Origin of the sequence: Sphingomonas sp., from assembly GCF_036731925.1 — a bacterium.
In the GTDB taxonomy this organism is placed as follows: domain Bacteria; phylum Pseudomonadota; class Alphaproteobacteria; order Sphingomonadales; family Sphingomonadaceae; genus Sphingomonas.
Map to the genome: position 1 here is coordinate 1,219,327 of NZ_DAINDJ010000001.1, position 53,718 is coordinate 1,273,044.

At 66.4% G+C, this 53,718-nt stretch carries 58 protein-coding genes and 1 tRNA gene (1 of these 59 only partly in view); 35 read left to right on the top strand and 24 right to left on the bottom strand.

All coding sequences use genetic code 11. The annotated features are described in order from the left end of the window. The first annotated feature begins 155 nt into the window (after positions 1–155). The 3 genes from V7E00_RS05995 to rtcA are packed head-to-tail and all read left to right on the top strand — an operon-like array spanning position 156 to position 3,229. Positions 156–1,379 (top strand): RtcB family protein, encoded by a 1,224-nt coding sequence (locus tag V7E00_RS05995; protein WP_333571743.1) that lies wholly within the window; start codon positions 156–158, stop codon positions 1,377–1,379. A 39-nt stretch (positions 1,380–1,418) separates the two neighbouring features. Beyond that, the gene (locus V7E00_RS06000; protein ID WP_333571744.1) at positions 1,419–2,210 is read left to right on the top strand and encodes a nucleotidyltransferase domain-containing protein; all 792 of its coding nucleotides are present in this window, start codon (positions 1,419–1,421) and stop codon (positions 2,208–2,210) included. Next, positions 2,207–3,229, top strand: a complete 1,023-nt coding sequence (gene rtcA / locus V7E00_RS06005) for an RNA 3'-terminal phosphate cyclase (protein ID WP_333571745.1) — start codon at positions 2,207–2,209, stop codon at positions 3,227–3,229. The genes V7E00_RS06000 and rtcA overlap by 4 nt, the downstream gene beginning before the upstream one ends. A 15-nt stretch (positions 3,230–3,244) precedes the next feature. On the opposite strand, the gene V7E00_RS06010 is transcribed toward rtcA, so the two are convergent. Next, positions 3,245–3,321: transfer RNA gene (locus V7E00_RS06010), tRNA-Arg, on the bottom strand. A 62-nt stretch (positions 3,322–3,383) separates the two neighbouring features. Between V7E00_RS06010 and V7E00_RS06015 the strand changes: the two genes are divergently transcribed. Further along, the gene (locus tag V7E00_RS06015) at positions 3,384–4,127 is read left to right on the top strand and encodes a queuosine precursor transporter (RefSeq protein WP_333571746.1); all 744 of its coding nucleotides are present in this window, start codon (positions 3,384–3,386) and stop codon (positions 4,125–4,127) included. Positions 4,128–4,236: 109 nt separating this feature from the next. Next, positions 4,237–5,016: a sulfite exporter TauE/SafE family protein gene (locus tag V7E00_RS06020; protein WP_333571747.1), complete on the top strand. Its 780-nt coding sequence runs from the start codon at positions 4,237–4,239 to the stop codon at positions 5,014–5,016. A gap of 57 nt (positions 5,017–5,073) precedes the next feature. Here V7E00_RS06020 and purQ read toward each other — a convergent pair whose 3' ends face one another. From purQ to purC, 3 genes are all read right to left on the bottom strand, one after another. After that, positions 5,074–5,739: a phosphoribosylformylglycinamidine synthase subunit PurQ gene (gene purQ, locus V7E00_RS06025; RefSeq protein WP_333571748.1), complete on the bottom strand. Its 666-nt coding sequence runs from the start codon at positions 5,737–5,739 to the stop codon at positions 5,074–5,076. After that, positions 5,736–5,966: a phosphoribosylformylglycinamidine synthase subunit PurS gene (gene purS / locus V7E00_RS06030; RefSeq protein ID WP_333571749.1), complete on the bottom strand. Its 231-nt coding sequence runs from the start codon at positions 5,964–5,966 to the stop codon at positions 5,736–5,738. The genes purQ and purS overlap by 4 nt, the downstream gene beginning before the upstream one ends. 204 nt (positions 5,967–6,170) lie before the next feature. Next, entirely contained in the window at positions 6,171–6,950 is a 780-nt protein-coding gene (purC, locus tag V7E00_RS06035) for a phosphoribosylaminoimidazolesuccinocarboxamide synthase (RefSeq protein WP_333571750.1), read from the bottom strand. 241 nt (positions 6,951–7,191) lie between these two features. Here purC and V7E00_RS06040 point away from each other — a divergent pair, with 241 nt between their 5' ends. From V7E00_RS06040 to V7E00_RS06050, 3 genes are all read left to right on the top strand, one after another. Continuing rightward, positions 7,192–8,196 (top strand): hypothetical protein, encoded by a 1,005-nt coding sequence (locus tag V7E00_RS06040; RefSeq protein ID WP_333571751.1) that lies wholly within the window; start codon positions 7,192–7,194, stop codon positions 8,194–8,196. 83 nt (positions 8,197–8,279) lie between these two features. Continuing rightward, positions 8,280–10,520, top strand: coding sequence for a DNA topoisomerase IV subunit A (gene parC / locus V7E00_RS06045; RefSeq protein WP_333571752.1), 2,241 nt, complete (start codon positions 8,280–8,282; stop codon positions 10,518–10,520). Between the two features lie 179 nt (positions 10,521–10,699). Further along, on the top strand, positions 10,700–12,298 hold the full coding sequence (locus V7E00_RS06050) for a putative bifunctional diguanylate cyclase/phosphodiesterase (RefSeq protein WP_333572387.1): 1,599 nt from the start codon (positions 10,700–10,702) through the stop codon (positions 12,296–12,298). Here V7E00_RS06050 and V7E00_RS06055 read toward each other — a convergent pair. Genes V7E00_RS06055 through V7E00_RS06070 form a run of 4 tightly spaced genes read right to left on the bottom strand, consistent with a single transcriptional unit; the run spans position 12,238 to position 15,200 of the window. Beyond that, a complete protein-coding gene (locus tag V7E00_RS06055; protein WP_333571753.1) occupies positions 12,238–13,485 on the bottom strand; it encodes a CCA tRNA nucleotidyltransferase in 1,248 nt (415 codons plus the stop codon). The two genes, V7E00_RS06050 and V7E00_RS06055, sit on opposite strands and share 61 nt — an antisense overlap. After that, entirely contained in the window at positions 13,473–14,069 is a 597-nt protein-coding gene (locus tag V7E00_RS06060) for a CoA pyrophosphatase (RefSeq protein WP_333571754.1), read from the bottom strand. Before V7E00_RS06060 ends, V7E00_RS06055 begins: the two co-directional genes overlap by 13 nt. After that, positions 14,066–14,632 carry a DUF1285 domain-containing protein gene (locus V7E00_RS06065; protein WP_333571755.1) on the bottom strand — a complete coding sequence of 189 codons (567 nt, stop codon included), beginning with the start codon at positions 14,630–14,632 and terminating at the stop codon, positions 14,066–14,068. Before V7E00_RS06065 ends, V7E00_RS06060 begins: the two co-directional genes overlap by 4 nt. 46 nt (positions 14,633–14,678) lie before the next feature. Continuing rightward, on the bottom strand, positions 14,679–15,200 hold the full coding sequence (locus V7E00_RS06070; protein WP_333571756.1) for a GNAT family N-acetyltransferase: 522 nt from the start codon (positions 15,198–15,200) through the stop codon (positions 14,679–14,681). A 182-nt stretch (positions 15,201–15,382) separates the two neighbouring features. On the opposite strand from V7E00_RS06070, the gene V7E00_RS06075 reads away from it, so the two are divergent. Next, positions 15,383–15,754, top strand: coding sequence for a dihydroneopterin aldolase (locus tag V7E00_RS06075; protein WP_066716911.1), 372 nt, complete (start codon positions 15,383–15,385; stop codon positions 15,752–15,754). A 21-nt stretch (positions 15,755–15,775) separates the two neighbouring features. Here the strand turns inward: V7E00_RS06075 and V7E00_RS06080 are convergent, their stop codons facing one another. After that, entirely contained in the window at positions 15,776–16,459 is a 684-nt protein-coding gene (locus V7E00_RS06080) for a hypothetical protein (protein ID WP_333571757.1), read from the bottom strand. Positions 16,460–16,839: 380 nt separating this feature from the next. Between V7E00_RS06080 and V7E00_RS06085 the strand changes: the two genes are divergently transcribed. The 6 genes from V7E00_RS06085 (at position 16,840) to V7E00_RS06110 (ending at position 20,942) form a co-directional block, all read left to right on the top strand. Then, positions 16,840–17,517, top strand: a complete 678-nt coding sequence (locus tag V7E00_RS06085) for an energy transducer TonB (RefSeq protein ID WP_333571758.1) — start codon at positions 16,840–16,842, stop codon at positions 17,515–17,517. 62 nt (positions 17,518–17,579) lie between these two features. Beyond that, complete coding sequence (locus V7E00_RS06090; RefSeq protein ID WP_333571759.1) at positions 17,580–18,383, top strand: MotA/TolQ/ExbB proton channel family protein; 804 nt, start codon at positions 17,580–17,582, stop codon at positions 18,381–18,383. Positions 18,384–18,465: 82 nt separating this feature from the next. After that, entirely contained in the window at positions 18,466–18,945 is a 480-nt protein-coding gene (locus tag V7E00_RS06095; protein ID WP_313534471.1) for an ExbD/TolR family protein, read from the top strand. A gap of 26 nt (positions 18,946–18,971) precedes the next feature. Next, the gene (locus tag V7E00_RS06100) at positions 18,972–19,397 is read left to right on the top strand and encodes an ExbD/TolR family protein (protein WP_333571760.1); all 426 of its coding nucleotides are present in this window, start codon (positions 18,972–18,974) and stop codon (positions 19,395–19,397) included. A 430-nt stretch (positions 19,398–19,827) separates the two neighbouring features. Next, positions 19,828–20,184, top strand: coding sequence for a tetratricopeptide repeat protein (locus V7E00_RS06105; protein ID WP_333571761.1), 357 nt, complete (start codon positions 19,828–19,830; stop codon positions 20,182–20,184). 479 nt (positions 20,185–20,663) lie between these two features. Continuing rightward, positions 20,664–20,942 (top strand): hypothetical protein, encoded by a 279-nt coding sequence (locus V7E00_RS06110; protein WP_333571762.1) that lies wholly within the window; start codon positions 20,664–20,666, stop codon positions 20,940–20,942. Between the two features lie 292 nt (positions 20,943–21,234). Here the strand turns inward: V7E00_RS06110 and V7E00_RS06115 are convergent, their stop codons facing one another. Further along, a complete protein-coding gene (locus V7E00_RS06115) occupies positions 21,235–23,091 on the bottom strand; it encodes a methyl-accepting chemotaxis protein (protein ID WP_333571763.1) in 1,857 nt (618 codons plus the stop codon). On the opposite strand from V7E00_RS06115, the gene V7E00_RS06120 reads away from it, so the two are divergent. The 5 genes from V7E00_RS06120 to V7E00_RS06140 all read left to right on the top strand — a co-directional run bounded on the left by V7E00_RS06120 (position 23,084) and on the right by V7E00_RS06140 (position 27,138). After that, positions 23,084–23,239: a hypothetical protein gene (locus V7E00_RS06120; protein WP_333571764.1), complete on the top strand. Its 156-nt coding sequence runs from the start codon at positions 23,084–23,086 to the stop codon at positions 23,237–23,239. The two genes, V7E00_RS06115 and V7E00_RS06120, sit on opposite strands and share 8 nt — an antisense overlap. Positions 23,240–23,243: 4 nt before the next feature. Beyond that, positions 23,244–23,687: a GFA family protein gene (locus tag V7E00_RS06125; protein WP_333571765.1), complete on the top strand. Its 444-nt coding sequence runs from the start codon at positions 23,244–23,246 to the stop codon at positions 23,685–23,687. Then, complete coding sequence (locus tag V7E00_RS06130; RefSeq protein WP_333571766.1) at positions 23,668–24,429, top strand: alpha/beta fold hydrolase; 762 nt, start codon at positions 23,668–23,670, stop codon at positions 24,427–24,429. The genes V7E00_RS06125 and V7E00_RS06130 overlap by 20 nt, the downstream gene beginning before the upstream one ends. Positions 24,430–24,488: 59 nt before the next feature. After that, complete coding sequence (locus V7E00_RS06135) at positions 24,489–26,312, top strand: M2 family metallopeptidase (protein ID WP_333571767.1); 1,824 nt, start codon at positions 24,489–24,491, stop codon at positions 26,310–26,312. 61 nt (positions 26,313–26,373) lie between these two features. Further along, the gene (locus tag V7E00_RS06140; protein WP_333571768.1) at positions 26,374–27,138 is read left to right on the top strand and encodes an SIMPL domain-containing protein; all 765 of its coding nucleotides are present in this window, start codon (positions 26,374–26,376) and stop codon (positions 27,136–27,138) included. 93 nt (positions 27,139–27,231) lie between these two features. On the opposite strand, the gene V7E00_RS06145 is transcribed toward V7E00_RS06140, so the two are convergent. The 4 genes from V7E00_RS06145 to serS are packed head-to-tail and all read right to left on the bottom strand — an operon-like array spanning position 27,232 to position 29,820. Beyond that, positions 27,232–27,372 (bottom strand): hypothetical protein, encoded by a 141-nt coding sequence (locus V7E00_RS06145; protein WP_333571769.1) that lies wholly within the window; start codon positions 27,370–27,372, stop codon positions 27,232–27,234. A gap of 43 nt (positions 27,373–27,415) precedes the next feature. Next, positions 27,416–27,766, bottom strand: a complete 351-nt coding sequence (locus V7E00_RS06150) for a DMT family protein (RefSeq protein ID WP_443019145.1) — start codon at positions 27,764–27,766, stop codon at positions 27,416–27,418. Positions 27,767–27,772: 6 nt separating this feature from the next. Next, positions 27,773–28,540 carry a 5'/3'-nucleotidase SurE gene (gene surE / locus V7E00_RS06155; protein WP_333571770.1) on the bottom strand — a complete coding sequence of 256 codons (768 nt, stop codon included), beginning with the start codon at positions 28,538–28,540 and terminating at the stop codon, positions 27,773–27,775. Beyond that, entirely contained in the window at positions 28,540–29,820 is a 1,281-nt protein-coding gene (gene serS, locus V7E00_RS06160; protein ID WP_333571771.1) for a serine--tRNA ligase, read from the bottom strand. The genes surE and serS overlap by 1 nt, the downstream gene beginning before the upstream one ends. Positions 29,821–29,914: 94 nt before the next feature. Here serS and V7E00_RS06165 point away from each other — a divergent pair, with 94 nt between their 5' ends. The 3 genes from V7E00_RS06165 (at position 29,915) to V7E00_RS06175 (ending at position 31,693) form a co-directional block, all read left to right on the top strand. After that, a complete protein-coding gene (locus tag V7E00_RS06165; protein WP_333571772.1) occupies positions 29,915–30,424 on the top strand; it encodes a host attachment family protein in 510 nt (169 codons plus the stop codon). Between the two features lie 310 nt (positions 30,425–30,734). Then, the gene (gene dksA / locus V7E00_RS06170; RefSeq protein ID WP_333571773.1) at positions 30,735–31,202 is read left to right on the top strand and encodes an RNA polymerase-binding protein DksA; all 468 of its coding nucleotides are present in this window, start codon (positions 30,735–30,737) and stop codon (positions 31,200–31,202) included. A 116-nt stretch (positions 31,203–31,318) separates the two neighbouring features. After that, on the top strand, positions 31,319–31,693 hold the full coding sequence (locus tag V7E00_RS06175; protein ID WP_333571774.1) for a PilZ domain-containing protein: 375 nt from the start codon (positions 31,319–31,321) through the stop codon (positions 31,691–31,693). 152 nt (positions 31,694–31,845) lie between these two features. Here the strand turns inward: V7E00_RS06175 and V7E00_RS06180 are convergent, their stop codons facing one another. Continuing rightward, a complete protein-coding gene (locus V7E00_RS06180; RefSeq protein ID WP_333571775.1) occupies positions 31,846–31,998 on the bottom strand; it encodes a YdcH family protein in 153 nt (50 codons plus the stop codon). A 161-nt stretch (positions 31,999–32,159) separates the two neighbouring features. Here V7E00_RS06180 and V7E00_RS06185 point away from each other — a divergent pair, with 161 nt between their 5' ends. After that, complete coding sequence (locus V7E00_RS06185; RefSeq protein WP_333571776.1) at positions 32,160–32,357, top strand: YdcH family protein; 198 nt, start codon at positions 32,160–32,162, stop codon at positions 32,355–32,357. Between the two features lie 73 nt (positions 32,358–32,430). Continuing rightward, positions 32,431–32,892 (top strand): DUF1465 family protein, encoded by a 462-nt coding sequence (locus V7E00_RS06190; RefSeq protein ID WP_333571777.1) that lies wholly within the window; start codon positions 32,431–32,433, stop codon positions 32,890–32,892. A 4-nt stretch (positions 32,893–32,896) separates the two neighbouring features. Here the strand turns inward: V7E00_RS06190 and V7E00_RS06195 are convergent, their stop codons facing one another. From V7E00_RS06195 to V7E00_RS06210, 4 genes are all read right to left on the bottom strand, one after another. Then, positions 32,897–33,841, bottom strand: coding sequence for an NAD(P)H-dependent flavin oxidoreductase (locus tag V7E00_RS06195; protein ID WP_333571778.1), 945 nt, complete (start codon positions 33,839–33,841; stop codon positions 32,897–32,899). A 114-nt stretch (positions 33,842–33,955) separates the two neighbouring features. After that, positions 33,956–34,480 (bottom strand): gamma carbonic anhydrase family protein, encoded by a 525-nt coding sequence (locus V7E00_RS06200; protein WP_333571779.1) that lies wholly within the window; start codon positions 34,478–34,480, stop codon positions 33,956–33,958. A 5-nt stretch (positions 34,481–34,485) separates the two neighbouring features. Continuing rightward, a complete protein-coding gene (locus V7E00_RS06205; protein ID WP_333571780.1) occupies positions 34,486–34,716 on the bottom strand; it encodes a hypothetical protein in 231 nt (76 codons plus the stop codon). A 126-nt stretch (positions 34,717–34,842) separates the two neighbouring features. Then, positions 34,843–36,303 (bottom strand): UxaA family hydrolase, encoded by a 1,461-nt coding sequence (locus tag V7E00_RS06210; protein WP_333571781.1) that lies wholly within the window; start codon positions 36,301–36,303, stop codon positions 34,843–34,845. Here V7E00_RS06210 and V7E00_RS06215 point away from each other — a divergent pair. From V7E00_RS06215 to V7E00_RS06225, 3 genes are all read left to right on the top strand, one after another. Further along, entirely contained in the window at positions 36,226–37,398 is a 1,173-nt protein-coding gene (locus V7E00_RS06215) for a GGDEF domain-containing protein (protein ID WP_333571782.1), read from the top strand. The two genes, V7E00_RS06210 and V7E00_RS06215, sit on opposite strands and share 78 nt — an antisense overlap. Beyond that, positions 37,395–37,907 (top strand): GAF domain-containing protein, encoded by a 513-nt coding sequence (locus V7E00_RS06220; RefSeq protein WP_333571783.1) that lies wholly within the window; start codon positions 37,395–37,397, stop codon positions 37,905–37,907. Before V7E00_RS06215 ends, V7E00_RS06220 begins: the two co-directional genes overlap by 4 nt. A 92-nt stretch (positions 37,908–37,999) precedes the next feature. Then, entirely contained in the window at positions 38,000–39,019 is a 1,020-nt protein-coding gene (locus V7E00_RS06225; RefSeq protein ID WP_333571784.1) for an oxidoreductase, read from the top strand. Positions 39,020–39,064: 45 nt separating this feature from the next. Here the strand turns inward: V7E00_RS06225 and V7E00_RS06230 are convergent, their stop codons facing one another. Beyond that, entirely contained in the window at positions 39,065–41,284 is a 2,220-nt protein-coding gene (locus V7E00_RS06230) for a beta-glucosidase family protein (RefSeq protein ID WP_333571785.1), read from the bottom strand. A 103-nt stretch (positions 41,285–41,387) separates the two neighbouring features. Beyond that, a complete protein-coding gene (locus tag V7E00_RS06235; protein WP_333571786.1) occupies positions 41,388–43,649 on the bottom strand; it encodes an FdhF/YdeP family oxidoreductase in 2,262 nt (753 codons plus the stop codon). A 65-nt stretch (positions 43,650–43,714) separates the two neighbouring features. Between V7E00_RS06235 and fdhD the strand changes: the two genes are divergently transcribed. The 3 genes from fdhD (at position 43,715) to V7E00_RS06250 (ending at position 46,666) form a co-directional block, all read left to right on the top strand. Continuing rightward, entirely contained in the window at positions 43,715–44,464 is a 750-nt protein-coding gene (fdhD, locus tag V7E00_RS06240) for a formate dehydrogenase accessory sulfurtransferase FdhD (RefSeq protein WP_333571787.1), read from the top strand. Next, positions 44,461–44,991, top strand: coding sequence for a molybdenum cofactor guanylyltransferase (gene mobA / locus V7E00_RS06245; RefSeq protein WP_333571788.1), 531 nt, complete (start codon positions 44,461–44,463; stop codon positions 44,989–44,991). Before fdhD ends, mobA begins: the two co-directional genes overlap by 4 nt. A 73-nt stretch (positions 44,992–45,064) precedes the next feature. Continuing rightward, positions 45,065–46,666 (top strand): response regulator, encoded by a 1,602-nt coding sequence (locus V7E00_RS06250; protein ID WP_333571789.1) that lies wholly within the window; start codon positions 45,065–45,067, stop codon positions 46,664–46,666. Positions 46,667–46,672: 6 nt separating this feature from the next. Here V7E00_RS06250 and V7E00_RS06255 read toward each other — a convergent pair whose 3' ends face one another. After that, positions 46,673–48,724, bottom strand: coding sequence for an NAD(+) synthase (locus tag V7E00_RS06255; RefSeq protein WP_333571790.1), 2,052 nt, complete (start codon positions 48,722–48,724; stop codon positions 46,673–46,675). A gap of 183 nt (positions 48,725–48,907) precedes the next feature. After that, on the bottom strand, positions 48,908–49,570 hold the full coding sequence (locus V7E00_RS06260; protein ID WP_333571791.1) for a murein L,D-transpeptidase catalytic domain family protein: 663 nt from the start codon (positions 49,568–49,570) through the stop codon (positions 48,908–48,910). A gap of 319 nt (positions 49,571–49,889) precedes the next feature. Here V7E00_RS06260 and V7E00_RS06265 point away from each other — a divergent pair, with 319 nt between their 5' ends. From V7E00_RS06265 to mtnA, 4 genes are read left to right on the top strand one after another with little or no spacing between them, the layout of a single operon-like run. Next, the gene (locus tag V7E00_RS06265) at positions 49,890–50,516 is read left to right on the top strand and encodes a methylthioribulose 1-phosphate dehydratase (RefSeq protein WP_333571792.1); all 627 of its coding nucleotides are present in this window, start codon (positions 49,890–49,892) and stop codon (positions 50,514–50,516) included. Continuing rightward, positions 50,504–51,061, top strand: a complete 558-nt coding sequence (locus V7E00_RS06270; RefSeq protein WP_443019146.1) for a 1,2-dihydroxy-3-keto-5-methylthiopentene dioxygenase — start codon at positions 50,504–50,506, stop codon at positions 51,059–51,061. The genes V7E00_RS06265 and V7E00_RS06270 overlap by 13 nt, the downstream gene beginning before the upstream one ends. A 21-nt stretch (positions 51,062–51,082) precedes the next feature. Next, positions 51,083–51,715, top strand: a complete 633-nt coding sequence (gene mtnC / locus V7E00_RS06275) for an acireductone synthase (protein WP_333571794.1) — start codon at positions 51,083–51,085, stop codon at positions 51,713–51,715. Beyond that, positions 51,712–52,758: an S-methyl-5-thioribose-1-phosphate isomerase gene (gene mtnA / locus V7E00_RS06280; protein ID WP_333571795.1), complete on the top strand. Its 1,047-nt coding sequence runs from the start codon at positions 51,712–51,714 to the stop codon at positions 52,756–52,758. Before mtnC ends, mtnA begins: the two co-directional genes overlap by 4 nt. Before the next feature lie 4 nt (positions 52,759–52,762). Here mtnA and V7E00_RS06285 read toward each other — a convergent pair whose 3' ends face one another. Beyond that, positions 52,763–53,718 carry the 3' portion of an aminotransferase gene (locus V7E00_RS06285; protein ID WP_333571796.1) on the bottom strand. Its footprint extends 199 nt past the window's final position, so the window shows 956 of its 1,155 coding nt (coding positions 200–1,155); its start codon lies beyond the right edge, outside the window; its stop codon occupies positions 52,763–52,765.

The window sequence follows — 53,718 nt, forward strand, 5'->3', positions numbered from 1 at the left end:
CATCAGGCTGGCGAATGCGGGCGGGACCCCCGGTCAGAGCACCCGCAGAAATGCGGGAGGTTGGCGGTCCGACTCCGCCTCCGGCAAGCCGGATGGATCCGGAAAATGTCTCGCCACGCCTCGTCGCCGGCATCAGAAGAAACTAGGAGGTCAACATGACTGCGATCTATGAACACCAGCATGTCGAAGGCGGCGTGCCGATCAAGATGTGGACCCGCGGCGTGCCGGTCGAAGACGGCGCGCGCGCTCAGCTTACCCGCGCGGCGCAGATGCCGTTCGTGTTCCGCCACGTGGCGGCGATGCCCGACGTGCATGTCGGCATCGGCGCGACCGTCGGCTCCGTGATCCCGACCAAGGGTGCGGTGATTCCGGCGGCGGTGGGCGTCGACATCGGCTGCGGCATGATGGCCGCGCGCACCTCGCTGGTGGCGAGCGATCTGCCCGACAATCTGGAGGGCATCCGCTCAGCGATCGAGCAGGCGGTGCCGCACGGCCGTTCGGTCGGCCGGGGAAAGCGCGACCATGGTGCGTGGGGCGCGCCGCCCCCGGCGATCGTCGAGGCATGGGCGACGCTCGCCGCCCGCTTCGAGCGCATCACCGACAAATATCCGCGGCTGAAGAACACCAACAACCTCAGCCACCTGGGTACGCTCGGCACCGGCAACCACTTCATCGAGCTGTGTCTGGACCAGGAGCAGCGGGTGTGGGTGATGCTGCATTCTGGCTCGCGCGGCGTCGGCAACGCGATCGGCACCTTCTTCATCGAACTGGCGAAGCAGGACATGCGCAAATGGCACATCAACCTGCCCGATCAGGACCTCGCCTATTTCCCGGAAGGGACCGACCATTTCGACGACTATGTCGAGGCGGTCGGCTGGGCGCAGGACTATGCTGCGCTCAATCGGCGGATGATGATGACCAACGTCATTGGCGCCTTGCGCGGGCAGATTGCCACGCCGTTCGACGCGGAGCTGGAGGCGGTGAACTGCCACCACAACTATGTGACGCGCGAGAACCATTTCGGCGAGAATGTGCTGGTCACCCGCAAGGGGGCGGTGCGCGCGGCTAAGGGCGTGCTGGGGATCATCCCGGGTTCGATGGGCGCCAAGTCGTTCATCGTGCGCGGGCTGGGCAATCCGGAGTCGTTCGACAGCTGCAGCCACGGCGCGGGGCGCGTGATGTCGCGCACCGCGGCAAAGAAGCTGGTGACGCTCGACGAGCATGTCGCCGACACGGCGGGCGTCGCCTGCCGCAAGGACGAGGGCGTGATCGACGAGACGCCCAGGGCCTACAAGCCGATCGAAGCCGTAATGGCCGCCCAGGCCGATCTGGTGGAGATCGTCCACACGTTGAAGCAGGTGGTGTGCGTGAAGGGGTGACCTTTCGCGCGCATCACCCGCCTGCCACAGGAACGGATCATGGTTTTCGACGGGGCTATAGCCCCCAATATCCGCCGCGACATCGAGACGCGACTGGCCGACATCGAGGCGCGTGAAGGCGTGCGCCTGCTGCTCGCGATCGAGTCCGGCTCGCGCGCCTGGGGGTTTCCGTCCCCGGACAGCGACTATGACGTGCGCTTCCTCTACGTGCGGCCGCGCGACTGGTATCTTTCGCTGTCGCCCCGTCGCGACGTGATCGAGCAGCCGATCGTCGACGAGATCGACCTGAATGGCTGGGACGTGCGCAAGGCGCTGGGCCTGCTGCTCAAGTCCAATGCGACGGTGAGCGAGTGGATCGAATCCCCGATTCGCTATCGGCCGGACGATCCCTTCGTGCCCCGGTTGGCGGCACTGGCAGACGATCTGCTGAACCCCCGCGCGCTCGCGCATCATTATGCGAGCGCCGGGCGGCAGTCGGCCGAGCGCTGGCTCGGCGGTGACGAGGCGGTGCCGGTGAAACAGTATTTCTACGCGCTCCGCCCGGCGCTCACCATCCGCGCACTCCGCCTGAACCCCCAGGTGCGGCCACCCATGAACCTGCAGGCGCTGGTCGCCGCCAGCGATCTGCCGGTGCCGTTGGCGGCGCAGATTGACGCGCTGGTTGCGGCCAAGGCGCGCACCAACGAGCGCGCGAACGGCACCAGGCTGTCCGAACTGGATGCACTGATCCGCAGCGAGCTCGACCGGGCAGGCGATCTGCCGGCCCGCACCATGCGCGACGATTTCGTCGGCCGCGCAGATGCACTCTTTTTGGAAATGGCAAATTCATGATTACCATCGACGGATCGGAAGGCGAGGGCGGCGGGCAGGTGGTGCGCAATGCGTGCGCGCTGTCGCTCGTCACCGGCCAGCCCTTCCGCATCACCAATGCGCGCGGCAAGCGCGAGAAGCCCGGGCTGATGCGCCAGCATGTCACTGCCATCGAGGCGGCGTGCGCGATCGGCGGCGCTACTTGCGAGGGCGTGGCGGTGGGCGCCGCCAACTTCAGCTTCACGCCGGGCAAGGTCGTGCCGGGCGAGTATCGTTTCGCGGTAGGCACCGCCGGCAGCACCGGCCTGGTGCTCCAGACGCTGCTGATGCCGCTGCTGCTGGCCGACGCGCCCTCACGGCTCGTGCTGGAGGGCGGGACGCACAACATGCTCGCACCGCCGCTCGAGTTCGTCGCCAAGGCGTTCGTGCCGGTGCTGCGGCGAATGGGTGCGCAGGTGGATCTGCGCCTGGTGCGCCACGGCTTCTATCCCCGCGGCGGCGGCCGGATCGAAGTGGATATCCGGCCAGGCGCGCTCACGCCGATCGACTGCGTCGATCGCGGCGATCTTCGTGCGGTATCGGCGACGGCGCTGTTCGCGGCCTTGCCGGACAACGTCGCGGAGCGCGAACTCGCGACCGTGCGGCGGCTGCTACCCGAATGGCCGGATGCAGCGTTCGCCGTGCGCCAGCTGCCGGACGAACAGGGGCCCGGCAACGTGCTGCTGCTCGAAGCCGAGTTCGAGCACGGAATCGAAATCGTCAGCGGCTTCGGCAAGCTCGGCGTCTCGGCGGAGGCGCTCGCGAAGACGGCTGCACGTCGCATGGCGGGGTTCCTGACGTCGGACGCCTTCGCCGGCCCTTATCTCGCGGATCAACTGCTGCTGCCGTTCGCCCTGGCCGGCGGCGGTAGCTTCACGACGGTGAAACCCAGCCAACATGCTTTGACGGCCTGCGACATCATCGCCCGCTTCACGGGGCGTCGCTGGGCCTTTGAGCAGCAGCCGAACGGGTGTCATCTGGCACAGGAGGCGATCGGGTGACGGTGTCATCCCTGTTGGCGCGCCCGGCTGGATTCGAACCAGCGGCCCCAAGCTTAGAAGGCTCGTGCTCTATCCAACTGAGCTACGGGCGCGCGCGGGGATGCCTTTAGGCGCAGATTGCGTAGCAGGCAAACGCCTCGCATAGTGCAGTGCAATGCATACCCCGTCACGCCCCGCCCACGTCACCGCCCGCAGCCTCGCCGGCGGGCATTTCCGCTATTTTGATTTCGTGATGGCCGCCTTTGTCGCGATCATCCTGCTGTCGAACGTGATCGGCGCCGGCAAGGTGGCGCAGATCTGGCTGCCGGGAGTCGGCTATTGGCCGTTCGGCGCGGGCATCCTGTTCTTTCCGATCTCGTACATCATCGGCGACGTGCTGACCGAGGTCTATGGCTATGCGCGGGCCCGGCGAGTGATCTGGGCGGGGACGGCGGCGGTGCTGTTCATGGCCTTCATGTCGTGGGTGGTGGTGGAACTGCCGCCCGCCCCCGACTGGACGAATCAGGCGGCCTATGAAGTGATCTTCGGCCAGGTGCCCCGGATCGTGGTCGCCTCGGTCTGCGCCTTCTGGGCGGGCGAGTTCGTGAACTCCTATGTGCTGGCGCGCATGAAGCTGTGGACCGGCGGGCGGATGCTGTGGACGCGCACCGTCGGCTCGACGGTGGCAGGGCAGGCGATCGACAGCCTGATCTTCTACCCGCTCGCCTTCTGGGGCGCGGAGGGGTGGACCAACGCGCTGGTGATCAAGGTGCTGTTCACGCAGTGGGCGCTCAAGGTCGCCTGGGAAGTGCTGCTGACGCCGCTGACCTATCTCGTGGTGGGATTCCTCAAGCGGGCGGAAGGCGTGGACGTGTTCGACGAAGGCACGGACTTCACGCCCTTCGCCACCCGCGTCTGAAGCGCGGCCGGTCGCAAGCGGGGACCCGCGCGGAGGCCTGAAACCAAATCTTTCTGGCGTTCGGCTAAAATCCCCGCATGCTGCTGGGAAATCGGTTTCAAGGATTCCCGTGCTCGCGATCAATCCGCTCTATTCCATCGCCGGGGTGCTCGTCGGGCTGCTCGTCGGCATGACAGGTGTCGGCGGCGGCTCGCTGATGACGCCGCTGCTGGTGCTTGCCTTCGGCTTCCATCCGGCGACCGCCGTCGGCACCGACCTGCTCTACGCCTCCGCGACCAAGACCGTGGGGGCAGGGGTGCACGGCTTGCACGGCACGATTGACTGGAAGGTGGTGCGGCGCCTCGCCTATGGCAGCGTGCCCGCGACCATCCTGACGCTGCTGTTCCTGTCGAACGCGCAGGAGCATGCGAAGAACAGCGGGGGGCTGATCACGGTGACGCTCGGCGTCGCGCTGGTGGTGACGGCGATCGCCACGTTCTTCCGGGCACGCCTGGTGACTTTCATGGCGCCGCGGTTCGAACGGCTGGGCGAGGCGCGGATCGGCTATATCACGATCGCGCTTGGCGCCGTGCTCGGCCTGCTGGTATCGCTCACCTCGGTCGGTGCGGGCGCGCTGGGCATGACGGCGCTGCTGATGCTCTACCCGCACCAGGAAGTGAAGCGGCTGGTCGGATCGGATATCGCCCATGCCGTGCCGCTGACCCTGCTCGCCGGGCTGGGCCACTGGATGCTCGGGTCGGTCAACGGCGCGCTGCTGGTTTCGCTGCTCGCCGGATCGATTCCCGGGATCATCCTCGGCAGCCTGCTGGCGACGCGCACCTCGGACAAGGTGCTGGTGCCGATCCTGGCGGCCACGCTGGCGGTGGTGGGGCTGAAGATGCTTTTCTGAGAAGGAAGACGCGGTCGCAGCGAGGTGACCGCGTAGATCAGTGGAAAGATGCCGCGGTCAGGCGACCGCGGCGAGCAGCCCTTCAAACAGCCGGCGACCGTCGGTGCCGCCATGGGCGGCTTCGATCTTGCGCTCCGGATGGGGCATCATGCCGAGCACGTTGCCGGCAGCGTTCATCACGCCTGCGATGCCCCGCGCCGAGCCGTTGATGTTCCGGCCATAGCGGAATGCCACGCGGCCCTCGCCCTCCAGGCGATCCAGCGTCTCGGCATCGGCGAAGTAGTTGCCGTCATGATGCGCGACGGGGATCGAGAGCGTTTCACCCGCCTGATAGGCGCTGGTGAACATCGACTGCGCATTCTCCACCGTCAGCGGCACGTCGCGGCACACGAAATCGAGACCGGCGTTGCGCATCAGCGCGCCCGGCAGCAGCCCGGTTTCGGTGAGGATCTGGAAGCCGTTGCAGATGCCGATCACCGGCGTGCCGCGATTGGCCGCTTCCACCACTGCCTTCACGACCGGCGAACGCGCAGCGATGGCGCCGCAGCGCAGGTAATCGCCATAGGAGAAGCCGCCGGGCAGGGCGATCAGGCCCAGGCCTTCCGGCAGTTCGCTGTCGCCGTGCCACACCATGTGCGGCTTGGTGCCGGTCACGCTCTCCAGCGCGACCGCGATGTCGCGATCGCAGTTGGAGCCGGGGAAGACGATGACCGCGGTCTTCACAGCTTTTCGACCCGGTAGTTCTCGATCACCGTGTTGGCGAGCAGCTTGCGGCACATCTCGTCCACAGCGGCGTCGCTGGTCGAATCGGCGACGTCCAGCTCGAAGATCTTGCCGGCGCGGACATCCTCGACGCCCTCGAAACCGAGGCCGCCAAGCGCGTTCTGAATGGCCTTGCCCTGCGGGTCGAGCACGCCGTTCTTCAAGGTGACGATGATGCGGAGTTTCATGGCCGGGCCTATGGCGCGACGAGGCGAAAGTCGCAACGGTAAAACGCGGGGCAAGGCATGAAGATCCTCCCCTGCAAGGGGAGGTGTCGCGAAGCGACGGAGGGGTGAAAACGGCGAAGGGGCGCCCCGCCGTACCAACGGGGACACCCCTCCGTCATGCCTGCGGCATGCCACCTCCCCTTGCAGGGGAGGATCTGTCGAAACTTACTTGCCCCGCTTCTTGCGGTGCGTCTCGAGGTCGAGAACGTCGGAAGCATCGCCTTCGGGGAACAGGCCGAGACGGCGGGCCACTTCCTGATAGGCCTCGACTTCGCCGCCCAGATCGCGACGGAAGCGATCCTTGTCGAGCTTCTCGCCCGAGGCGATATCCCACAGGCGGCAGCCATCGGGGCTGATCTCGTCGGCCAGGATGATCCGGGGATATTCATTCTCCCAAATCCGGCCGAACTCCAGCTTGAAGTCGACCAGGCGGATGCCGATGCCGGCGAACAGGCCCGAGAGGAAGTCGTTCACGCGGATCGCCATGTCGGCCATGTCGTGCAGTTCTTCCTGCGCGGCCCAGCCGAAGGCCAGGATGTGCTCGTCGGTGACCATCGGGTCGCCGAGCGCATCGTCCTTGTAGTAATATTCGACGATCGTGCGGGGCAGCGGCGTGCCTTCCTCGATGCCGAGCTTCTTCGCCAGCGAGCCGGCGACGACATTGCGCACCACAACCTCGATCGGCACGATCTCGACCTGGCGGATCAGCTGCTCGCGCATGTTGAGGCGGCGGATGAAGTGGGTGGGAATGCCGATGCCGCCGAGCAGGGTGAAGACATGCTCGCTGATGCGGTTGTTGAGCACGCCCTTGCCGTTGATCGTGCCCTTTTTCTGGGCATTGAAGGCCGTTGCGTCGTCCTTGAAATACTGGATCAGCGTGCCCGGCTCCGGACCCTCATAGAGGATCTTAGCCTTGCCTTCGTAGATTTGCCGGCGGCGTGCCATGTCGGCCTAGTCCCTTGGAAATGCGTTGCCCCGGCTCCACGGGATTTCTCCGCGTGACCGCCGGGGCTCTGGAAGGCCTCGCGCTATACCCCAAGGGGGGCGGGGGTGCAATGCGGCGTAGATCCAAGGCGGTGCGCCGGATCGGCGGTGGCGTTGCGCCCCGCAAAAGTGGCTGATGTGCCCGGTTGCGCCCGGAACGTCCTAAAATGGGAAGAAGCACAGGTTAGGGGTGGAACGAACGATGACGCGCTTGGGCAAGGCATTGCTGGTGGGGCTCGACCACACGCCGGAAGCCGGCATCAAGCCCTATGTGTCGCAGGTCGCCGCCGGAATTCGGCGGGACACGCGCGTCGGCCGGCTGCGCCACACGGCGTTCTACAATTATGCCTACAACTACATCTTCTGGTTGCGCTGCAAGTCCAATGATCCCAGTCGACTGCGCAAGCTCGGCCGGATCGAACGGCTGCTGCGCGCGCCGTTCGCCCGGGTAGGCCGCACGCCGCGCGCCGCCGAGTTCAACGATCTCGACTTCCACTTCGCCGAGAAGATGCTCGATCCTGCCCTCGTCGATCGCATGGCCGCATCGATGTTCGCGCCGCAGACCTTCACCGATCCCTATCTGCCCGGGTTCGAGCATGTGGGTGCACCGGAGGCTTCGGATCACCCTTTCCTCTACATGGATGCGCAGCGCCTGTTCGACGATCCGGCATTTCTGGAGATTTGCAGCAATCCGGATCTCATCGCCTTTTGCCGCGAAACCCTCGGGCCGCGCGCGGCGCTCAGCTGGGCTTGGGCGTGGATCTCGCAGCCGGTTGGCTTCGCCTACCAGAACCAGAAGTGGCACCGCGATTGCATCGAGCCGCTCAACTTTATCCGCGTGTTCGTGCCACTCTCGCCGATCGAGACCCGCGCGGACGGGCCGCTGGAGCTGATTCCGAAGACGTCCGGGCTTCGTGACTACTACGAGGCGCGTCGCTTCCGCGACGAGGAACTGGAGGCGGTCCAGCAATCGATGGGCGCCGGGGTGGTCCTGGCGGACAAGGGCGACGTGTACTTCGTCAACACCTTCGCGCTGCACCGGGGAACGCCGCCGGCCAACCGCCGCGGCATGCTCTCGCTGCTCGTCTCCATCGGCCCATCGCATCGCACACCCTTCATCCGCAAGCTGAAGCTGCGCGACGTGCCGGAACATCTGCGGCCGATGATTGCGAGGAACCGCAGCTTCTTCCGCCACCTGATCGGCTGATCCCGAAACAATCTGGTGAAGGATGCGGATCATAAGGGGAACGCCCTTGGCGTTTTCCCCTCGTGCCTGCTATCCAGTGCGTGATGACCCTCGATACCGACGTTTCCGAACCCTCCGGCGCCTCCGACGTCCCCTTCGACAGCGCGCTTTCCGAGCGCTACCTGGTCTACGCGCTGTCGACGATCACGGCGCGCTCGCTGCCTGACGTGCGCGACGGGCTCAAGCCGGTGCATCGTCGGCTGCTCTGGGCAATGCGGCTGCTGCGGCTCGACCCGGCGAGCGGGTACAAGAAGTGCGCGCGCGTCGTCGGTGATGTCATCGGTAAGTATCACCCGCATGGCGACGCCTCGGTCTACGACGCGATGGTCCGCCTCGCGCAGACCTTCGCGCTGCGCTATCCGCTGGTCGACGGGCAGGGCAATTTCGGCAACATCGACGGCGATAACGCTGCGGCCTATCGCTATACCGAGGCGCGGCTGACCCAGGTCGCGATCGACCTGATGGACGGCCTTGACGAAAATGCCGTCGACTTCCGCCCCACCTACAATGGCGAAGACGAGGAGCCGGAGCTGTTCCCCGGCCTCTTCCCCAATCTGCTTGCCAATGGCGCCGCCGGCATCGCCGTGGGCATGGCAACCAGCATTCCGCCTCACAACGCCGCCGAACTGATGCAGGCCGCGGTCGCGCTGATCGACAATCCACAGGCGAACGTGCTCGAGTTCGTGAAGGGGCCTGATTTCCCGACCGGCGGCATCGCGGTCGACAGCCCTGCGGCGATCGCGGAGGCCTATACCACCGGGCGCGGCAGCTTCCGCGTGCGCGCCAAGATCGAGAAGGTGACCGAGAAGGGCGGGGGCTGGCACCTCGTCGTCAGCGAGATCCCGTACGGCGTGCAGAAGGGAAAGCTGATCGAGGGCATCGCCGCGCTGATCAACGACAAGAAGCTTCCGATCCTCGGCGACGTCCGCGACGAATCGGCGGAAGACATTCGCATCGTCCTCGAACCGCGCAGCCGCACCGTCGACGCCGATACGCTGATGGACAGCCTCTATCGCCTGTCCGACCTCGAAGTGCGCGTACCGCTCAACCTCAACGTGCTCGACAAGAACCGCACGCCGCGGGTGATGAGCCTGGCCGAGGCGCTCGCGGGCTGGCTGGAGCACCAGTTCGTGGTGCTGCAGCGCAAGTCGCAGCACCGGCTGGAAAAGATCGCCGACCGGCTGGAGCTGCTGCGCGGCTATATCACCGCCTATCTCAACCTCGATCGGGTGATCGAGATCATCCGCACCGAGGACGAGCCCAAGCCGATCATGATGGCCGAGTTCGACCTGACCGACCGCCAGGCCGAGGCGATCCTCAACATGCGCCTGCGTTCGCTGCGCAAGCTGGAGGAAATGGAACTCCGCCGCGAGCAGGAGAAGCTGGAGAAGGAGCAGGCCGAGCTGGACACGTTGCTCGGCTCCGAAGCCCGCCAGCGCACCTGGATGAAGCGCGCGCTCGGCAAGATGATCACGCGCTATGGGCTGGAGACGCCGCTCGGTGCCCGCCGCACCGCGATCGTCGAGATGGCGCCTGCCCGCGAGATCCCGCTGGAGGCGATGATCGAGCGCGAGCCGATCACCGTCATCCTTTCCCAACGCGGCTGGATCCGCGCGATGAAGGGGCATGTCGAGGACGTCACCGGCGAGGCGCTGAAGTTCAAGGAAGGCGACGGGCTGCTGCTGGCCTTCCACGCCCAGACCACCGACAAGCTGCTGCTCGCCGCCGATAACGGTCGCTTCTACACGCTCGGGGCGGACAAGCTGCCCGGTGGCCGCGGCTTTGGCGAGCCGGTGCGGCTGATGATCGACCTCGAGGCGGAGCGGCACATCGTCAACCTGCTGCCCGCCAGTGCGGCGCCCAAGCTGCTGGTGGCGGCCAGCGACGGGCGCGGCTTTGTCGTGAGCAGCCAGGAAGTGATTGCCGAGACGCGCAAGGGCAAGCAGGTGGTCACGCCGCGGCCGGGCGCGCACCTCAAGCTCGTCCGCCCGATCGGCCCCGAGGACGACTTCGTCGCGGCGATCGGTGACAATCGAAAGATGCTGGTCTTCCCACTATCCGAAGTGGCGGAGATGACGCGCGGGCAGGGGGTGCAGCTCCAGCGCTATCGCGACGGCGGCCTGTCGGACGTGATCACCTTCAAGTTCGCTGACGGCCTGCGCTGGCGCATGGGCGGCGAGCAGGAGCGCTACCGGTCCGAACCGGACGTGATGCCCTGGCGCGCCGCGCGCGGTGCCGCCGGGCGGATGCCGCCGACCGGCTTCCCTCGCGACAACAGATTTTGATCGTCAAAACCGTGTGATGCACGCGCCCTTCAGAGCGCCTTAACTAGTTTGCGGCTATAGCGGAGGGGATGGCGTTTCGTAGGGTCCGGGCTTTCAGTGTGCGTACGGTGGAGCCTGCTCCACGGACGGATGACCCCGCATTGCCGCTGCCGGCGGGCACCGACGGGCTGCTCGAGCTCATGCCGATCCCCGCGGCGGTGCTGGAGATCCAGGACGGCCGGTACGTCTTTGCCGCCGTCAATGCGCCTTTCCGCGTCGCCGGGCTGGGCTGTACCGCACAGGAATCGCCCGTCGTCCAGCTGCTGGGTGCGCGGATCGGGCAGTTCCTTGCCTCTGACAGCGACCGCGAGGAAATCGCCTGGCGGTTCGGCGGCGAGGTCGACAGCCGTCACTTCCGTGTGGTGCTCGCGCGCCGCGCGCCGTCGGAGCCGCGCTGCCTGATCACGTTGGTCGACCAGACTTCCGAGCTGCGCACCGAACAGAGCCTGCGCCGTGAAATGGCGACGGACAGCCTCACCGGCCTGCCAAACCGCGCCGGCTTTTCCGACGAGCTGGAAACGCGCACCGGCGCGGAGGATGCCGCGCATTATTCGGTACTGGTGATCAATCTCGATCGCTTCAGCCGCGTCAACGCCTGCATGGGCGCGCTGGCGGGCGACGAACTGCTGATCTCGGTCGCGCGCCGCATCAAGGGGGCCCTGCGTGGACGGGACGTGCTGGCACGCATCGGCGGCGACGAATTCGGCGTGCTGATGGCGCTGGACGACGGTGCCGACGATGCCGTGCAGGTAGCCAAGCGTGTGCACGCGGCCTTCACCAACCCGTTCCGCCTTTCGAATTTCGAGATCCGCGTCGACTGTTCGATCGGCATCGCGCTCGGTCAGGACATTGACGGTGACCCCGAGGATCTGGTGCGCAATGCCCAGCTCGCGGTGCGCCGCGCGAAGAAGAGCGGCCACACCGAATTCTACCACACCCGCGCCTTCGACCTTGCCCGCGAGCAGTTCGCAATCGAGACGGAGCTGCGCCGCGCCATCGAAAATGGCTGCATGACGCTGAACTTCCAGCCGATCTGCGATCTGGGCACCGGCCACATCACCTCGTTCGAGGCGCTGGCCCGCTGGACCAACGACGATGGGGTTTCCATCTCGCCCAACGCATTCATTCCCGTCGCGGAAGAATCGGGCCTGATCGTCCCCCTCGGCCGGTGGGCGATGGAAGAGGCCGCGCGCACGCTGGCGGAATGGGATGCGCGCGCCGGCGGTGACTGCGGCGTGAAGATCGCCGTCAACCTCTCGGCGATCCAGCTCCAGCGCGACCAGATCGGTGCGATGGTGAAGACCGCCCTCGACCGGCACGCCATGCCCGGCTCGCGCTTCACGCTCGAGCTGACCGAGAGCGCGATCGTCAGCGATCCCGACCGTATCGCCCAGACCATGTCGGCGCTGAAGGACCTCGGCACCACGCTGGCAATGGACGATTTCGGCACAGGCTATTCCAACCTCGCCTATCTGCAGAAGCTGCCGATCGACGTGCTGAAGATCGACCGCAGCTTCGTGACCGGCATGCTTGCCGATCGCGACAAGGTGGCGATCATCCGGGCAATCCTCAGCCTTGCCTATGCGCTGGGCATGCAGACCACCGCCGAAGGGATCGAGACGCCGGAGCTTGCCCAGACGCTGGGCGCGCTAGGCTGCACCTATGGCCAAGGCTATCATTACTCCCGGCCGGTGCCTGGCGACGCTGCCTTCGCGCTGATCGGGGCGTTCAAGGCCTGAGCGACCACGGCATCGGCGATCGCCTCCGCACGGGGCGCATCGGCGAAGCCTTCCGCGATCCACTGATCCTCGATGGCACGCAGCGCGCGCGCCACGTCCGGCCCCTTGGCGAGGCCGCGCTCGACCAGGCCGCCGCCCGTCACCGGCAGCCGGGGAATCTCCCAACCGGCAAGCTGCTGCCAGCCGTGCATCGCTTCCCCGTCGCTCGCGGCTGCCAGCAACAGGCGATCTTCGGCTGCTTCCCGGCCAATTCGGTAGGCGAGCGCCCGGGCATTGTCCGTTCCTCCATCGGTCAGGGCGAGCACGAGGCGCTTGCGCTGCGCGTTGGAGAGCTTGAGGCGAGCGCCGATCCCGTCGCCCAGTGCCGCATCGCGGGGCAGGAGGGCTGCGAGCCGCCGGACCGGATCCGGCATGGCCCCCAGCTGCGCTTCCCGCGCTGCCAGCGCGTCCAGCCGATCTGCCGTCACGATCTCCGGCACCACCGGCTCCAGAATGCCCCGGGCCAGCATCAGCGTGACGACGCGAACGGCATCGCGCGCGACCAGCAGCTTGAGCAGCTCATCGCGGATCCGCTCCCGGCTCAGCGCCATCAGGTCGCGCGCGCGCACGGTGCAGGCGTCCAGCCCCTCCGCATCGGGCGTGTCGCCGAAGCGGGCGAGGAAGCGGAAGAAGCGGAGGATCCGCAGATGGTCCTCGGCAATCCGCCGCAACGGATCGCCGATGAAGCGAACGCGCCGTGTGGCCAGATCCTCGAGCCCGCCGAAATAGTCGAACAGGGCGCCGGTATTCGGATCGGCATAGAGCGCGTTGATCGTGAAGTCGCGGCGTGCGGCATCCTCGCGCCAGTCATCGGTGAAGGCGACGGTGGCATGCCGGCCATCTGTCGTCACGTCGCGGCGCAGCGTCGTGACTTCCACGGGGCCGCTCTCAAGGACGGCGGTAATCGTGCCGTGCTGAAGGCCGGTGGGCACGGCACGGATGCCGGCCGCGCGCAGCCGCGCCAGCACGTCGTCCGGGGAGAGCGCCGTGGCGAGGTCGAGATCGGCGACGGGAATCCCGAGCAGCGCGTCGCGCACCGCGCCGCCGACGAAGCGCGACAAGCCTTGCTGCCCCCCCAGCACATCGGTCAGCGCGTCGAGGCCCGGGCGTGTCCGCCAATCGGTCTCCGGCAGTGTCAGCGGGGCCATGCCATCCGCCGCGACAGGTTGACCAGCATCGCCGCCGTGGCGCCCCAGATCCGATAGTCTTTCCACATTATCTCGTAATAATGGCGCTCTTGTCCTTGATAGAGCGCGTGTTTTTTCTGATGGTTCGCTTTGTCGAGCAGGAAGGCGAGCGGCACCTCGAACACTTCCGCCACCTCGGCTTCCGAAGGAACGAGGGTCAGGTCCGGCGGGACGACGCCGATGACCGGCGTCACCTGGTAGCCGGTGATCGTGCGGTACTCTTCCACGATGCCGACCACATCGACAAGGCGGCGGGGCAGGGCGATCTCCTCCTCGGCTTCGCGCAGCGCCGCGTCGACGGGATCCTTGTCCTCCGGGTCGATCCGCCCGCCGGGAAAGGCGATCTGCCCGGCATGGCGGCGGAGATTGGCGTTACGACGCGTGAGCAGCACGCCGGGCATCTCCCGCTCGGTGACCGCGAGCAGCACGGCCGCCGCGCTCGGCACCTGCGCCGGATCGAAAACGGCATGGTCGCCCGGCAGCAATGTTGTCGCCTGGGCCGGCCGGCTCGCCAATGCGCGGCGGAGCTGCTCGGCAAGCCTCATGCAGCCGGCTCTAGCGGGAAGAACATGCCCTGGCTCCAGACGCCAGGCAGTGCACCCTCTCGTGCCAGGGCAAGCTGGGCGAGCTCATAATATACGGTGCGCGCAATCAGCGCATCGAGCCCGCCGCGCACCCTGAGATACGGGTGAGGGCCATCGTCACGCGCCTCGACCCGCAGCGGGTGCTCCGGCCCCGCCACTACCACGTCTCCGGTGTTCAGCCGGAAGGCGAGCCGCATGGCCTCGCCTTCACCTTCCACCTTCACCTCGACCGCGACGAACGGCGCGTCCTCCACCGCGATGTCCAGCTTCTCGACCGGCGTGACCAGCACGAAGCGGCCATCGGATTCGCGGCGCAGGATGGTGGAGAACAGCCGCACCATCGCCGGGCGACCGATCGGGCTGCCCTGATGAAACCAGGTGCCGTCGCGGGCAATGCGCATCTCGCTGTCCCCGCAATGCGCCGGGTTCCAGCTTTCGACAGGCGGCAGGCGATGTTCTTCGGCAAGCCGGGCGATCTCGGCGAGCGACAGGCTGGCGAAATCGGGAGGCGGCGTGTTCGGCATGGCTTTTCCTTAGCGTGCCGGGAGGCTTTGTCGAACCCCCGGCGGTTCAGGCGACCTTGCGCAGCCGCGGGACCAGCATGCCCGAGCAGTTCGGCACAGCCGCACCCCGTGCGAGCAGGCGGTGCGGTTCGAACGGTCCGGGCAGCCGCCAGCGGGCGGTGCGGCTGGCGTCGAAGCCGAAAAAGCGGCCATAATATTCGGGGTCGCCGATCAGCATCAGTCCTTCGGCGCCGGGGAGAGCGCTGACATCCGCTGCATCGAGGGCTTCCTGCATCAGCCGGCGCCCGATGCCGCCCTGCTGCAACGCGGGGTCCACCGCTACCGGGCCCACCATCACCAGCGGCACCATCGGGCCCGAATCGCTTGCAAGCGCCACCGGCCAGGTCTGGATCGTGCCGGCGAGCTTGCCCTCCGGCGTGAGCGCGGCAAAACTGAAGGGGCGAATAGGCTGCGTGCCCTGGCGGATGCGATAGGCAGTGCGCAGGTGTCGATCGGTCCCGAAGGCGCGGTCGAGCAGCGCCTCGACGGCGTGCGGGTCGACCGCATCGAGCGCAACCATCTGAACCACAGCGAATCCTTCCCCGCCTCGGCCCCATGCCGAAAGGCGGGCGCCTTAGCGTGGCTGACGCGCAGCGCAAGCGCGGATTTCAGCGACAGACATGCAGAATCTGCACGGGAAGGCCCGGGCTTTTCCGGGCGGCGCGATCTGCTATGGCGCCCGCCTGTTTTGCCCCACGAAAGGCCGTTGGATTGCCCGATTCATTGCAGCTTCAGGTCATGGACCTCGAGGTGGAAGTGCTCACCGGAGTGTACTCGGAGGAGACGCATCTGCCGCAGCCGCTGCGCATCTCCGTCATCGCGGATCTGGATCTGCCGGAGCGGTTCCTGCCGGATACGCCGCTCAGCGCGTCCAAAAGCTATATCGATCTGAAGCATGCCGCGACCGACGCGCTCCCCAAGGATGTCCACTTCACGCTGATCGAGGCGGTCGCCGACCATATTTGCGAGACGCTGTTCGTCTCGGATGCGCGGGTCCGCCGGGTCGAGGTGCGGATCGTCAAGCTGGCGATCGCCGAGGCCGACGAGTCGATCGGCATCACGCTGGTCCGCCACCGGCGCTGAGCGCCGGCAGCGGAGACGGCCTCAGGCGCAGGGCCCCAGGTCCCGAAGAACGATCTGGTAGTCCTGCCGTGCGGCTTCGGCATTGTCGGGCGTCTCGGCATTGACCGCGTCGTCCGGCAGCGCCTTGGGCAGGCCGCAGGCGAGGCGGTACCAGGCCAGCGTCTCGGGCTTGGGCGCGCCCGCATTAGGGTCGACGATGTCGCCGAGCGACACGCCCCAGTGCGGCTTCTCGCCGGGGCGCCGCAGGATCTGCAGCGAGATCGGCGCGCCGTTGGCGGTCTTCAGAAAGACTTGCGTCTCGCCTTCGCCCGGCAGCGCGCCAGGTACGTGAAAGGCATTGCCGATCCCCGTGATCGCCGGCGGCGCATCGCTCGCGAGCACTTCCCGGGTGATGCCGCGGGTGCGCGCATCCAGCTCGGGCGTCCAGAGATACTGGCTGTCGATGCCGGTCAGCTGGACCTCGCCGGGCTTGTTGCCGACGGGGCGCGCGAACAGCAGCACGCGCTGCTTCTTCAATTTGGGTAGCTTGCCGCGAGAATCGAGCGGCACGTCCGCCAGGTACGAAATCTGGGTGGGAAGGGCGCTGCTACCGCGAATCAGTGCCAGAACATCGGCCGTGACGTAGATGCGGGCCCGTCCCGCTGCGAGACCGGGCGCTGCATTTTCCTTGATCCGGATCATGTCGCTGATCCGTGCGTCGATCACCAGCGGGGCCTGAACGATGGCCGTGGCGACGGTGGCGTAACTGGGTAAGCCACTTTGCGCTTCTTGGCGGATTTGCGCCGTTTGCGGGGCGGGTTGCGCAAGCGCCGGGAATGCCGCAGCGCAACAAAACAGCAGGGGTAGGGCGTGTTTCATGCCCGTGCCGGTACCGGATTGTGCCGATCTTATACAGAAATAATTCTGCCATGGGCGCGTTGTACGACCAATTCGTCCGACAAAGAGTTTGCGTCGTCGGAAGGGCCACGATACAGACTCGGTGCTCTCGCCATCAGGGGCGCAGTGTGACCCGAGGCGAGCGGACTTGTGCGCGGCTGCCAGCCGGCCAGGGTCGCAAGCAGGATTAGAGGGAGTGACGTTGCCGAATGGCTTACGCTGACCGGAATGTAAGTGGCAGTCGTGTGGTAGCGATCGTGATCGTCGCTATCATCGTGGCTGGCATGGGTTATGCCTTCGTCACAGGTCTGGCATACCAATATATCAAGAAGAAGGCGGAAGAGCTGAAGACCTTCGAGGTCGAAGAGCCGCCGCCCCCGCCGGAGGAAATTCCGCCGCCGCCGCCGCCGCCGGACACGCCGGTGCCGCCGCCCCCGACCCAGGTCGTGGTGCCGCCGGCCATCGTGCAGAGCCAGTCGCCTGCGCCGCCGATCCAGAATACTCCGATCATCCCACCGGCCCCGCCCGTGAATCCGCCGGCGCCTCCCGCGCCGCCGGCTCCGCCGGCACCGGTCGCGCCTACGATCAGCAAGGCCGCGGCTGCGAAGGGCAACCCCGCTTCGTGGGTGACGCCTGAGGACTATCCTCCTGCGTCGCAGCGTGCGGGCGAGCAGGGCACGACCGGCATCACCTTCTCGATCCAGCCTGACGGGCGTATCGCGGACTGTCAGGTGACGTCGTCGTCGGGCTCGCGTGCTCTCGACGATGCAACCTGTCGATTGGTTACCCGTCGTGGTCGCTATTCGCCAGCGCTCGACGCTGCGGGTAATCCGGTTTCCGGTGGTCGGAAGACGCTCCGTTTCACTTGGCGTCTCCAGGATCAGTAATGCAGCGCCGGCTGGCGGCGTGCCAGCCACGATAGATATTCTTGCAAGGGAAAGATTCGACAATGCTCACGACCATTCTCGCTGCCGGTGCCGCCGCAGCTAAGGGCGGCGAAAGCCCCTACGGCCTCCAGCAGGCGCTGAAGGAAGGCGGCCTGATCTCGCAGTCGGTGTTCACCATCCTGGTGCTCATGCTCTTCGTGTCGCTCTACATCCTCTTCACCAAGCTGTTCGAGCAGCAGAAGATCATCAACCAGTCGAAGCGCGTCCGCCAGTCGTTCTGGAGCTCGACGAGCCTCCGCGAGGGTGCGGCCAAGCTCGAGAAGAACTCGGCCTATCGCCAGATCGTCGACGACGGCCTGGAAGCGCAGGAGCAGTACAAGCTGCTGACCGATCCGGTCGAAGCGCATGACTGGCTGCACGGTTCGCTGGCCCGTTCGGAAGGCTCGATCAACTCGGCGCTGGGTGGCGGTCTCGCCTTCCTCGCGACCGTCGGCGCTACCTCGCCGTTCATCGGTCTGTTCGGTACGGTTATCGGCATCTACCGCGCGCTCATCAAGATCGGTTCGGCCGGTCAGGCTTCGATCGACGCCGTCGCCGGCCCGGTCGGTGAAGCGCTCATCATGACCGCACTCGGCCTCGTCGTCGCCGTGCCGGCCGTGCTCGCCTTCAACTTCCTGCAGCGCCGCAACAAGGCGATCGCCGAGAACCTGAACGCGTTCTCGAACGACGTCCTCGGCTACCTGGCCTCGGACGGCCGCGTGAAGCCGGCCACCGCCGCTGCCGCGAAGAAGCCGGCCGCTGTCGCTGCTGCGAAGCCGGCGACCACGACCGCTGGCCAGACCGGCGGCACCCCGACCCGCCCGTAAGACCAAGGTCGCAGGGCTGCGCACGCGGCGTAGCCCTGCCGCCGGATCCGATCCGGCGCACAAGAGGATAGGATAGCGCCCAATGGCGATTAGCACAGGCAGCGGCGGCGACGACGCACCGATGTCGGACATCAACACCACGCCGCTCGTCGACGTGATGCTGGTTCTTCTGATCATCTTCCTCATCGCCGTTCCCGTTGTGGTCCAGACGATCGACCTCGCGTTGCCGAAGGTGCAGTTCGAGCCGACGACTACCAAGCCGGAGAATGTTTCGCTCTCGGTCAAGGGCGGCCCGGACGGTTGTGAGATCTTCTGGGGTCTGACCCGGGTCAATCACACCGAGCTGCTCGACCGCGCGGTCGCCAAGCTGAAGGCTGAGATCGACCGCCAGGGTGGCCCGAACGCCGCCGGCCTTGAACTTCCCGAAGTTCATATCCGCGGTGACGTCAACACGCCCTATCGCTGCATCGGCGGCACCATCTACACGATGCAGATGGCGGGTTTCGTGAAGGTCGGCTTCATCTCGGAACCGGAGCCCGGTTCGAACAACGCCCGGCTCTGAACGGTCTCGCTTAAGGAGTTACGACAATGGCAATGAGCGCAGGCCGTGATGACGGCGAGCCGATGATGGACATGAACACGACGCCGTTGATCGACGTCATGCTCGTGCTCCTCATCATGTTCATCATCACCATTCCGGTCCAGACGCATGCGGTGAAGGTCGATCTTCCCCAGCCGAGCAACAACAGCGCACCGCCCGTCGAGCCGGACAAGAACAAGGTCTATATCGACGCGCAGGGCCAGGTGTTCTGGAACAGCATGCCGATCAACGACGTGATGCTGCGCCAGTATCTGGACGCGTCGCTGCAGAAGTCGCCGGAGCCCGAGCTGCACTTCCAGCCGGATCCGCAGGCGAAGTATGATGTGGTCGATCGCGTGCTGGCGATCATCAAGCGGGCCAATGTCACGAAGCTCGGCTTCGTCGGCAACGAGCAGTACCGCAACGATTTCTGATCCGCAGCCCGGTCAGAGCATGTTGAGAAGGCGGCCTTTCGGGGCCGCCTTTTTTTGTGCCTGTTGCTCGCGGCGGGTGCGCTCAACCAGGTGTGTCGCGCAACACGGCTTGCGGTTCCCCGGAACGTGCCAAACGTCGGGTCGCGTGGCTCGATCTTGGATCGCACACCCAGTGGTGCGCGCTTGCTGGCAAGCTGCGGGGGCACCAAGGCAGTCGGCCATCGCGTGCCGCCCACATCCGTCCCATGGCAGAGGTGCCTGCAGGTGCTCAGGTTGCGCAGAGCAATAAGATCTGCGTGAGCACTGCGAGCGGCGCTCGCCAGCCTAGGCCCAAATGCGGGGTTGCGGCCTGGTCGCGAACGTGTCACTTCTTCGTCATCCAAGTGTCATAAAAATGCAACCTTGGTGTAACGACGAGAAGGAGAGCGTTATGTCGATCAAACTTGTGGCGGCGGCCGCGGTGTCGGTTCTGAGCCTTGTCGCGCCCGCGATGGCGCAGGACTCGAGCCTCGCGGCCCGCGAAATCATGAATGGCTCCTATTCCAGGGCCGAGCAGAAGCTCCTCACCCAGCTGCGGTCCGACGCGCGCCCCGAAGTGCAGTTGAACCTTGCTGCCGTCTATTATGCGACCGGCCGTGCCGAGCAGGCGCGTTCGCTGTATGAGCAGGTGCTCCAGAAGGACGACGTGCAGATGACGGTCACGACCGATCGCACCGCAGGCTCGCACGCGATCGCGCAGGCCGGCCTTCGCTATCTGAGCCAGCGCCAGCATATCGCCTCGCGTTGAGCCAAGCGGTAGCGGACCGCCCCCCGGTCCGCTTCCTTCCTGCCGACAAAGAAAAAGCGCGCTCGGCCCCGCCGGCGCGCTTTTCCTTTTGCCGCGAAGTGAATGGGCGAAGAGGGCCGGGACGATCAGGCCCCGGGAGACGCCGCTTGGGGGGCAGGTCCTGGGGCAACAAAGGGGAGCGGAATCGGAGCCCGAATGCGGCAAGCTCCCTGGCGCGAACTCGCAGCTACTCCAGCCTTCTTCAACAGATTCCGGCGCAATCGCGGTAGATGCATTGCGGGGCGTTGGCCGCAGCCCTTCTGGCTGCCTGCCGAGGTGCGACGATGTATCGGCCTTCTGATCTTGCCGTACTGTTGATGTTCTGAGACCATACGTGCCATCGACTTCAGTACGATGCTCGAAAGATCGATTTGCTCGATTGTTGGAGAGGGGCGGGACCGATGGCCGTTTCAAGAGCTGGATTCTGCCTCTTGTCTTTCATGGCTTTGCTGGCTTCCTGCTCGCCCGCGCAACAGCCGTCGGCGGAGCTGAGCCAAGCGCAACGGATCAGCGCGATCAACGTGGCGACGGAGATCGCCAGGCGATACTACAAGGTCCCGACCTGCAGCGACACGAACGCGAACTGGCATTACATCACGAAGCGAGAGGGTCGTTTTCTTCTTGTCGAGGTGGGGCCGGGGCAAGCTTGGGGTCACGGGGTTCGCGTGACGTTCGAGCGCGACGGCAGCACAGTGGTAGCTAGTCAGCATCGTGCGTGAGCCCGCGGTCTTCCACGCCTGCCGGAGCTGAACGCGGGCTTCGGCCTGGCCGGGCAGTTGTCGGGGAAGCTGCCGCAGCACGGGGGATCAAGGTCGGGCGCAGAAGGGTTTCAGCCTGCGCCCCGTTGAGCCTGGCGACGGGGGCCCCGGTCAGCGCGGACGGTTCGGCGGTCCCCCTGTGCCGCGGCCTCGCTGATCGTTACCTATGCACCGGCCAACTGCTCGGGTGGCGCGCGCGGGAAGAACCGACAATCCTTCGGCAGCGCGCGCCGCCGCCTCTCCGAGCCGCCTTCTAGAAGCTGGCCCAGTCTCCGCTGTCGGCCATCGCCTGCACCGGAACCGCGCGCGTAGCCCCGGCGTCGGTTGCCGCGTTGCCCTGCGAGCGCAGGACGGGGCGGCGAAGCGGCGCCTGCTGCCCGCCGGTGCGGAAGGTCGAAGCATGCGCGTCCAGCCGGGCAACCTGATCGGTGAGCTGGCGGGCGGCCGCGGAGGTCTCCTCGACCATCGCCGCATTCTGCTGCGTTGCGCGGTCCATTTCGCCGATTGCGGTGCTGATCTCGCGGATAGCGGTCGACTGGGCACGATTGTCCGCCGCCATGCTGCCGAGCAACTGGTGCACCTCGCCGACGGTGTCGACGATCGCGGCGAGCGCGCTGTCCACCCGTTCGACCGCGCCGCGCGCCACCACCACCTCGGACTGGGTGACGGTCAGCTGGTCGCGGGCCCGCTTCGCCTCTTCTTCGGCGCGCATCGCGAGCGCCGAGACGAGGTCGGCGACGACCGCGAAGCCGCGGCCCGCTTCACCCGCTCGGCCGGCTTCGACCGCCGCATTCATCGCGAGAACGCGGGTCTGGAACGCGATCTTGTCGAGGCCCTCGATGACGCTGTCGATGCCCTTGGCGCTGTCGGACACGCGGGACATCGCCTGCACCGCCTCGTCGGCGGTCGAGCGGCCCGAGCCGACCACGCCGATCGCCTGGTCAGCGCGCTCCACCGTTACCCCGGCGGCGGTCGCGGTGGCGTCGATGCGCTGGTTCATCTGCGTGATCGCGGCGGCGGTCTCTTCGAGGCTCGCTGCATTGGCTTCGGTGCGGCGCGCCAGATCCTCCGAGGCGCTGGCGATTTCCTGCGAGCCGGTTCGGATCGAGGCGGTGCCTTCCAGCACCGTGCCGATCAGTTCGCGCAGGCTGCCGATCGCGGTGCGGAAGTTGGTGGCGAGCTTTTCATAGTCGGCCGGGAAGTCGTGCCCGATGTCTGCGGTGAGATCGCCACCTGCGATCTTGGCCAGCGCCTGTCCAAGCGCCTCCATCGCATGCTCGCGTTCTGCCTGCGCCTGCCGGTCGCGCGTCTCTGCCTGCTGGCGGGCGATTTCGGAGGTGCGGAAATGTTGCAGCGCCTCGGCCATCGCGCCGATCTCGTCGGTGGCGGCGTGGGCCGGAATGGCGATGTCGACCTTGCCGGCGGCGAGGGCGCGCATTGCCTCCGTCATCTGCACCAGCGGCGAGAACATGCGGCGGCCAGCGTACCAGGCAGCGCCTGCGACGAGCACCGAGATCACCGCTGCGGAAAGTGCAAGCGTCCAGCGCGCGCCCCCCACGGCACCCATTACATCGCTTTCCGGGATGCCGACGAAGAGGATGCCGATCGTCTTGCCCGACGCATCCTTGATGGGATCATAGGCGGTGAAGAATGGCTTGCCGAGAATATCGGCCTTGCCACGATAGGTCTGGCCCTTGTCCAGCACCGTTTCATAGGCGGCGTTGCGCGCCAGCGGCGTGCCGACGGCACGGCCGCCCTCCGGCTTCATCACATTGGTGGCCACGCGCATGTCGCCGCGGAAAATGGTGGCGGTGCCACCCACCAGGCGCTTCACTTCATCGACGGGCTCGTCCCAGTTGTTCAGCTTGTGGTCGCCGACATAGAGGTCCTCGCCGTCCACCCGGAAGTCACTGCCATAATGGTGCAGCACGCTCCAGGCCACGCGCATGTTGACTTCCTGCCGCTGCTCCGCGGTCTGCGCCGCGCGCTGCGTCAGCGCCCGGTCGGCGACAAAAAACGTCGCGATCGCCAGAAGCATCATGCCGCCGACGGTCAGGATCGTCGTCTTGGAGGCGAGCGGAAGGTTGTTGAATCGCTTGAGCGTGTTCATCCTGTGGCAATGGACCCGCGACGCCTGGCGCGCCTTCAATGCGGTAATCTCCGTATTCATTATAGCGCAGGGAAACCCGGCCGAGCGCTTCGCACTTGTACCTCCGGTCATCTACGGAGACATGCATGTCTCCCATTACGAGGAGTGAAGGGATGGACGAGGAAGTTACGGGTGGATGTCAGTGCGGCCGCATCCGCTACCGCGTGCGGATCGAGAATGACGACGCCTATCTCTGCCATTGCCGCATGTGCCAGCGGGCGACCGGCGGCGTCTCGATTGCGTTCAAGGGCGTGGCCAGGGCGGCCGTTACCTGGGAGCGGGAGCCCGACCGCTACCGGTCCTCGCCGATCGCCGAGCGCGGCTACTGCCGGGAATGCGGCACGCCGCTGACCTTTGAATTCCTCGATGGCGAGACCATGGACCTGACCATCGGCAGCTTCGATGCGCCGGGCCGCTTCCAGCCCCGCCACAACTATGCGGTGGAGAGCATGCACGAACAGTGGCTCGACACGACCGCGCTGCCCCGATACCGGACCGAGGACAACCCGAACGTCGTCAAACGATGGATGGACAGCATTGGCCGACTACCCGACTGAAACGCACCGCTTCGCCAGCTTCGACGGGCAGGAGATTGCCTGGACCGAAATGGGGGAGGGGCGGCCCGTGGTGCTGATCCACGGCTATTTCTCCACCGCCGAGGTCAACTGGATCAAGTACGGCCATGCCGCCAAACTCGCGGCGCGCGGCCGGCGGGTGATCATGCCCGATCTGCGCGCGCACGGGCACAGCGCCAAGCCGCACGATCCCGGCGCCTATCCGCCCGACGTGCTGATGCGCGACAATTTCGCGCTGATCGCGCATCTGGGCCTGACCGACTATGATCTGGGCGGCTATTCGCTCGGCGCACGCACTGCCGTCCGGATGCTCGCCAACGGCGCCGCGCCGGACAAGGTGGTGCTCTCCGGCATGGGCCTCGACGGGCTGGTCGCTACCAAGGGGCGGGGTGCCTATTTCCACCGCGTGCTCACGAATCTCGGCAGCTTCCAGCGCGGCAGCTCCGAATGGCTGACCGAGGCGTTCCTCAAGACCACCAAGGGCGATCCCGTCGCGCTCCTGCATATCCTCGACACCTTTGTCGACACCCCGCGCGACGAGATCGCAGCGATCGCCCAGCCGACCGCGGTGATTTCGGGTGCCGAGGATTATGACAATGGCTCGGCCAAGGAGGTGGCGGACCTGCTGCCCTATGGCCTGTTCGTCGAAATCCCGGGCAATCACATGAGTGCCGTCACCCGGCCCGAGCTGGGTGACGCATTGGTGGAGTTCCTCGCTGGTTGACGGGAGAGGGGAAGGCGCGGCAGGGTCGCGCCTTTCTTGATTCCCGGGGACTTAGCATCATGATCCGTACCGGCCTTTCGCTCGCGGCGCTCGCCGCGATGCTCGCCGCACCCGCCCAGTCGCAGACCAGCACGAGCGCGCCTGCGCCTACCGCAGCCGACGCAGCCGCCTTCCTGACGCGCGCGCAACAGGAAATGGCGGCGTTCACGCTCACCTCCTCGCGGGTCGCCTGGGTCAACGCCACCTATATCACCGACGATACCGATGCGCTGGCCGCCGACTACGGCGCCAGGGGCACCGAGATGGCGGTCCGCTTCGCGCTCGACGCCGCCCGCCTGCAGAAGGCGCCGGGCCTCACGCCCGAGCAGCAGCGCCAGCTCACCATGCTCCGCGCCGCGCTGGTGCTGCCTGCGCCGACCACCCCGGGCGCCGCCCAGCAGCTGAGCGACATCTCGACCAAGCTCGGCTCCTTCTACGCCAAGGGCAAGGGTACGCGCGGCGGCAAGCCGATCAACGGCAGCGACATCGAAGCCGCGATGGGCAAGAGCCGGGATCCCAATGAACTCAAGGAGATGTGGGTCAGCTGGAACGACAATGTCGGTGCCCCGATGCGCCCCGACTACACCAAGCTGGTCGGCATCGCGAACCAGGGCGCGAAGGAGCTGGGCTTCGCCGACACCGGCGCGCTGTGGCGCTCAGGCTATGACATGCCGCCCGCCGAATTCGCGGCGATGACCGACAAGCTGTGGAACGAGGTGAAGCCGCTCTACGTGGCGCTCCACACCTATGTCCGCCGCAAGCTCAACGAGAAGTACGGCGATGCGGTCCAGGCCAAGAACGGCCCGATCCGCGCCGATCTGCTGGGCAACATGTGGGCGCAGGAATGGGGCAATATCTACGACGTGGTCGCGCCCAAGGGCGCCGGCGACCTCGGCTATGACGTGGGCGACCTGCTCAAGGCCAAGAACTACGACTGGAAGAAGATGGTCCAGACCGGCGAGGGCTTCTATTCCTCGCTGGGCTTCGCAGCCCTTCCGGGTACCTTCTGGGAGCGGTCGCTGTTCCTGAAGCCCGCCGACCGCGAAGTGCTGTGCCACGCCTCGGCCTGGGACATCGACGAGAAGGACGATATTCGCATCAAGATGTGCATCAAGGTGGATTCGGACGATTTCGTCACGATCCACCATGAGCTCGGCCATAATTATTATCAGCGTGCCTATCAGGCGCAGCCCGCGCTTTACCGCAATGGCGCGAACGACGGCTTCCACGAGGCGATCGGCGACTTCGTGGCGCTCTCGATCACGCCCGAATATCTGGTGCAGATCGGCCTGCTCGATCGCGCCCAGGTGCCGAGCGCCGACAAGGATATCGGCCTGCTGCTCCGCCAGGCGATGGACAAGGTGGCGTTCCTGCCGTTCGGCCTGCTGGTCGACAAATATCGCTGGCAGATCTTCGACGGCACCATCCCGGCGAGCCAGTATGAGGCGGGCTGGAACAAGCTGCGCCTCCAGTACCAGGGCATCGTGCCGCCGGTGGCGCGCGACGAGACCAAGTTCGATGCCGGCGGCAAGTATCACGTCGCGGGTAGCGTGCCCTACACGCGCTACTTCCTCGCGCGGCTGCTCCAGTTCCAGTTCTACAAGGCGGCGTGCGACCAGTCGGGCTGGAAGGGCCCGCTGCATCGCTGCAGCTTCTACGGCAACAAGGAAGTCGGCGCGCGGCTGAACAAGATGCTCGAAATGGGCGCCTCCAAGCCCTGGCCGGACGCGCTGCAGACCTTCACCGGCAGCCGCGAAATCTCCGGCAAGGCGATGGTCGAGTATTTCGCGCCGCTCAAGAAGTGGCTCGACGAACAGAACAAGGGTCAGCCGCAGGGTTGGTAACAGCGGACGGGACTTTCTCCTCCGATTCGTGCAGATGTGCGGCGAATCGGAGGAGATGTTCATGCGTACCAAGGGTTTTCTACTGGCGTTGGCGCTTGTTTCGGCGGGCCCTGCACTGGCCCAGTCCGGCAATTCGGGCCACGCGGTGGCGCTGGAGATCGTCGGGAGCGCCGGCGTCGATGTGAAGCCCAGCCGCGTGATCATGATGTTGCGCTACAAGGGCGAGGGCAAGACCAAGGCCGAGGCCGAACGTGCGCTCGCGACCAAGTTCGCAGCGATTCAGCGAGCGCTCAAGACGCAGGGCATCGCCGCCGCAGCGATCGGAAACCCGACGCCGCAGGAATCCGCCAAGATGCTCGCCGACAGCGCCGAGATGGTCTTCACCGCCGATGAGGATAGCAGCGACACAACCGAGCCGAAGGAGCCGAGCGTTGCGCTTCGAGGCATCAAGAAGCTCACGGTCGCGACGGTCGATCAGGCGGACGCAGTCAAGGCGAAGCTGGCGGAACTGGACGTGAAGGTCGAGGACGGCATTATCGAGCCGGATGCAGCGGGGATCGATGCCGCGCAGCGCGAAGTGAAGGCACTCGCGCTTCGGGCAGCGCGCAGCGACGCGGAGATCTACGCCAAGGAAATGGGCATGCGGGTCAACCGGGTCGTGCGGATCAGCGAGACGGGCAACGGCCCGCTGCTCCCGGGCATCCAGGCAAAGCTGGAGCAGGCCGTGATGCAGGGTCCGAAAGCCTTGGCGCGAATGTTCAAGCGGCCGGACGGGGCGGTGCGGATCGAGACGTCAATCGTGGTCGAGTTCGAACTCGCGCGCTGAGCGCAAGGCCCCGGTGTCGCAGGCACCGGGGCGGAAGGCTCTAGGCGAAACGCGCCGCGCCGCGTTTCCAAACAGTCTCTTGGCCGTGGATGCTCAGCCTGCGGGGTCCTGATCCGGGATCATGTTCTCGTCCGCAATTTCCGCTTCCCATTCGGCCGAACTATCCGTGCCGTCCGGCTGATGGGCGGTACCTGGCTGGGCTTCGGGCGTTTCGCGCGTGGGTTCGGGGTTCATGGCACTCTCCTCTGGCGGAGAAACGCGCCGGCCGCCTCGCGGTTCAGCCGTGCGTGCGGAACAGGAAGAAGGCGCCCGCCGCGATCAGCGCGAAGCCGATCAGGTGGTTCAGCGTGATCTTCTGCCCCAGATACAGCACCGAGAAGGCGGCGAAGACGGTAAGGGTGATCACCTCCTGCATCCCCTTGAGCTGCGCGGCCGAATAGACCGCGCTGCCCATCCGGTTGGCCGGCACCGCGAAGCAATATTCGATCAGCGCGATGCCCCAGCTGGTGAGGATCACCAGCAGCAGCGGTGCATTCTTGAACTTGAGATGCCCATACCAGGCAAAGGTCATGAACACGTTGGAGACGAACAGCAGCCCGATCGGCAGCAGGCGGTCCATCATCGGCATGCGCGTTCAGCCCGGATAGGCGCCGCGCAGCCGATCCATCGACTCGCGGTGGGTAAGATCCAGGTGCAGCGGCGTCACGGTGACGAACCCGGCCTCGATCGCGTCGAGGTCGGTATCCGGCGCGGCCTGGTGCGGCATCCGCCCCATCGCCAGCCAATAATAGGGGAAGCCGCGCGGATCGAGCCGCTTGTCCAGGGCCATCCGGCCATAGTCGCGCAGGCCCTGCGCAACCACCTTGATGCCCTGCACCGCGTTCGCCTCGATCGGCGGGAAGTTGATGTTCACCATGGTGCGCGGTGCCCAGTCCATGTCGAGCAGCGGCCGCAGCGCGCGCTCACCCCAGGTTTCGGCAGTGTCGAACGGCACCGCATCGCCCATGCCGCTGCGGGCATAACGCTGGCTGAGCGCAACCGAGCGGATGCCGGCCAGCGCGCCTTCCATCGCCGCCGAGACGGTGCCCGAATAGCTTACGTCCTCGGCCAGATTGCCGCCGCGATTCACGCCGGACAGGATCAGGTCCGGCTTGGCGTCCTTCATCACCTCGGCGAGCGCGAACATCACGCAGTCGGTCGGCGTGCCCTTCACCGCATAGCGGTTGTCCCCGTGGCGGCGGACGCGGAACGGCTCGGTGAGGGTCAGCGAGCGGCCCTTGCCCGATTGCTCCTCGGCGGGCGCGACGACGGTGATGTCGTCCGACAGCGTTCGCGCGATGCGCTCCAGCACCGCGAGGCCTCGGGCGTGATACCCGTCGTCGTTGGTGAGGAGGATCCGCATCAGCCGCGCGGCTCGAGCACGGTGAGTCCGCCCAAATAGGGCTGGAGCACCGCCGGCACCGCCACCGCGCCATTCTCCTGCTGGTAATTTTCCAGCACCGCGACCAGCGTGCGGCCCACCGCCAGGCCCGAGCCGTTGAGCGTGTGGACGAAGCGGGTGCCCTTCTCGCCTTCGGGGCGGTAGCGCGCGTGCATCCGGCGAGCCTGGAAATCGGCACAGGTGGAGCAGGACGAGATCTCGCGGTAGCGGTCCTGGCCCGGCAGCCACACTTCGAGGTCGTAGGTGCGCGCCGCGGTGAAGCCCATGTCGCCGCTGCACAGCTTCATGCGGCGGAAGGCGAGGCCCAGCTTGGTCAGCACGTCCTCGGCGGCGGCAGTCATCCGCTCATGCTCGGCCTCGGACTGGTCGGGCGTGGTGATCGACACCATCTCGGCCTTCTCGAACTGGTGCTGGCGGATGAAGCCGCGCGTGTCGCGCCCTGCCGCACCGGCTTCCGAGCGGAAGCAGGCGGTGAGGGCGGTCAGGCGGAGCGGCAGTTCCTCCTCGCTCAGGATCTTCTCGCGCACCGCGTTGGTCAAGCTCACCTCGGCGGTGGGGATCAGCCAGCGGCCGTCGGTGGTCTGGAACAGGTCTTCGGCGAACTTGGGCAGCTGGCCGGTGCCGAACAGCGCCTCGTCGCGCACCAGCAGCGGGGGCACGCATTCCTCATAGCCATGGCTGCCGGTCAGCGTGTCCAGCATGAACTGGCCGAGCGCGCGGTGCAGCCGGGCGGCCTGGCCGCGGAGGAAGGTGAAGCGTGCGCCGGACATCGCGGCGCCGGTCTCGAAATCGAGGCCCAGCGCCGGGCCGATCGTGTCATGCTCCTTCGGCGCGAAGCCGAAGGTGGGGCGCGTTCCGCGTTCGTGGACGAACACATTGTCATTTTCGTCCGAGCCGAGCGCCACATCCGGATAGGGGAGGTTGGGGAGGGCGGCGAGCCTGCCCTCCAGTTCCTCGCCAACCGCCTTTTCCTCGGCTTCGAGCATCGGCAGACGCTCCTTGAGGATCGTGACCTCTGCCATCAGCGCGGCGGCGGCGTCCTCGTCCTTCTTTGCCTTGGCGGCGCCGATCGCCTTGGAGGCTTCGTTGCGGCGGGCCTGGCCGGCCTGCAGCTCGGTCACGAGCGCGCGGCGGCGCTCGTCCAGCGCCAGCAAAGCCTCCGACTGCGGCTCCAGGCCGCGCTTGGCCAGGCCCTGATCGAAGGCTTCGGGATGTTCGCGGAGGAAGCGGATATCGTGCATGGCACGAGCCTATGGCCGGGGCCCGTTCCCCACGCAACCCCGCCGCCGCCCGCCCGTTGGTTCCTTCCAACCGAACAGCCGAAAGGAGAGCGCGATGCAGGTTCCACATGATGCGATGGTGGTGGTCGCCGATGGCCGCAAGCTGCTGATGCTGCGCAACCAGGGCGATGCCGAATATCTCAACCTCGAAGTGGTCCGGAAGGAGCTTCACGCGAATCCGAAGGACTCTGATCAGAAGACCGATTCGTCGGGCCGTTCGTCGTCCACCCAGTCGGGCCCCGGCGCGCCGGCGGTGGCGCAGGGCGGGTCCATGCACGCACAAGGCGGCGGTGCCCAGTTCGCGCCTGCGCGGGGAACGATGGGCGAAACCGATTTCCACCAGTTGGAAGAGGATCGCTTCGCCGCCGAAGTCGCGGGCATGCTGAAGGAGGAAGCGCTGCGGAACAGCTTCGAGTCGCTGATCATCGTCGCGCCGCCCAAGACGCTCGGCGAACTGCGCAAGCATTACCACGCCAGCGTCAGCGATCGACTGAAGGGCGAACTGGCCAAGGATCTGACCGATCATCCGGTGCCCGACATCGAAAAGGCACTGCAGGCAGCCTGAACGTTGCGGCGGGCGAACTAGCGCTTCGTCCGCCGCCAACGCATGAATAGTCGTTTCAAGCCCGGCGCAATGTGCGAATTCAGGACAAGGATCGTTGCGGGACGGCCTGTGTGCGGTATCTGTCTCGACCTGAAACCGAAAAAAGTGCAATCGGTTCAGGCGGGGCTAATTTCTACTGAAATATAGGGAATTCCCGCCAAAAAGCTTTCGCGACATTGGCTTGTTAACGGCTGCTTGCGAAAGTATAGCGCCTGCGGGCAATGCGGTCTCCTGGCGGCACGCCACCGGGGGACTGGTGTGGAGAGTGGGAATGGCAACTGTTTTGGGCCGTTTTGACGAGCACGATAAAGACGTTCCTCCGGCCGCGAACGACGGCGACGACGGGTACCGGCCGAGCGACGACGAACCCTTCATGAATCCGCGGCAGCAGGAATATTTCCGTGCCAAGCTGAATGCCTGGAAGGACGCGATCTATCGCGAGGCGGCAGGCACGCTGAACCAGCTGCAGTCCGAGCCGCTGCGCGAGGCGGACCTCACCGACCGCGCCTCCAGCGAGACCGACTGGTCGATCGAATTGCGCACCCGCGACCGCCAGCGGAAGCTGATCGCCAAGATCGATGCGGCACTTCGCCGGATCGAAGAGGGCGAATATGGCTATTGCGAAGTGACCGGCGAGCCGATCCCGCTCGGCCGCCTCGAAGCCCGCCCCACCGCGACGATGACCGTCGAGGCGCAGGAGCGGCACGAACGAAACGAGAAGATCAGCCGGGACGAATGAAATCTACGTTAAAAATCCGCTCCGGCATTTTCCCGGAGCGGATTCCGGTTAATCCTTTCGTTAAGAGTTGTTGGTCTACTCCCCTTCGGGTGCGAATCCGCGTTTGAGAGCCAACAATGGACCAGCAGTCTTACATTCCCGCCAGCACGCTTTCCGCCGATGATTTTGCGGGGAAGCGCAGCGGTGTCCGCGACAGCCTGTTGCTGACCGCGCAGTTCCGCGTGGAAGGCGAGGACGTCGGCACCGTGCGGGTCCGCAACCTTTCCGCGGGCGGGCTGATGGCCGAATATACCGGCCCGGTGGGCCTGCGTACGCCCGTCGAGGTCGAAGTCCGCGGCGTCGGCTGGGTGAAGGGCAAGATCGCCTGGGCGGCCGAGGGGCGCGTGGGCGTCGCGTTCGATAACGAGATCGATCCCAAGCTGGCCCGGAAGCCGGTCGGTGGCGGCACCCAGACGCCTGTCTACGTGAAGCCGATCTTCACGCGCCGCTAAGCGGCAGGACTGGCCTTTCCCTTTCAACGGTACGCAGCGGGGCGTATTTCCCCGCATTCTGATCGACGTTGGAGTCCACCTGAACCAGGCTCGCGCAACAGATTGCGTCGCGCGAGTCCAAGTTCGGGGTAAATAACCTGTTGATGAAACCGCTAGCGCTGCATCTCTTCCTTGACGCGCAGTTTCTCTTTCTTCAATTGCGCTATCAGCATCTGGTCTGGGAGGGGGCGTTGCGTTTCGGAGGCGATTCGCTGGTCCAGCTGTGAATGCTTGGCGCTAAGTGCCGAAAGATGCCCGGTGTGCATGAAGCAGTCCTCCTTCAATGACTCTGAGGGGAGCGAACTACATCATGTTTTGCTCCCTGTGTCGCGTGCAGAATCATCACTGATCGACAGATGGCGGAAAAGCCGCGATGGTTCGTGTGCCGGGTAAAGGCCTGGCGAGTCGGGCGCACTGGGGGCAAGGAATGGACGAAAGCGAGATCCGGCGGCGGCTGGAGCCACTGCGCGCCGAGCACCGCGACCTGGATGCCGCCATTGCCGCGCTCGTCGAATCCGGCCCGGGGGACCAGCTGCAGATCGCCCGGTTGAAGAAGCGCAAGCTCAAGCTCCGCGACGAGATCTCGCTCCTCGAGGACCAGCTCATCCCGGACATCATTGCGTGATTGTGCCGGTTTGTTGCGCTGCAGTGCAATTCGGACTTTCCGGCGCACCGGCTCCTGTGGCAGCTAGGTTTGCATGAAAGGTCGGGACGCCATCACCTTGCACCGCCGGCTGGTCGACTCGCTGTACGTCGAGGCGATGGTGCTTGCGGATGAGGCGCGCGGCTATTTCGACCAGCTCGGTCGGGACGAGCGCGATGCGCTGAGCGCGCTGAGCAGGGTGGCCTTCTCGTGCGAGTCACTCAAGGTGACGACGCGGCTCATGCATGTGATCGCGTGGCTGCTCACCCAGCGCGCGGTGGATGCCGGCGAACTGCAGCTCGACGATGCGCGGGCGCCCGGGCGGCGTCTCGGGCCTGCGCCCGAGACCGATGCCGCGCTGCTGGACGACATGCCGCTTCAGGCCGTCGCCATCGTTCGTGCCAGCATGGATCTCTACCGCCGCGTAGCTCGGCTGGATTCCGCGTTCGACGTGCCGGCCGTGGCGGTGCCGAGCCCGGCACGCCGCATGCTCGACCGGCTCGCAGGCGCCTTCTGAGCGACTAGAGTGCCAGGCGTGCCCGCGCCGCCGCATATTCCGCCTGCAGGCGCTGGATGCGGGTTGCTGCCGGCTCGATCGCGTGGACGGCGCCGATGCCTTGGCCGGATCCCCAGATGTCCTTCCACGCCTTGGCGCCGCCGAAGTTCATCGCGCTCGGATCGCCTTCGGGAAGATTGTCCGGATCGAGCCCGGCGTTGACGATCGAGGCGCGCAGATAATTGCCGTGCACGCCGGTGAAGAGGTTCGAATAGACGATGTCATCCGCCCGGCCGTCGACAATCGCCTGCTTATAGGCCTGGACGGCGTTCGCCTCCTCGGTGGCGATGAAGGGGGACCCGATATAGGCGAGGTCCGCGCCCATCGCCTGGGCCGCCAGCACGGCTCCGCCGGTGGCGATGGAGCCCGAGAGCGCGACCGGTCCGTCGAACCATTCGCGGACTTCCTGAACGAGCGCGAACGGGCTCAGCCTGCCTGCGTGGCCGCCGGCCCCGGTCGCGACCAGGATCAGCCCGTCCGCACCCTTCTCGACGGCCTTGTGGGCGAACCGATCGTCGATGACGTCGTGCAGGGTGATGCCGCCCCAGCCATGCACTGCGTCGTTGAGTTCCGGCCGTGCGCCCAGCGAGGTGATGACGATCGGCACCTTCCACTTGGCGCAACTCGCGACATCCTCTTCCAGCCGGGGGTTGGAACGATGGACGATCTGGTTGACCGCGAACGGAGCGGCGGGCGTCTCCGGGTGGTCGCGATCCCAAGCGGCCAGTTCCTCGGTGATCTGGTGCAGCCATTCGTCCAACTGGCTCTGCGGCCGCGCGTTCAGCGCGGGGAACGAGCCGACGATGCCCGCCTTGCATTGCGCGATGACCAGCTCTGGGCCGGAGATGATGAACAGCGGCGAGCCGATGACGGGAAGCCGCAGACGATCGAAAAGTGCCGGTAGCGCCATGGCTGCCAGTGATACCGCAGCTACGAAGCCTGTCTAGGCGGGTGTCGTGGACGCTACGGCATCCCGCAGTGAACGAGGACCGTGGAGGCAACTTGATCCCGGAACTCCGGCGAATCAGTCGATCCGTACCAGCCCTTCGGCATATTCACGCTGCTTGGCCGCGTAGAGTGCGGCGCTTGCGCGGACCATCGCGCGCTGCGCTTCGTCCAGCGGGCGCACCGCGCGGGCAGGGCTGCCGACGATGAGGTGGCCCGCCGGGAATGTCTTGCCTTCGGTGACGAGCGCGCCTGCGCCGACCAGGCACTCGGGCCCGATCACCGCCCGATTGAGGATGACCGCGCCCATCCCGACCAGCGTGCCGTCGCCGATCGTGCAGCCATGGAGAACCGCGCGGTGCCCCACCGTAACTTCCTCTCCGATCGTCAGCGGCGCGCCGGGATCGGAGTGGAGCACGGCGCCTTCCTGAACATTGCTGCGTGCGCCGATCCGGATCGGCGTATTGTCCGCGCGCACCACCGCGCCAAACCAGATGCTTGCCCCTGCCGCCAGGTGAACGTCGGCGATCAACTCGGCGCTCGGCGCGACCCAGGCGTCAGCGGCGATTTGCGGGGCTTTCCCGCCAAAGGCGTAGAGCGGCATGCGGCTTAGAGCGTGAAGCTCTCGAAGCCGGCCGGCAGCGGCATCTGCATGCCGAGCGCGAGTGCGAGCGCGACGGCACCCAGCAGCAGCGCAAGCGTGGAGGAAAGCGAGAAGAGGCCCCAGCCGACCATGGTCACGATCGGCGCATTGGCACGCTGTTCACGACGGTTGCGTTGCATCGTCAGCAGCACGAAGCCAGACGCCATTGCATACATGAACACGAAGAATTCAGCCATTCCGTCCACCCGATCTCTGCCCGCTTCAAGGCCTAACCCGTTCAGGTTGCGGCATCAATCCAGGGGAAATGCGGATCGCCGCGATGCAGCACGCGTTGGTCGCATCATCACGGAACAAAACCGGGCTTAAAGCGTGACGCCCCGCTTCCAGATTGCGATCTCGCGTTCGCCGTTGCGCTCTGCGGCCGTAGGCTCGCCGGACGCGATGGCGACAATCCGGTCGAGCAGGGCGTCGCGCGCCTCGTTCATGCTTTCGGCCAGCACCTGGCCGGCATCGAAATCGATCCACCCGGGCTTGCGGGCGGCAAGGTCGCTGTTGGAGGCGATCTTCACGGTAGGCACGGGGAAACCAAGGGGGGTGCCGCGCCCCGTGGTGAACAGGATGATGGTGGCCCCCGCGGCCGCAAGCGCGGTGCTGGACACGGCATCGTTCCCCGGCGCTTCGAGCAGGGCCAGCCCGCGATAGCGGACGCGGTCACCATAGTCGAGGACATCGGTGACGGTCGCGTGGCCCGCCTTCTGGACCGCGCCCAGCGACTTCTCTTCCAGTGTGGTGATACCGCCCGCCAGATTGCCGGGGGAGGGGTTTTCCGAGACCGGCTCGCCGTGTCGGGTGAAATAGGCCTTGAAGCCATTGACCATGCCGACGATTCGCTCGAACACGGCTTCGTTTTCGGCGCGCGCCATCAACAGCTGTTCGGCGCCGAAAATCTCCGGGATCTCGGTGAGAATGGCCGTGCCGCCAGACGCAGTAACCGCGTCACTCATGCGCCCGACCAGGGGATTGGCGGTCAATCCTGAGAATCCGTCTGAACCGCCGCACTTTACCCCCAGCACCAGTTCCGCGAGCGGTTCACGTGTTCGCACCGATTGTTCAGCCTGTACGACAAGTTCTTCTACCAGCGCGATTCCTTCCTCGATCTCGTCGCCGGCCGACTGGGCGCCGATCGTTCGCAGGTTGGGCTGAGAGATGCCGGCAAGCATGTCGCGCATCTGGTTGGATTCGCAGCCTAGCCCAACCAACAGGACGCCGCCGGCATTAGGGTGGTTGGCCAGCGCGGTAAGGATCGCACGCGTGCCCGCAAGATCGTCGCCCAGCTGGGAGCAGCCGAACGGGTGGGCAAAAGCGTGGATGCCGTCGACCCGTCCGGCGAAGCGCTGTGCTGCCCGCGCCGCGATCTTCTCGGCAGTCCGGCCGACGCAACCGACCGTCGGGAGGATCCAGATTTCGTTGCGGGTGCCGACCCGACCATCGGCGCGGCGATAGCCGAGGAATGCCACTTGCGGTGCCGGCTCCGCCGCTTCCGCGGTGGGGCGATAGGCATAGCTCCCGCTCGTCTCGAGTGCCGTTTCGACATTATGGGTGTGAACATGCTCGCCCGGCGCAATCGCGCGAGTCGCCCGGCCGATCGGGAACCCGAACTTGTGGACCGCTTCTCCGGCAGCGATGGGGCGCAGCGCCACCTTGTGGCCCTGGGCGATATCGGCCGTGACGGTGACGCCGAGCGCGTGCGCGCCGGCATTGAGGGGGCGGAGCGCGGTGGCCACGGGGTCGCGCGGATCGATTTGGAACAAGGCTGCCGTCATCGCAACTGGTATACGCGCGGATGGCGGCTGCTCCTAGAGGCGGCGCGCGGCGGAATAATTGCGGCCGCCCGTAGTTTTCCGGAGCGGCGAGTTGCAGCTGCTTGTGTTTCGGGGGCGTTAAGCCATTGGGCACTAGGGGGTATCCAGGCAGTGGGGGAGTTGGATCGCGTGATGGCACCGCCGCCAAAGTCGGCCTTGATCAAGGCGATGATGCGCAGTTTCCGCTGGACGATGCGGCTGAGCACCGGCCAGGCCCTGGTGGTGGTCTGCGCCGCGATGTTCGCGACCGTATTCGCCGACTGGATCAGCGGCCCCAGGGTCTCGCTGACCATCGGCTATCTGTTCGTCGACGTCCTGGCGGCGTGGACCCTGCGCGAACGTGTCGGCATCGCATTTGTGCTGGCATCGATCGCGCTCGGATCGGCCGTGAACGGATTCGGCTCGGTTCCCACGGTGGACCAGAACGGCCTTTCGACATCGGTGGCGATCTGGAACACCACAACCCGCGCGGCCGGCGCGATCATGATCGTGCTGATGGTGGCGACGCTGCGGCATACCATCGATGGCGAGCTGTGGCGCGCCTCCACCGATTATCTGACCCGTTCCTTGAACGGCGGCGCTTTCCGCACCCAGATCGAGCGCGTGGCACAGATCGGGCGCAGGCGGGGCTCCACCCTGTTGCTGCTGTACATGGACCTGGACGGCTTCAAGGCAGTCAATGATCGGCACGGCCATGCCGCTGGCGACAGCGTCCTGCGGCGTTTTGCCGACGAAGCGCGGGCCCGGATGCGCCCCGACGACCTGTTCGCCCGGCTGGGCGGCGACGAGTTCTGCGCCTTCCTCGCGATCGAACGGGGCGTGGCACCCGAGCAGGTGGCCGAGAGCCTGCATGCGCGATTGAGCGAGGCGCTGCGCTCGACGGGGCATGCCGTCACCTGCAGCATGGGCGCGGTGGTCATCGATGCAGCGGCCGCGCACGATACCGAACGGATGATCGGATTGGCGGACGAGGCGATGCTGGAAGTGAAGCGCAACGGCAAGAACGCGATCCGCATTGCCTTCGATACGCCGGACGCGGTGCGGCGGGCGGCATGACGCTGCATTTCTTCTCCGCCGCCTTCCGGCCCGAGGACGAAGGAGACCGCCAGCGGGCGGTCGACGGCCTGCCGTCGATCAAGGCAGGCGATCCGGTGCTGCGCGCATTGCTGGAGACCACGTGCGAGCTGCTGCGGACCCCGATTGCAATGATCACGCTTGCCGATGGCGACGTTCAGCGGATCGTCGATGCGGTGGGGATCGAGCCGATGTCGCTCCCGCGCTCGATCGCGTTCTGCTCGCACACCATTGCCGCATCGGAGGGTTTTCTCACGGTGCCGGACCTGCGCGCCGATCCGCGCTTCCGGGCCAACCCGCTGGTAAGCGGCGGGCCCTGCGCGCGGCATTATACCGGCGCCACGGTGCGGGTAGGGTCATTGCCGGTCGGCGCGCTTTGTGGGGTCGACCTTCGACCGCACGGGCCGGCTTCCTTCCGGCAGCGGGCAGAGCTTGGCCAGCTGGCGATCGCCGTTGCCGACCGCATCGGTGCCGCAACGCGGACCAACTGACTCGTCGGATTTTCGTGCCGGCCGAGCCGGCGTTGCTTGGAAACGCGGCGCGTTGCCGGTAGGCCGCAGCCTCACGGCAACGGGAGAACCGCATGATCCGCACCGGCCTTATCGGCTTCGGCCTAGGCGGCACCGCCTTCCACGCACCGCTGATCGACGCTGTCGACGGGCTCGAGCTTGCAGCCGTCGGCACCTCGCGGCAGGAAGCGGTTGCGGCGGCCTACCCGAGCGTCCCGGCGATGGCGGCCGACGCCCTGATCGCCGATCCCACGATCGAGCTGGTGGTGGTTTCCACGCCCAACCCGACCCATTTCGGCCTGGCGCAGGCGGCGCTGAAGGCGGGCAAGCATGTGGTGGTCGACAAGCCGCTGACGCCGACCGCCGCCGAAGCCGAGACGCTGATCGCACTCGCGAATGCCCAGGTGCGGCTGCTCGTGCCTTTCCACAATCGCCGGTGGGACAGCGACTTTCTTGCGGTGAAGGCGCTGGTCGAAAGCGGCCGGCTGGGCGAGATCCTGCTGTTCGAGGGGCATTGGGACCGGTTCCGTCCCGAACTGTCCCAGGCGTGGAAGGAAGCGGACGGGGCGGGGCAGCTGCTCGACCTTGGGCCGCACATGCTCGACCAGGCGCTGGTGCTGTTCGGCATGCCAGAAGCGGTGCAGGGCGATGTCGTGGGCCAGCGGGGCAACAGCCCGGTCGACGACTATTTCACGATCACGCTGTTCTACGGGGCGCGGCGGGTGGTGCTGGCGAGCTCACGGATGATCGCCGCGGCGCGGCCTCGCTTCGCCCTGCATGGCCGCGGCGGCAGCTTCGTGAAATACGGTCTTGATCCGCAGGAGGCGGCGATGCGTGCCGGCGGCTCGGTGCGCGATCCCGGGCACGGGGTGGAGGATCCGGCGCAACACGGCGTGCTGACGCTGCCCGACGGAAGGCAGGAACGCATCGCCTCCGAACGCGGCGATTATCGACGTTTCTATGCCGAGGTTGCAGCGGCAATCCGCTACGGTGCGCCTGCTCCGGTGGCGGCAACCGATGCGCTGGCCGGGCTCAGACTGATCGAGCTGGCGCGGCAGAGTGCCGCGGAAGGTCGCAGGATTTCAATTGGTTGAGGGTTGCTCCCCGCACGCTGTGTGAAGGCGTGCGGGGAGGAGCGATCAGGGATGCCAGCTCACCGGCAGCGTGCGGGCGGGCACAGTGACGGCGGTGGTGGCGACGATGTCCTCGGACGACTGGCCGAGGAGCACCTTGTAGCTGCCGCCGGCAATCTTCCACTGGTGGGCCGCGTCGTCGAACGTGGCGAGCAGGCGCGGATCCACCGTGACCGAGATGGTCTTCGATGCGCCCGGTGCCAGCGACACCTTCTGGAAGGCCCCCAGCCGCTTCGGTGCTTCCCAGCCCGCGCCGGAGACATAGACCTGCGCCACGTCCGCGCCGGCGCGCATGCCGGTGTTGCGCAGCGTGAAGGTCACGGTCACCTGGCCCTTGGGCGCGGTGGCCTTCAGGCCCGAATAGGCGAAGCGGGTGTAGGACAGGCCGTGGCCGAAGGCGAATTGCGGCTTGTCGCCCTTCGCGTCGTACCATTTGTAACCGACCGCGGCGCCTTCGGTGTAGCGGGTCTCGCCTTCGTTGGGCACGCTCGGCTTGGGCAGCTGCGAGACGCTGCGCGGGAAGCTGGCGGGCAGGTGGCCCGAGGGGTTCACCTTGCCGGTCAGCACGTTGGCGATCGCTTCGCCGCCGGCCGTGCCGGGATACCAGGCCTCCAGGATCGCGGCCGCCTTGTCGGCCCAGGGGGTGAGCACCGGACCGCCGGTTTCCAGCACCACCACCGTCTTGGCATTGGCGCCGGCAACGGCATCGATCAGGGCGTCCTGATTGTCGGTGAGGCTCAGCGACACGTCGAACGCTTCGCCGGCCCACTGGGTGGCGAAGACCAGCGCGACGTCGGCCTGCTTGGCGGCAGCGGCAGCCGCGGCGAGGTCCTTGCCGTCGACATAGCTGATCTGCGCGTTCGGCAGCTGGCGGCGCAGCGCTTCCAGCGGCGAGGAGGGGTGGTACATCACCGGCCCCGGCCAGATCTGCGGCTCGAGACCCGGCACCGCATTGCCGCCGACCGGATAGACCAGCGACGAGCCGCCGCCCGCCAGCACGCCCTTGTCTGCATGGCCGCCGATCACGACGATCCGCTTGGCCGTGGCCGCCAGCGGCAGCACGTCGCCCTTGTTCTGGAGGAGGACGATGCCTGCCTCGGCATCGGCACGCGTGACGTCTGCATGTGCCTTGAGCATCGCGGGGGCGAGATCGAGCGGCGCGGCGGTGATCGGGTGATCGAACAGGCCGTGGGCGAACATCGAGCGGAGGATGCGGTGCGCCATCTCCTCGAGGCGCGCCTTGCTCACGTCACCCTTGGCGATCGCGGCCTTGAGCGGTTCGCGGAAATAGGGCTGCTCGTCGAACGGCCAGCCCGATTGCTGTTCCAGGCCTGCATTGGCGGCAGCGACGGTGGAGTGGGTAGCGCCCCAGTCCGACATTACGAAGCCCTTCCAGCCCCAGTCGCGGCGCAGCACGTCGGTCAGCAGCCAGGGCTGTTCGCAGGCCCACAGCCCGTCGACCTTGTTGTAGCTGCACATTACCGAGCCGGGATTGCCCTTCTCGATCGCGATGTTGAAGGCGAGGAGATCGCTCATCCGTGCAGCGGTGCGATCGAGCACCGCGTTCATCTTGTTGCGATCAGTCTCCTGATCGTTGATCGCATAATGCTTCACGGTCGAGATGATGTGGTTCGACTGGATGCCGGCCATCTGCGCACCGACGATCGTGCCGGCGAGCAGCGGATCTTCGCCGCCATATTCGAAGTTGCGGCCGTTGCGCGGTTCGCGCAGCAGGTTGACGCCGCCGGCGAGCATCACGTTGAAGCCAGAGGCGCGCGCTTCCGCGCCGATCATCGCGCCGCCCTTGAAGGCAAGCGCCGGATCCCAGGTTGCGGCGGTGGCGATGCCCGAGGGAAGCGAGGTGCGGCCGCGCTTGTTGGGCGCGCTGCCCTGCGTCGCGACACCGACGCCGGCATCGGTCTGCCACTGCGCCGGGATGCCGAGGCGCGGGATCGCGGGAATGTAGCCGGCCGAACCGGGACGCGCCTCTGCGGGCGTCTTGAAGTTCTTCGGCGTGAAATCGGTGCCGAACAGACCGAACACCAGCGTCAGCTTCTCGTCCTCGGTCATCTGCGCGAGGATCGCCTTGGCGCGGGCGTCGGGCGAAAGCTTGACATTGGTCCAGGGGCGCGATGCCTGCTGCTGGGCCAGTGCGGGGGCGGTGATGGCGGTGGTTGCGGCAAGCGCCAGCAGCGGCGCGGCAAGGGCCAGGGTACGTCGCTTCATGTCGTCCTCTCCTCCCGGATCGTTTGTCAACGTTGTCGCGGACTAAGCACAAGCGCGGCCGCCGACAAGAGCCGGCGGCCGCGTTTGTTGCCCGCATTCCCAATCAGGCGAGGATGCGCACCGGCACCGATTTCGCCGCCGGCGTCTTGGAGGCGCTGTCGTGATGGCGCAGTGCGATCAGCGGGTTGAGCTCCGGATAATAGCCGGCCACGCACCCTTCGGGCAGGTTGAAGGGCAGGACCTCGAGACCTTCGACCCTGCGATCGACGCCGTCCGATTCGTCGCCGACCAGCGTCACGCGCTGACCTTCCTTCAAGCCTGCGCGCTCCATTTCCCCCGGACTGATCAGCAGCACGTCGCGCTTGCCCTCGATGCCGCGCAGGCGGTCCGAATAGCCGTACACCGTGGTGTTGAACTGGTCGTTCGAGCGCAGCGTCATCAGCCGGTAAATGCCGTCCGCATCGGCGAAGCCTGTAGCGTTGAGATGCTCCGGCACGGTGAACTCGGCCTTGCCGCTCTTGGTCTGCCAGTTGCGGTCGCGCGCGCTGTTGCCCTTGAAAAAGCCGCCGGGGGTGAACAGGCGCTGGTTGAAGTCCTTGAACTTGTCCGGATAGGTCTTCTCGATCGCATCGCGGACCAGCGCATAATCATTCGCCCAAGCGTCCCAGGGCACGTTGGGATTGGGGTCGAGCGTCGCCTTCGCGATGCCGGCGACGATCGCCAGCTCGGGCTGCAGGTGCGGGCTGGCGGGCTTGGCCTCGCCGATCGAGCCGTGGATGCAGCTGAGGCTGTCCTCCATCGTGACCACCTGGGGGCTTCCGTCACGCACGTCGCGTTCGGAGCGGACCAGGGTGGGAAGCAGATACGCCGTTTCGCCGCAGAACAGGTGGCCGCGATTGAGCTTGGTGGCGATCTGGACGGTGAGGCCCATGCCCGTCCACGCCTCCTCCATCACCCGATGATCGGGGATGGCGCGCAGAAAATTGCCGCCCAGGCCCAGGAACGCGTTGATCTCGCCCTTGGCGATCGCCTCACAGGCAGTGACGGTCGTGTGGCCCTCGTCGCGCGGCGGCTGGAAACCGTATTGTTCGGAAAGCTGGTCGAGCGGCACCAGCTCGGGCTTCTCCGAAATGCCGACGGTGCGCTGGCCCTGCACGTTGGAATGGCCACGCACCGGCGATACGCCCGCGCCGAGGCGGCCGATGTTCCCGCGCAACAGCATCAGGTTCACCACGCCCGCGACATTGTCGTAGCCGCCGACATGCTGGGTGAGTCCCATGCCCCAGATGCCGATCGAACGTTCGGCCTGGATATAGATTTCGGCGGCTTCGATCATGTCGGCGCGGGGCAGGCCGGTTTCCGCCTCGATCGTCTCCCAGCTGGTGCCGCGGACCTTCTCGGCGAACGCTTCGAACCCGTGCGTGTGTTCGGCGATGAAGGCGCGGTCCAGCACACCGCCGCGGCGATCCTCCTCTGCCAATATGTGCTTGGCCATGCCCAGCATGGCGGAGATGTCGCTGCCCGGCTTCAGCTGATAATAGTGATGCGAAATCTTGGTCTTGCCGCCGGTCACCATCTGGATGCTCTGCGGGTTGCGGAACTCGATCAGGCCCTTCTCGCGGATCGGGTTGAACGTTACGATCTTGGCGCCGCGCTTCCGCGCCGCGGTAAGCGTGTGGATGAAGCGCGGGCTGTTGGTGCCGGTATTCTGGCCGAAGAAGAAGATCGCGTCGCAATGCTCGAAATCCTCGAGGACGCAGGTGCCGACCGGCGCGCCGATGGTGGACTTGAGCGCAACCGAGGTGGTCTCGTGGCACATGTTCGAGCTGTCGGGCAGGTTGTTGTGTCCATAGAGCCGCGCAAACAGGCCCCAGGCATAGCTCGTCTCGAGGCTCGCCTTGCCCGAGGCGTAGAAGATCGTGCTCTTGGGAGCATAGCCGCGCAGCTTCTTGCCGATCGCCTGATAGGCCTCTTCCCAGGTGCAGGGGAGATACTTGTCGGTGGCGCGGTCGTAGCGCATCGGGTTGGTCAGGCGGCCGGCCTGTTCAAGGTCGTAATCGCTCCACCCCTTCAGTTCGCTGAGCGTGTGCTGGGCGAAGAATTCGGGGGTCGCGCGGCGACTGGTGAGATCCCACAGCGTCGCCTTGGCACCATTCTCGCAGAACTCGAACATGTGCGGCTTGGCCGGCTTGGTCCAGGCGCAGGAGGTGCACATCATGCCGCCCGGCTTGTTCTGGCGGGCAAGCGTCTTCAACACGTCCGGGCTCGGGCGTTCGGCACCGGCCACCAGCGCCATGCCGCGCATCGAACCCCAGCCGCCCTCGGCTCCCGAATAATGGATCGTTCCGTCTTTCGCCCGGGCCATCGCCACGCTCCTTGCAATCTGTCTTGCCTCTATACCCGCCGGGCCCGCCCGCCTATCCTGAACCCATGGATATGTGGTTCGATCGCGTGGCCCCCGACGGGTCGGAGACCCGGCTCCAACGCAGCCTGATCGCGGAAGTGCCGGTCGCGATCGAAATCAACGGCCTGGGCTATGCCGTGATGATGGCGACTCCCAGCGATCTGGAGGATTTCGCAACCGGCTTCGTAGCGGCGGAGCGGCTGGGCGCGGCGGTGGAGGTGGATAGTCACCAGGCCGAAGGCGGAGTGGTGCTGCGCGTCACCCTGGCCGATCCGGCAACGGTGATCGAGCGCGTACGCCACCGGACGACCGATTCGAGCTGCGGCCTGTGCGGTATCGACAATCTGGAAGCGGCCTTGCGACCGCTGCCGACCGTGCAAGCGGCCAGTAGCGCGACCCCTGCGGCGATCTTCCGGGCTGCCGGTGCGCTCCGTGATCACCAGCCGCTCAACCGCGCGACGGGCGCAGCGCATGCGGCGGCGCTCTGCTCGGCGGAAGGCGACATCCGCATGGTCCGCGAGGATGTCGGCCGCCACAATGCTTTCGACAAGCTGGTGGGCGCGATGGCGCGGCAGCGGCTGGAATGGGACGGCGGCTTTGCATTGATCAGCGCGCGCTGTTCGTTCGAACTGGTTGAGAAGGCGGTGCTGGCCGATTGTCCGCTGCTCGCCGCGATCTCGGCACCGACGGCGCTAGCTGCGGAGCGTGCCCGCGGGGCCGGGCTGCGGCTCGCCGCGCTGGTGCGGCCGGACGCCTTGCTGCAGCTGGTAGCATGAAGCCGCTGGGCGCCATTCTGGCCGGCGGCGAGGCCCGTCGCTTCGGATCGGACAAGGCGCTCGCCCGCCTCGACGGCCGGGCGCTAATCGACCATGTCGCGGCACAGCTCGCCCCCCATTGCGACGGTTTGATCCTGTGCGGACGTGCGGGCGTGGGCGGCGTGCCGGATCGGCCGACGGGTGGGCTGGGGCCGCTCGGCGGGCTCAACGCCGCCTTGCATGCGGCGGCGGGGCGGGGGGCGGCGCGGGTGCTGCTTGCTCCCTGTGATACCCCCGTGCTGCCGCAGCCACTGCTGGCGCTGCTGGCGGCGAGCGAGGGGTCTTGCTTCGTCGCGCAGCTTCCCGTGCTCGGCATCTGGAAAGCGGCGCTCGCACCGATGTGCGACACCTATCTGGCAGCGGGGGAACGCGCCTCGATGAAGGCGTGGGCGGCGCATGCCGGCGCGGTCGCAATCGATTGGGCGCCGCCCATCGCGAACATCAACTCCCCGGACGATCTTTCGGGCCTTACCGGGTTTTTTCCTTAGTTCCGCTTGGTATTCGCATGCGCTATTCGGTTCGCAATTTTCTGTCGGTCACGGGCCGGCGGCAGGGGGATGGATGGAAAGCCTGTTTGCAGCCTTCTGGAGCGGCAATTACTCGCCGCACGGCTATTGCCTCCTGTGGCAGCCGCAGTTGCTGTGGACCCATATCGTCGCCGACACGCTGATAGCGCTTTCGTACTTCTCCATCCCGGTCGCGCTTGTGGCGCTCGTGCGCAGCCGCAGGGACCTCGCCTTCGGCTGGGTGTTCTGGTGCTTCGCGCTGTTCATCCTCGCGTGCGGAATGACGCATGTGATGGGTGTGGTGACCCTGTTTTACCCGCTCTACGGCCTCGAGGCGGTGATCAAGCTGGCCACGGCCGCCGCGTCGGTGACGACGGCGGCGCTGCTCTGGCCGCTGCTCCCGGTCCTGGTGCGCATTCCCTCCTCGGAAAAGCTCAAAGAAGCCAATGGCGAGCTCGCCGCCATGGTCGCGGAGCGGGACGCAGCGTTGGCCGAGCTGAAGACAGAGGTTGCCCAGCGCGAGACCGTCGAAGCGGCGCTGCTGCAGGCGCAGAAGCTGGAGGCCGTGGGCCAGCTTACGGGCGGCATTGCGCACGACTTCAACAATCTGCTGCAGGCGATCGCGGGCAATCTGGAGCTGATTGCCCGAAAGCCGGACGACGCAGACCGCGTAATCCGCTGGACGTCCAGTGCGCTGGATGCGGTGGAACGCGGCCGCCAGCTGACCGGCCAGCTGCTCGCCTTTTCCAGCAAGCAGCGCCTCGATGTGAAGTCCGTGCGGCTGGCGGAACTGATCGACGGCATGGCAGGACTGGTCGAACGGGCGGTGGCGCCGCTCAGCCGGGTCCGCATCGAGCGGATCGATCCGGTGTGGAACGTCCAGACCGATGCCTTGCAGCTCGAGCTGGCGGTGCTGAACCTCGCCTTCAACGCGCGCGACGCGATGCCGGAAGGCGGCGTGCTGACGATTTCGGCCGAGCTGCGCAGCGGCAAGGTCGCACCGGACCTTCCGACGGGCGACTATGTGGCGCTGCGGGTCGCCGATACCGGCCTGGGCATGCCGCCCGAGGTGGCTGCGCGCGCAGTGGAGCCCTTCTTCTCCACGAAAGGCGTCGGCCGGGGCACCGGCATGGGGCTTTCCATGGCATTCGGCGTCCTGCGCCAGTCGGGCGGTACCCTGCTGATCGATAGCGCACCGGGAGAGGGCACCGCGATCACCTTGCTGCTGCCGCTGGCGACGATGGAGCCGCGCCGCGACGTGCAGGACGATGCCGCCCGCGACGAACGCGTAAGCCTGGCCGGCAAGACGATCGCGCTGGTGGACGATGATCCGCACGTCCGCGCATCGCTGGCGGAAATGCTGCGAACCGCGGGCGCTGTGGTCGAGGAAGCTGCCGATGGGAGCGCCGGCGTCGCGCTGGTGCAGACCCGGCGCTTCGACGCGCTGGTGGTCGATTTCGCGATGCCCGAGCTGAGCGGCAGCGAGGTGGCTGCCCAGGTCGCTGCCACGGACCCGCAGCTGCCGGTGATCCTGATCACCGGCTTTGCGGATTCGAACAAGCTCGACGCAATGGCCACGCCCAACGTGACCGTGCTGCGCAAGCCGTTCGAATCGCAGGAACTGCTGCGCAGGATCCGCGAGGTCGCCCGCCGCTGAACGCGATCAGGGCAGGGCGGCGCGCAGTTCCTCGATCCAGGCCGTCGCCACGCTGTCCGACGGCGCGCGCCAATCCCCGCGCGGGCTGAGCGCCGCGGCGCTGGAAACCTTCGGTCCGTTGGGTAGCGCGGATCGCTTGAACTGGCTGATCTGGAAGAACCGGAACAGGAAGGTTTCCAGCCACTTGGCGATGGTGGCGAGGTCATACTGGTTGCGACCTTCGGCTGGGAAACCGATCGGCCACAGCCCTGCCTCGGCATCCTTCCAGGCGTGCCAGGTGAGGAACGCCACCTTCGACGGCTTCAGCCCGAAGCGGGCGATGTGGTGCAGGAAGAAGTCGTGAAGCTCATAGGGCCCGATCCGGTCCTGGGTGCTCTGCATCTTCCCATCGTCTCCCGCCGGGACGAGTTCGGGGGAGATCTCGGTATCGAGGATCGAGAGCAGCACGGTGGCGGCCTCGCCGTCGAACTGCCCGCTCTCGACGCTCCAGCGGATCAGATACTGGATCAGCGTCTTCGGCACGCCGGCATTGACGCCGTAATGGCTCATCTGGTCGCCCACGCCATAGGTCGACCAGCCCAGCGCGAGCTCGGAAAGGTCGCCGGTGCCGAGCACGAAGCCGCTGTTGCGGTTGGCGAGGCGGAACAGATAGTCGGTGCGCAGGCCCGCCTGGACGTTCTCGAAGGTGACGTCATAGACCGGTTCGCCCTGTGCGAACGGGTGGCCGAGATCGGCCAGCATCTGCCGCGCGGCGGGGCGGATGTCGATTTCCGCCGCGGTAATCCCGATCGCGCGCATCAGTGCCCAGGCATTGGACTTGGTGCCCTCGCTCGTCGCGAAGCCGGGCATGGTGTAGCCGAGAATGTCGGTGCGCGGCCGCCCGAGCCTGTCCATCGCCTTGGCGGCGACGATCAGCGCGTGGGTGGAATCGAGCCCGCCCGAGATCCCGATGATCAGCGACTTGCTCCTGGTGGACGCGAGCCGCTGGCGCAGCCCTTCCACCTGGATGTTGAACGCCTCGTAGCAATCCTCCTCCAGCGCCGCCGGCGTGTTGGGCACGAAGGGAAAGCGGCGGGTCGGCCGGAGCAGCCCGCGATCCGCGAAATCCGGCTGATGGGCAAAGGCGATGCGGCGGAACCGCGTCTCCGGCACGCCGGCGTTGCGGGCATTGTCGTTGAACGTGCCGTCGCGCATTCGCTCGAGCCGCAGTCGCTCCAAGTCGAGATCGGCATAGGTGATCGCGTCGGCGAGTTCGAAGCGCTGCGATGCGGCGAGCTTCTCGCCGAACTCATAGATCAGCCCCTGGCCGTCCCACGCCAGGTCGGTCGTGCTCTCCCCGGGCCCGGAAGCGGAATAGAGATAGGCGGAAATCGTCCGCGAACTCTGCGACGCGCACAGCAGCTCGCGCTCGCGGCCCTTGCCGATCACGATGTTCGAGGCGGACAGGTTGCACAGCACCAGCGCGCCGGCCATCGCGCCTTCGGTGGAGGGCGGCTGCGGTGCCCAGTAATCCTCGCAGATCTCGATATGGAAGACGAAGTCCGCCAGGTCCTCGGCGGCGAACAGCAGGTCCGGGCCGAAGGGCACGGTCTGGCCGGCAACCGTGATGCTGAGGTCGCGCAGCCCGGAGCCAGAGGCGAACCAGCGTTTCTCATAATATTCGCGGTAGTTGGGCAGATAGGTTTTCGGCACCACACCCAGGATGCGCCCGCGCGCAATGGCGACGGCGCAGTTGTACAGCCGTCCGTTCCGTTGCAGCGCGGCGCCGACCAGCAGCACCGGCTTCAGATCGCGGCTCGCCTCGGCGATGGCGGCGATGCCCGCAAGCGTGGAAGCGAGGATCGTATCCTGCAGGTGCAGGTCGTCGATCGCGTAGCTGGTGACGTTGAGTTCGGGGAAGACGAGGATGTCCGCGCCGGCGGCATCGCCCTGCCGTGCCAGCGCAATCGTCGCGCGGGCGTTGGCCGCGGGATCGGCAACGGTGCCGACGGGGGTGCAGACGCCCGCCCGGATCATGCCATGGCGGTGAAGGGCGAAGAACGGGTGCGGATCGGCCATGCCTGTTCCTATGTCGGGGACCATGGCCTGCCAACCCCGCGAGGGCGGGATGTATCCGGGGGAAGGTATTTAAGCCCCTCTGGGGAGGAGGGTTGAGAGCGGAGGGATTCCAGAAGGAATTGGTCTCGGCGAGACACAGCCCCACCCCAAGCCCCTCCCCGATGGGGAGGGGCTCAGTGTTTCTTACGCCTTGGTCGCGTAGATCAGGCGGCCGGGGCCGAGGCGATCGAATACCTTGGCCAGCTGCCGCTCGCCGACCGCGAAGCAGCCCTGGCTGCGGCCGAGCTTGCCGTGCTTCGAAATCATGTCCGGGTTTGCGTACCACGCCGAGTGGACGACGATGGCGCGGGCAAGGGCGTTGTTGTTGGTGGGATCCAGCCCGATCAGGCGCTGCGAGTCCCCATGCTTGCCGACATAATAATCGGCGGTGAGGAACGCGCCCTCGCAGGTCGCTTCCGAATTGATCTGGTTCGAGAAGCGCTGGAGCACGCCGGTGTGGCCCGGATCGGACCCAATGCCATGCGCGACGAGCAGCGGCTCGACTTCGCCCGTGCCCATGTTGACCAGGAAAAAGCGCGGCTGCGACGAGGGGAGCGAGAAGTCCGCGATGGCGATCCGGTCGTGCGTGTCGACATGCATGGAGTGGCGATCCAGCGCCGCAGTCGCGCGCTTGAACAGCTCGGGCCGTACGCCTGCCGGCATGATCCGCGCCTGCGCGGCGACCTTCGGGGCCGGGTTGAGCGAGGCGATCGGCGCCGGCTGGATGCGCGGCGGCGGCGGCGCTGCTGCCAGCGTGGTTCCGATCGTGCGCGAGGCGCAGGCCGAAACCGCTGCGCCGCTTGCCATTACCAGCGCCGATTTAAGCAAAGCTCGACGCGATTGTACCGAAGCGTTCGAATCCATGATCTTTGTTCTGCGCCCGCAAATTTCTGTCATTGCCCGGAAACCGTATAGCAGAAGCAGCGTTAACGATGGTCCTGCTTCTGGCCATATTTGGCGCGTTTCGGCGCAGCTGCTGCCCGGTTCACCGAGCTGTCATATCGTTTCGGGACGGGGTTTCTTCACGATTGGCGAATCGCCGGCCCTGCAGCCTGCGTCCTCTGCTGGTTCGCCAGACCGAAAAAATGGTGTCGCGCGCCGGGTGCGAAGCGCTAGAGGCGCGACCATGACCATGTCCTATGAACAGGCCGTCACGGCGTTGATCGAGGTCGGAAGACGGCTCGACGCACGCGGCTGGGCTCCTGCGACGTCCGGCAATTATTCGGCACGGCTGGACGACGGCAGCGTCGCGCTGACCGTCTCAGGCCGTCACAAGGGGCGGCTGACCGGCGACGGCATCATGCGCGTGGCGCTGGACGGGCGCCCGCTCACCGCAGGCAAGCCCTCGGCGGAGACCGACCTGCATCTGGCGATCTATCGCCTGTTCCCGGAGGCCGGCGCCGTCCTCCACGGCCATTCGCCGCAGGCCGTGGGTCTCAGCCGCGCGACCAATGCTGCCGCCTGGACGCTGTCCGGCCACGAGATGCTCAAGGCCTATCCCGGCCACGCTACGCATGAAGCCGAAGTTCGGCTGCCGATCGTCGGCAACAGCCAGGATATGACGGTCATCGAAGCCGAGGTCCGCCCGGCGCTGCTGGCGCCCGGAGCGATTCCAGCGTATCTGATCCGCAGCCACGGGCTCTACGCTTGGGGCAAGGATGTGGACGAGGCCGAGCGCGTGCTGGAAGCGACCGAATGGATGATTGCCGCCGAGCTCGCCGAGGCCGGCTTCAGGCAGGCATGGGCACGATGAGCCGACTTCGCATCTATGCCGAGAGCGGCACGACTCCGCTGCTCGATACCAGCGATCCGATCACGATGGCTGAGGAACTGGCGATGCGCGGTGTGCGCTTCGAGCGCTGGCCATCGCGCGCGATCGCTGCTGATGCCGATCAGGACGCAGTGCTCGCCGCCTTCGCGCCGGAAGTCGCGCGGCTGAAGGCCGAGCAGGGCTATGGCTCGGTCGACGTGATCCGGATGCAGCCCGATCATCCCGAGAAGGACGCGCTGCGGACCAAGTTCCTGTCCGAACATCGCCATGCCGAGGATGAGGTGCGCTTCTTCGTCGAGGGGGAGGGGCTCTTCACACTGCATCTGAAGGATCGCGTCTATGCGGTTCTTTGCAATGCGGGTGACTTGATCTCGGTGCCCGCCGGAACGCCGCACTGGTTTGATATGGGGCCGAGCCCCCGCTTCACCGCAATTCGGCTGTTCACCAACCCCGATGGCTGGATCGCCCAGTTCACCGGCGACGCTATCGCAGACCGCTTCCCGCGCCACGAGCCCGTTTCCGCCTGACGCGGCGTACCGAGAGATATCATGACCCAGCCCAAGGCCGTCCTGCTCGACATCGAGGGGACCACGAGCAGCATCGCCTTCGTGGCGGATGTGCTTTTCCCATATGCTGCCAAGCATTTGGAGCGCTATGTTACTGCAAACTCGGAAGCGGTGGCTCCGATCCTGGCCGACGTGCCGGGCGAGAACAAGGTTGCCACGCTGCTCGACTGGATGGCCGAGGATCGCAAGGCCACCCCGCTCAAGACGCTGCAGGGGCTGATCTGGGAGCAGGGCTATGCGGACGGCACGCTGCAGGGCCATGTCTACCCGGACACGCCCGAGGCGCTGCACCGCTGGTACACGGCAGGCGTGGCGATTTACATCTACTCCTCGGGCTCCGTCGCGGCGCAGAAGCTGATCTTCAGCCACTCGGTGGCCGGGGACCTGACGTCCCTGCTCTCCGGCTATTTCGACACGACGACGGGTGCGAAGCGGGAAGTTGAGAGCTACGCGAAGATTTCGGCTGCAATAGGCTTCGATCCAAAGGAAATTCTGTTTGTGTCGGACGTTCAGGCAGAGGTGGATGCGGCGCGTATGGCAGGCCTGGGCGCCTTGCTGATCGATCGCAACGGCGGACCTGCCGATATTCACTCGCTCGCGGAGATTCGCCTATGATCCTGGAAGGCAAGCCCACCCGGTCGATCGGCCGCACTGCCGACGGGCGGGGGATCCGTATTCTCGACCAGCGGCAATTGCCGTGGGAGATCCGCTGGGTTGAACTACGCGACCTGCAAGCCGCCGCGGTTGCCATCCGCGAGATGTGGACGCGCGGCGCGCCGATGATCGGCGCGACGGCAGCCTATGGGCTTGCCATGGCACTGGCGGTGGATGAGTCTGATGCGGCGCTCGATGCTGCCTATGCGACACTCGTGGAGACCCGGCCCACCGCGATCAACCTGCGCTGGGCGCTGGATCAGGTTCGTGCCGCCGTGCAGGATCTGCCGGAGGTGGGGCGTGCTGCCGCAGCCTTTGCCCGTGCCGATGCGATCTGCGACGAGGATGCGGCGCTGTGCCGGTCGATCGGCGAGCACGGGCTGGCGCTGCTGCGTGACCTGCACGCGCGAAATCCGGGCCGGCCGCTCAACATCCTCACCCATTGCAACGCGGGCTGGCTGGCGACGGTGGACTATGGAACCGCCACCGCGCCGATCTATCTCGCCCACGATGCGGGCATTCCGATCCATGTCTGGGTCGACGAGACACGCCCGCGCAACCAGGGCGCGCTGCTCACGGCATTCGAACTGCGCAATCACGGCGTTCCACACACCGTGATCGCCGACAACGCGGGCGGACTGCTGATGATGCAGGGGCAGGTGGACGCAGTAATCGTCGGGACCGATCGAGTGACCGCCAATGGCGATGTCTGCAACAAGATCGGCACCTATCTGAAGGCGCTGGCAGCGCACGACAATGGCGTTCCCTTCTATGTGGCACTGCCCTACACGACCTTCGACCCCGCAACGGCGCGCGGCGCCGACATTCCGATCGAGGCGCGTTCCGCGCAGGAAGTCACCCGGCTGACCGGGCCGGACGAGAGCGGCCGCATCGCGACCGTCCGCATCACCGATTCCCCGGCGCTCAACCCTGCGTTCGATGTCACCCCCGCCCGGCTGGTGACCGGCTACATCACCGAACGGGGTGTGCTGGACACCATCTGAACGGTCAGGCGAGCGCGTCCCGCCAGGCGGTGATGCGGGCAATCGCCTCGTCGAGCACCGCGTCTTCCTTGACGAAGCAGAAGCGCACGACGTTGGTCACGGCATCCTCGGCGTAGAAGGCGCAGACAGGGATCGTTGCCACCTTTGCCTCCGCGACCAGCCGTTCGCTGAAGGTGACGTCGTCCATCGCGATCCCTGAAGCGGCGAGATCGACCGAGAGGAAGTAGGTCGCAGCGCTCGGCAACACCGCGAGACCTGCCGCCTGTAGCCCGGCCGACAGGCGATCCCGCCCCGCCTGGAAGCGGTGGCGGGCGTCCTGCACCCAGGCGTCCTGCGTCGCCAGACCTTCGGCCACTGCCCATTGGAGGTTGGGCGGCGTGGTGAAGGTGAGGAACTGGTGCGCCTTGGCAAGTCCGCGCGCGAGCGCGGGGGCGGCGCACATCCAGCCGACCTTGAACCCGGTAAGCGCGAAAATCTTGCCGGCGCTCCCGATCTTGACGGTGCGATCGCGCATGCCGGGGAAGCCGATCAGCGGCAGATGGCGTGCGCCGTCGAAGGTGACATGCTCCCACACCTCGTCGCAGATCGCGATCAGGTCGTGCGCGACGCAGAAATCGGCGAGCATCGCGAGATCCTCCGCGCTCGTCATCGTGGCGGCGGGGTTCAAGGGGTTGTTGAGCAGGATAAGCCGCGTCTTGGGCGTCACCGCCGCTTCCAGCGCCGCCTGCTCGATCCGCCATTCGGGCGGGCTGAGCCGCACGAAGCGCGGCACGCCGCCGGCGCGGCGGATCAGCGGTACATAGGCGTCGTAGAGGGGCTGGAAGCACAGCACCTCGTCGCCGGGCTCGATCAGGGCCAGCAGCGTGGCCGCGAGTGCTTCGGTCGCGCCCGAGGTAACGATTACTTCCTCTTCAGCCAGGTTCAGCCCTTGGTGCCGGGCGTAATGATCGGCCACTGCTT

Excerpts from the sequence above, each read along its gene's own strand:
- V7E00_RS06040 (WP_333571751.1), top strand. The coding sequence starts at position 7,192 with ATGACGCGCTTGGGCAAGGCATTGCTGGTGGGGCTCGACCACACGCCG.
- purS (WP_333571749.1), bottom strand. The coding sequence starts at position 5,966 with ATGAAACTCCGCATCATCGTCACCTTGAAGAACGGCGTGCTCGACCCG.
- V7E00_RS06150 (WP_443019145.1), bottom strand. The coding sequence starts at position 27,766 with ATGCCGATGATGGACCGCCTGCTGCCGATCGGGCTGCTGTTCGTCTCC.
- serS (WP_333571771.1), bottom strand. The coding sequence starts at position 29,820 with ATGCACGATATCCGCTTCCTCCGCGAACATCCCGAAGCCTTCGATCAG.
- mobA (WP_333571788.1), top strand. The coding sequence starts at position 44,461 with ATGAAGCCGCTGGGCGCCATTCTGGCCGGCGGCGAGGCCCGTCGCTTC.
- V7E00_RS06085 (WP_333571758.1), top strand. The coding sequence starts at position 16,840 with ATGGCTTACGCTGACCGGAATGTAAGTGGCAGTCGTGTGGTAGCGATC.
- dksA (WP_333571773.1), top strand. The coding sequence starts at position 30,735 with ATGGCAACTGTTTTGGGCCGTTTTGACGAGCACGATAAAGACGTTCCT.
- V7E00_RS05995 (WP_333571743.1), top strand. The coding sequence starts at position 156 with ATGACTGCGATCTATGAACACCAGCATGTCGAAGGCGGCGTGCCGATC.
- V7E00_RS06190 (WP_333571777.1), top strand. The coding sequence starts at position 32,431 with ATGAAAGGTCGGGACGCCATCACCTTGCACCGCCGGCTGGTCGACTCG.
- V7E00_RS06140 (WP_333571768.1), top strand. The coding sequence starts at position 26,374 with ATGCGTACCAAGGGTTTTCTACTGGCGTTGGCGCTTGTTTCGGCGGGC.
- fdhD (WP_333571787.1), top strand. The coding sequence starts at position 43,715 with ATGGATATGTGGTTCGATCGCGTGGCCCCCGACGGGTCGGAGACCCGG.
- V7E00_RS06230 (WP_333571785.1), bottom strand. The coding sequence starts at position 41,284 with ATGAAGCGACGTACCCTGGCCCTTGCCGCGCCGCTGCTGGCGCTTGCC.
- V7E00_RS06050 (WP_333572387.1), top strand. The coding sequence starts at position 10,700 with ATGCCGATCCCCGCGGCGGTGCTGGAGATCCAGGACGGCCGGTACGTC.
- V7E00_RS06220 (WP_333571783.1), top strand. The coding sequence starts at position 37,395 with ATGACGCTGCATTTCTTCTCCGCCGCCTTCCGGCCCGAGGACGAAGGA.
- V7E00_RS06090 (WP_333571759.1), top strand. The coding sequence starts at position 17,580 with ATGCTCACGACCATTCTCGCTGCCGGTGCCGCCGCAGCTAAGGGCGGC.
- V7E00_RS06270 (WP_443019146.1), top strand. The coding sequence starts at position 50,504 with ATGGGCACGATGAGCCGACTTCGCATCTATGCCGAGAGCGGCACGACT.
- V7E00_RS06145 (WP_333571769.1), bottom strand. The coding sequence starts at position 27,372 with ATGAACCCCGAACCCACGCGCGAAACGCCCGAAGCCCAGCCAGGTACC.
- V7E00_RS06195 (WP_333571778.1), bottom strand. The coding sequence starts at position 33,841 with ATGGCGCTACCGGCACTTTTCGATCGTCTGCGGCTTCCCGTCATCGGC.
- V7E00_RS06165 (WP_333571772.1), top strand. The coding sequence starts at position 29,915 with ATGCAGGTTCCACATGATGCGATGGTGGTGGTCGCCGATGGCCGCAAG.
- V7E00_RS06175 (WP_333571774.1), top strand. The coding sequence starts at position 31,319 with ATGGACCAGCAGTCTTACATTCCCGCCAGCACGCTTTCCGCCGATGAT.
- V7E00_RS06100 (WP_333571760.1), top strand. The coding sequence starts at position 18,972 with ATGGCAATGAGCGCAGGCCGTGATGACGGCGAGCCGATGATGGACATG.
- V7E00_RS06180 (WP_333571775.1), bottom strand. The coding sequence starts at position 31,998 with ATGCACACCGGGCATCTTTCGGCACTTAGCGCCAAGCATTCACAGCTG.
- V7E00_RS06250 (WP_333571789.1), top strand. The coding sequence starts at position 45,065 with ATGGAAAGCCTGTTTGCAGCCTTCTGGAGCGGCAATTACTCGCCGCAC.
- V7E00_RS06055 (WP_333571753.1), bottom strand. The coding sequence starts at position 13,485 with ATGGCCCCGCTGACACTGCCGGAGACCGATTGGCGGACACGCCCGGGC.
- mtnC (WP_333571794.1), top strand. The coding sequence starts at position 51,083 with ATGACCCAGCCCAAGGCCGTCCTGCTCGACATCGAGGGGACCACGAGC.
- V7E00_RS06095 (WP_313534471.1), top strand. The coding sequence starts at position 18,466 with ATGGCGATTAGCACAGGCAGCGGCGGCGACGACGCACCGATGTCGGAC.
- V7E00_RS06235 (WP_333571786.1), bottom strand. The coding sequence starts at position 43,649 with ATGGCCCGGGCGAAAGACGGAACGATCCATTATTCGGGAGCCGAGGGC.
- parC (WP_333571752.1), top strand. The coding sequence starts at position 8,280 with ATGACCCTCGATACCGACGTTTCCGAACCCTCCGGCGCCTCCGACGTC.
- purC (WP_333571750.1), bottom strand. The coding sequence starts at position 6,950 with ATGGCACGCCGCCGGCAAATCTACGAAGGCAAGGCTAAGATCCTCTAT.
- V7E00_RS06060 (WP_333571754.1), bottom strand. The coding sequence starts at position 14,069 with ATGAGGCTTGCCGAGCAGCTCCGCCGCGCATTGGCGAGCCGGCCGGCC.
- V7E00_RS06185 (WP_333571776.1), top strand. The coding sequence starts at position 32,160 with ATGGACGAAAGCGAGATCCGGCGGCGGCTGGAGCCACTGCGCGCCGAG.
- V7E00_RS06000 (WP_333571744.1), top strand. The coding sequence starts at position 1,419 with ATGGTTTTCGACGGGGCTATAGCCCCCAATATCCGCCGCGACATCGAG.
- V7E00_RS06255 (WP_333571790.1), bottom strand. The coding sequence starts at position 48,724 with ATGGCCGATCCGCACCCGTTCTTCGCCCTTCACCGCCATGGCATGATC.
- V7E00_RS06125 (WP_333571765.1), top strand. The coding sequence starts at position 23,244 with ATGGACGAGGAAGTTACGGGTGGATGTCAGTGCGGCCGCATCCGCTAC.
- V7E00_RS06135 (WP_333571767.1), top strand. The coding sequence starts at position 24,489 with ATGATCCGTACCGGCCTTTCGCTCGCGGCGCTCGCCGCGATGCTCGCC.
- V7E00_RS06105 (WP_333571761.1), top strand. The coding sequence starts at position 19,828 with ATGTCGATCAAACTTGTGGCGGCGGCCGCGGTGTCGGTTCTGAGCCTT.
- V7E00_RS06200 (WP_333571779.1), bottom strand. The coding sequence starts at position 34,480 with ATGCCGCTCTACGCCTTTGGCGGGAAAGCCCCGCAAATCGCCGCTGAC.
- V7E00_RS06065 (WP_333571755.1), bottom strand. The coding sequence starts at position 14,632 with ATGCCGAACACGCCGCCTCCCGATTTCGCCAGCCTGTCGCTCGCCGAG.
- V7E00_RS06115 (WP_333571763.1), bottom strand. The coding sequence starts at position 23,091 with ATGAACACGCTCAAGCGATTCAACAACCTTCCGCTCGCCTCCAAGACG.
- V7E00_RS06265 (WP_333571792.1), top strand. The coding sequence starts at position 49,890 with ATGACCATGTCCTATGAACAGGCCGTCACGGCGTTGATCGAGGTCGGA.
- V7E00_RS06205 (WP_333571780.1), bottom strand. The coding sequence starts at position 34,716 with ATGGCTGAATTCTTCGTGTTCATGTATGCAATGGCGTCTGGCTTCGTG.
- V7E00_RS06210 (WP_333571781.1), bottom strand. The coding sequence starts at position 36,303 with ATGACGGCAGCCTTGTTCCAAATCGATCCGCGCGACCCCGTGGCCACC.
- V7E00_RS06110 (WP_333571762.1), top strand. The coding sequence starts at position 20,664 with ATGGCTTTGCTGGCTTCCTGCTCGCCCGCGCAACAGCCGTCGGCGGAG.
- mtnA (WP_333571795.1), top strand. The coding sequence starts at position 51,712 with ATGATCCTGGAAGGCAAGCCCACCCGGTCGATCGGCCGCACTGCCGAC.
- surE (WP_333571770.1), bottom strand. The coding sequence starts at position 28,540 with ATGCGGATCCTCCTCACCAACGACGACGGGTATCACGCCCGAGGCCTC.
- V7E00_RS06225 (WP_333571784.1), top strand. The coding sequence starts at position 38,000 with ATGATCCGCACCGGCCTTATCGGCTTCGGCCTAGGCGGCACCGCCTTC.
- rtcA (WP_333571745.1), top strand. The coding sequence starts at position 2,207 with ATGATTACCATCGACGGATCGGAAGGCGAGGGCGGCGGGCAGGTGGTG.
- V7E00_RS06260 (WP_333571791.1), bottom strand. The coding sequence starts at position 49,570 with ATGGCAAGCGGCGCAGCGGTTTCGGCCTGCGCCTCGCGCACGATCGGA.
- V7E00_RS06015 (WP_333571746.1), top strand. The coding sequence starts at position 3,384 with ATGCATACCCCGTCACGCCCCGCCCACGTCACCGCCCGCAGCCTCGCC.